The sequence below is a fragment of the Acetobacterium sp. genome (genome assembly GCF_036508315.1).
GTDB lineage: Bacteria > Bacillota > Clostridia > Eubacteriales > Eubacteriaceae > Acetobacterium.
In genome coordinates, this window is the sequence record NZ_DATCHP010000113.1 from 1 (window position 1) to 57,671 (window position 57,671).

The following is a 57,671-nucleotide window of genomic DNA, read 5'->3' on the forward strand; positions in this document are numbered from 1 at the left end:
TTTTAATAATTGCATACATATTCTACACCTCCTCATTCCAGACTCGCCACAAAAGGTGCTTTCGACTTAATACCTTTTATGCGCGGCTACATAACTCTATAAATGTTATCATGAAGAATGATCCTTGTCAATGAAAATAAAATAGTAGCATTTCACCAAGAGTTGGATATAATAATAAATAAAGATTTCAAATTAGGAGGAACCAATGACAGAAGCTGAAAAAGTCCATCGAATACTATTTCTGATAAGCGGCATCTTAATTCTTGTTTTCATTTGCGGCATTGGTTATTATGTCTATCCCCTCATTATGAAAGGCCAACAGAAACAGATGATTATTGACATCGCTCAGGGTGAGATTACCAAAAACAGCGACACCATTGATTTTGAAGGGCTTAAAGCCCTTAATCCCGAAACCGTTGGCTGGGTGTCAATCGAGGGCACTCCACTGGATTATCCGGTTGTCCAAACGGACAATAACGACTATTACCTTTCCCATAATTTCGAAAAAAATCCAGCCATTGAAGGAACGGTTTTTTTGGATGCTGTATGTGATTCAAAGAAGTCCCGGAATGATATTCTTTACGGTCATTACATGAGAGATGAAACCATGTTTGGGGTTTTATGGCAATATCAGGATGAGGCATTTTTAAAAGAGCATAACCTTATTAAATATGATCGGCCCAGTGATTCCGGAGAATGGGAAATATTTTCAGTGTACACCACTGAAGCGGATTATGATTACCGTCAACCGGAATTTGCAAATGACAATGATTTTATCAGTTATATGAACCGTGTTAAAGACCGTTCCATTTATGATACCGGTGTTGTGCTTAACCCCACCGACAGTGTCCTGACCCTTTCAACCTGTATCTATACCTTTGACAATGCCCGGTTTGTTGTGCATGCACGAAAAATAATTAAATAAAAAACGCCCTTTTAGGGGGCGCTTGAGACTTAGATAACGTAATTTGACAAACATCTTTGCGAATTTTTGTTTCAGAATGCACACAATATGAATCGTAAGAATATGCTGATCAATTTCTGAATGAATTTTGTATTTGAAAGGGATGAGATTCTAATTATTTCACTAAAACGCTATACTTTTCATAGGTTTCCGGGTTAAACCATAGAGCCAATTCCTCTAAAAAAGACTCCAGAGAATCGCTCCCATGAATAAGGTTGTTAACACATCGGTTTTCCAGGTTAGCCTTTTCCATTGAATCCAAGCCATAATCTCCTCTTATGGTACGTGCTAATGCAATAGAAGGATCAGTTGGACCAATCAAGGCTCTGGCATTGGCAATGGCTTCTTCCCCTTCCTGGCTTAGAATAATCGGGATCATACCTTTTCCAACAAAAGAATTAACCGCCATGTTTTTAAAAGAGTTGCCCAATTTTTCGACTACCTGGTGATAATGCTTGAGAATTAATGATTCATCGACTTGTTTATAACCAAAGATTTCTATCCTAAAATCACTATTTTTAAACCGTTGTAAGATGTCCTCAACCAACCCTCGTTCCAGAGCATCGGGTTTCATAATAATTAAACAATAAGATTTCATAGAAGTATCTCCTTTTTTTTGGCATGGTCCGGATTGACATTTTAATTTTTCATAATCTGCATTGAAAAACAAAAAAATATTGGCAGCTAAACAGATTCCATATATTAAAAGATTCCTCGGAATCTGAGGAGAAAAAATATTCCAAAAAATGCTAAAACCGGTTCCACAATTATTTCCTGCAGAACCGGTCTCAGTTTTCGATTTCAGTTGTCATTCCTTTGGGACTCACCCCTCTCGATTTTTACCAAAAATCCTTCTTCACTTCTCTAATGTAAACTAAACGCTTAACTTTCAGGCTTTTTCTTACTTTTTTCAACTAGGAATTTTTTTATTTTTCATTCTTACCCACTTGTTTATGTCTTGAAATCATTCAGGAATTCACTCTAAATATCTTTCAGACAGATTATCAAGCTATAGGTTTTAATTTCCCTAATCTTTCAAATTTCGGAAAAGTCTGCTCCAATTTTCTTCTTCTTAATCAGAAACTTGTTGTTTACTTACTTGCTTGAATATTGTCTCGAAATAATTTAGGAATTCACCATCTAAACATCCTTCGTACAGATTACCAAGCAGAGTCTTAAACTTTTCCAATCTTGAGAATTTCAGAACAATCTGTTCTTACATTCAAATACTTTGCCTTTCAATTAACTTACTTAACTATTATCGTTTGATCAGATGAAATGAATTATCCTCGATACATTATCTTCATTATGACTACATCCAAATGAATCATTAAAACAGATGCAGTTTTCTCATAATACGTATACCTATCTCAAATAAATTTCAAATTGACTCAATACACATTACCCAATAATCTTTGGCTTTGTGAATGCATATGGATTGATAATAGTCGATAAAATCGTTTTATACTTATCGGCACGGTAAGAAGTGTTACTCTTCAAACCATAACCGTAATCCTTTAAACTCTATCGGCTTGTTAAGACGTTGTTTACTTTTCAATGATCGAGACCATTCAATTAGAAAAGGATTGAGTTGATCTTTGATATGACTTCATTATAGCACCATTCCAATAAAAGTAAAGTACTTTTTTGTAAACGGTTGTAACTCTTTTGTAAAACTTAAGAATCTTCCTCAAGAATCAATTGTTTTCGATGAATTTGGATGGTAGGATCAATGATAAACAGATCCTCTATCTCCTCATTAATACTGGCTAAAATGAGCTCTGGCTTCACACATTGCTGTTCGATATAACAAAGTGACATTAATATAGTTGCATATTTATCGGTGGCTTTTTCTAAATTAATCCTTAAAGAATCAATAAAAGGCCGAATATCTTTTTCAACCAGCTTTCCCTTTTTATTCCTTTTTTGAATGAGAATTTTTGGCATGTCTAAATAAGTATTTAAGGCAGTGGACAGATCCTCAATGCTTAACGGTTTTGCAAGCTTGACGATGAGCTGATATTCGCTTTTCGTAATGGAAGCAGAAAGTGAGGTCTTCCCCTCTTCACAGATCCGTGCACTTAGAATCAAAAGGCCGTTTGGTAAAACACGGTTCATTCTTTTTACAAATTCATCACAGTCCATTTCTTCTGATAGAACAACATCCCCGTATTCGCAGTCACTGGTTAACCCCACCGACATGGCTAAAGCAAAGGACATTTTAGGATGTGGATTAAATCCCAGAGAATATTCAACCGGCATATCCCCTCGGCGAAAGGCACGCTGAAAAAGCCGTTGCTGATCCAGATGGGATAAAAGCCGGAGTTCCCTGGTACGATTAAACTGATACTGTATTTTGATCATTGCATTTCCACCCTTCTTTAAATTCCATAATCCCGCAATTTGAACAGTGTTCCCGGCAAAATGGTGTGGTTAAAGCTTCAAGGGATTTTTTATGTTCAGCAATTAAATAATCTTTTCTTACCCCGGTATCAATAAATTCCCATGGTAATATCTCATCATAATCCCGGGTTCTGAGGGCATAGAAATCCGGATCGATGTCGGCTTCAGTAAAGGCTTCCATCCATTTTTCAAAGTCAAAATATTCTCCCCAGCCATCAAAGCGACAGCCCTTTTCATGGGCTTTTAATAAAACCGCGCCTAATCGTCGGTCCCCTCGGGCAAAGACCGCTTCTAAATAACTGACGGAACTGTCATGATAGCTAAAGGAAATCTTGCGATCCTTGATTTTTGATTTTAAATGGTTCTGTTTATCCTTAAATTCCTGTTGTGTATTCTGACCCATCCACTGAAAGGGCGTAAAGGCTTTTGGCACAAAGGAGGCTGCACTCAATACCACCTTAAGGTTTTTATTACGGATTTCCCGGTCAATTTTATAATATTCATCCACGGTTTTCTGGCCTAATGCAGCAATGCCGCTAACATCTTCAAGGGTTTCACCGGGAAGACCAATCATGAAATAAAGTTTCACATGTCCCCAGCCTTTTTCAAAGGCCGTTCGAACAGTGTCAAGGAGGTTTTCTTCGGTAACTCCTTTGTTAATTACATCCCGCATACGCTGAGAGCCAGCTTCCGGCGCCAGAGTCAAACCGGTTTTTCTCACCTTTTGTATTTGTTCAAGCATATCAATACTCAGAGAATCAATCCGTAACGAAGGCAGCGAAAGTCCAACCTGCTCCCCATCATATTCTTTCACAAGGGTATTAATCAAGGCTTCAATCTTACTGTAGTCACCGGAACTCAGAGATGAAAGAGAAATTTCGTCGTAGCCTGTTGCTTCTATCAGGGCTTTGATTTTTTCCTGAATGGTAGGAATGGAACGTTCCCGGGTAGGGCGATAGATCATACCTGCCTGACAAAAACGACATCCCCGACCACAGCCTCGAAATATTTCAAAGCTAATACGATCATGAACAGTTTCGGTGTAGGACATGACAATTTTGTCAGGGTAATAGGCAGCGTCTAAATCCGTTATAAATTGTTTCTTTATTTTTTCAGGGGCTTCAGATACAGTGGGTTTAAAGTCTATGATAATCCCAGTGGCATCATCATAGGTGGTTTCATAAAAAGAAGGAACATAAACCCCTTCAATCTTTGCCGCTATTTTTAAAAAGTCAGTGCGATTGCCATCGGTTTTCTTAAAGCCGCGGTAAGCATCCATAATCTCTAGAATTACCTCTTCCGCTTCCCCGATAACAAAAATATCTATGAAATCAGCAAGGGGTTCGGGATTATAAGCACAGGGACCACCGGCCATGACAAAAGGTTCCTCTTCTTGACGGTCTTTGGCAAGAAGTGTGATGTGGCCAAGTTCAAGCATATTCAAAATATTGGAAAAACTCATTTCATACTGCAATGTAAAACCAACAAAGTCATAGTCTTTTAAAGGTGTCATTGATTCTAAGGCATATAAGGGCAAATTATGGATTCTCAGCTGTTCTTCCATATCCACCCAGGGGGCAAATACCCGCTCACACCAGATATCTTTTTGTTCGTTGAGAATGCCATAGAGAATCTTCATGCCTAAATGGGACATTCCCACCTCATAGGTATCCGGAAAAGCGAAAGCAAATCGGATCATGTCAGCATCCGGTGTTTTATGAACGGCATTGACTTCATTGCCAAGGTAAGTAATGGGTTTTGTCACTAAAGGTAAAATATTTTTTTCAATATAATTATTCATTCATTCCTCATTTATATAAATTGTATTTTGATTTTCAAGTTCTTATATCATACCATAAGATATAATCAGTTTTGATAGGAACCCTTTATATTATTATTTGGAAACCTTCCAAATAAGTTCACCCCTTGTTTGACTCATAATTTCCGTAATGAATCCGTCTTTTTCTTTCTGGTCTAAAAACGCATATAAAGATTTTATTTTTTCAGGCGATTCGCTGATATCCAATTCCAGGGGATAGATTTCCCTGGCTTTTTCTAGAGGCAATAAACGTTCATAGCTTCCCATTTCATAGGACAGCTCAGCTAAATAACCTTTTGTCCATAGGATATTAAAAATATAATTGATGATATTATATTGGGGTTTAAAGGCTTGATCGGTGACACTGTAAAGTTTTTCTTTGAGTGCACCCGAGCGCTTAACAAAGGCTGATAAACAGCAGGATCCTTTACAAGCCATTAACATCTTATATAAATCAGCCGGGCCATTAATGGCAGGTGACATACTGGCAATGACTAAATCAAAGGGTTCTTCTAAAACAAAGTTTTCCCAATCCGAAAGAACAAATTGGATATTATCAACTCCGGCTTCTTTTGCATTTTTTTTGGCATAGTCTAACATTTTTTCTGAAAAATCCATGGCAACCACTTCTTTGACCACCTTGGCAAGGGCAATGGCTAATTGTCCGGATCCGCATCCAATATCCAGGGCTCTGGAGTTACTGTTAATCAGACCCTTTTCTAAAAAAAGTTCAACTTTTTTTTCTCGATTCGAAACAGAGCGATTTTTTGAAACGGATTGATTGAATTCTTCAGCCCGGAGATTCCAAAAATCAGCATTCCGATCATTGAAGGGATGATCATTTAACCATAGGTTTTCAAAATAATCGGTATTTAAAGTATTTTTCATGTTTTTTCTCCTTTTTTGAAAATTTAAATAGGTAATTGCTAAATTTATAAACACATCCGTAAACTGACATCAACGCTCACTGTACTTTTTGCAATTGCTTACGAGTCAATAAACATTATTAGCGATTGATAAAAAACAACCCTGTAAAACACAAGGCAATGCCAAAAAGGTGGTTTATGGTGAGAATCTCTTTATAGAACAAAACACCTACCGGTATGAGAATAATCCCCAAAGTAACGTTGGCCACCACAGATCCCACACTGATGTTCCAGCCTAACCGATAGGCCATAATATATCCGAATTCCAAGGCTACCACACTCAGACCCAAAATATAGCTGGTCCAGTTTAATTCACTGATAGAAGTGAAAATATTTTTTTCTAACCCTCCGGTCAGTATTAACAGAGTCCCAGTTGCAAGGACTGCTACCACATAGGTTACCAACAGAGATAGAAATGGATTCGCTGTTTGCGGTGTGGATTTTGTGCAAATATTATAAAATACATTTGACATCACAATAAGTGCAATCGGGAGATAAAAGGTTAATTCTTTCATAAATAATTCAGGCTCCTCTTTGTTTTAGGGACAATATATTTTGACAACTGGTTGGATCAAGGGCCAGCAGGCTTTGCCGGTTGGTCATGAGACACAGACAGATTACATAAATATCCGCAAAAATCGTTATCAGATAAATTCGTTAAAGTTCGTAACCGCATTTTTATTTTGAATAAACGAAAGTTTGAAATCATGGCTCAGGGCCCTGATTTCTTTATAGGGAGACTCAATGGCCAAAAGGCGTTTGATGACCTTCTTTTCCTCTTGGCTTAAAATTAAGCCATCAATTGACAAATCCTCCGGGTTTGTGGAAAGTGACCGGGACGCAATCCCAAGGCGCATGAAAACGTCTCCGATCCCCCAGAAATCCTGGTTAAAACGAAGACATCGGGAGGATTTCCGCCTGGCGGATCCAAAGTCAATTAAAGAAATGATGCCATGATCCCAAAGAATATTTCGGGGATTAATATCACAATGACAAATCCCTGACTCCTGAATAACCCCAGTGATTTCAATGAGTTGTGAGATGATTCCTATAATTTCAGTTTTTGAAAAGGCCACACCCCAGGTTAAGGTGTCTTCAAGAGTATCTCCGGGTTTCTTTTCCATCACAAATCCGTAAACCCCATCCTGATCAATGACTTTCAAAAGTCTGGGAATTCCGGGATGGCGGACTTCACGTAAAAGTTTAGCCTCAAGGGAAAGCTTTGATTTTCGCCGTTTAACATCGTTTTGATTAAAAACCTTAAAAACAAAGGCTTCCCCATTCTGTGTAATTTCATAACAGGTGCCAAAGTCCCCTTTGCCCAGAATGTCAACAAAGCCATAGCCAAACATGGGAAGAAAGCCTTTAATAGTGGTTATCCTACCACTCAATGTCATCTACCGATAATGGATTTTCATTGATATAACATGCTTCAACCATGCCATTTTTCATTTTAATGACTTTGTCAGCTATAGGTGTAATGGCATGGTTATGGGTAATTAAAATAACCGTCATTTTTTCTTTCTCACTGGTTTGCTGGAGGAGTTTTAAAATATTTCTTCCGGTGTTATAGTCCAGGGCACCTGTTGGTTCATCACATAGCAAAAGCTTTGGTCGCTTTGCCAGTGCCCGGGCAATGGCAACACGTTGCTGTTCCCCTCCTGAGAGCTGGGATGGAAAGTTGTTTAGTCTGTCTTTAAGCCCCACACTCTCTAAAACAGTAACAGCGTCCATGGGATCACGGGAGACCTGGGTTGCCAGTTCAACATTCTCAACAGCTGTAAGGTTTTGTATTAAATTATAGAACTGAAAAACAAACCCCGTGTCGAAGCGTCGATAGGTTGCCAAATCCCGTCGATTCAATGAAGCGATCTCTTTGTCACCAACAAATACCTGGCCTTCATCACAGCTATCCATACCACCTAAAATATTAAGCACCGTCGTTTTTCCAGCGCCACTGGGCCCTACAACAATGGCAAATTCACCTTCTTCAATTGTAAATGAAATGCCATTGGCAGCATTAATGGTGACCTCTCCCATATGGTAACGTTTATATACCTTTTTAAATTCAATAAATGGTTTCATACTCGCCTCACATTATTTTAATTCTTGCTTTTTAGTATAGCCTCTGGGATTTAATTCGTCAAGATAAACGCCCAAACCCTGAATTTTCCATAATAAAAAAGAAAGGTTTCCCTTCCTCTTTTATTGTTTAACTGGTTTTCATTTGCAACGAATTCAACGACATGACCAGATACGATAAAATCCAGGCATCACCATTAAATTTCTGAAGATGCAGGGACTTTCGCTTGATTCATTTGCTCGCTCTTGATCCCTAAAATGCGATTGAGAATCAAGGCAATTCCCGCAAAAACCATAATGGTAATAAAGGTTGAACTATAATCTCCTCCAGAATTTTCAAGTAAAGAACTGGAAATCAATGGTCCAAGCATTGCTGCCGGTATCAATGAAAAATTTGTAATACTAAAATTAAGCGGATAATTCTTTTGTCCATAAAATTTATTGATAACCGCCGATGACAATGCCGGTGCACCACCATAACAAACTCCCACCGATAAAAGACCAATGAAGATTAAAATAACATTTTGAAAGGTTGCCCCCAAAAACAAGGAAAAGCCGGCTAACAGTAACAGGATATTGTTGATCATCATGGTTTTATTTCGACCGATTTTATCAAACAAGGTTCCAAACACCACACGTCCACCGCCGTTAAATACCGAAACCAATAATCCCAATTGAGCAGGAGCCCCAAAGGCAATGGCAATGGTTGCCGCACTTCCTATTATGAGCAAACCCGATGAACTAACCATGATCACCCAAAAGAAAAATGACCAGAATACACCTGTTTTTAACATTTCAACAGAAGAATATTCTCTATTTTGACTTTTTTCAACCTTGACTGTATCTGAACTCTTCGCTGTCGGTAAGGGTCTTTTCATGAAAAAAGAACCTGCAACTAAGATAATAGTCCCTATTACAGCTAAATAGAAAAAGGTTTCCATGACGCCAACGCGTCCAATCATGCTATTGATCAGAGTCCCGAGGATCAAACCGCCTAAACCGAATCCCATTAATAAAATTCCTGAAGCCATTCCCGATTTTTCTGTAAACCATGGCACAACTGCACAGATAATGGCATTATATGCCATACCCACACCCGTTCCACATAGTACCCCATAAAAAACATACAACATTAACAAACTTTGATCGGGTTGGGTTACATCAATGTTTGAAACACTGAAAAATCCAACAAAAAGCAAAACCGCTGCGATTAAAACAATGTATTGGTTTTTTATTACCTTGGCTAATTGTCCGCTGGCAAATCCGCCCAGACAAAAAAAGATAATGGAAATTGTAAAATTAAGTGATAAGTCCGTTGCCGTCCATGATTCGAAAACTTTGTTTAGCGGGGCTCTGAAAATTGACCATGCATATAATAACCCCAAAAACATCAACATAATTGTTCCCACAATTAAGTATACCCATCTTTTCTTACTCTCGTTTTTTATCAATTGCTCCATCTTCTCAACATCTACTCCCTAATTTTTTTTACTTATTGTATCAGCTTGATTCAAATTATACAAGAATTATTCGAACATTATGCAGAGGATTACATTTTGCATGCTAAGCATTATAGGGACTGGACACTTTTTAATTTAAAGTTTACAATGATACGAGTATCTTTTATAGGAGGACATCATGGATTTTAGTTTTTTTGTCGGACCACTGGTCGGAGCGATTATCGGGCTTATTACCAATGGAATTGCCATTCGAATGCTGTTTCGCCCCTTGAGGCCGGTTAAAGTCTTTGGTTTGCAATTACCGTTTACCCCTGGCCTGATCCCTAAAGAAAAAACACGGATTGCTAAATCCTTAGGCAAAGTGGTAGCCAACACCTTAGTTAATGAAGAAGTAGTGAAAAAAGGTTTATTGTCTCAGGAAATGGATGATAAAATAACAAACTACCTGGAAAAATGGATTGAAAAAAACCGCAGCAGTGAGCAGACCCTTAGAGAAGTTCTTTTTTCCTTTACCGGAGAAGAACCGGGTTTAACTCTCATCGATGACGTAAAATGCAAGGCCGTCAGTCTTTCTTACGGGCGTATGAGCAACCTTGAGCTTGGAGCGCTTTTATCAGAAGTCGCTGTGGTTGAAATTGTCAGTAACCTACAGGGGTCTATGTTTGCCATGCTCATTAATGATGGCCTTATTAATTCCGCAAAATTAAAAATTGCTGAAATAATTGATCATTTGATTGAATCCAGAGGCAAAGAAATCCTGGAAAATATTGTCAACACAGAAACGGATAGCCTGCTTGATTCAAGGCTTTGCGATTTGTATAATCAATATGAAAAGCGTATTCCTGAAGCCAGGTCCTGGTTACTCAATACCTATCACCAGATTATTGAAAAAAATATTGGAACCATGCTGCATGCCCTGGATCTTTCACAACTGGTCGAAGATCAGATCAATGGGTTTGATGTTCTGGAATTCGAAAAAATCATTTTCGAAATTATGAAAAAAGAATTAAATGCCATTGTCTGGTTAGGTGGACTTTTGGGTGGTATCATGGGACTGTTCATGTCCTTTTTCTAAATTCATAAACACAACCGTAAATTGCTTCGCTGTCTGTTTACATGAAACAATTTTTCCACTATACGTCGTACAGTTCGTTGAACTGTTCGCCTATACGTTATAAAATTGTTTATGAAAACTGACAGCGAAGCTCACGGGATTATTGCAATTGCTGGGATAATTTTTAAGAGAGGAGCTTATGATGACAAAAAAAATTAATATTGATTGGGAAAATCTGGGTTTTGATTATATCAAAACCGATTTGAGATATCTTTCGTACTGGAAAGACGGCCGCTGGGATGACGGTCACTTAACAGAGGATAACACACTGCATTTAGGAGAAGCTTCTCCCTGCCTTCATTATGGTCAGGAGTGCTTTGAAGGTCTGAAGGCTTACCGAACAAAAAATGGGGAGATCCAATTGTTCAGAGTTGATCAGAATGCCAAACGTTTCCAGGATTCATGTAGACGTCTTTTAATGCCGGAAATCCCGGTGGGATCATTCATTCAGGCCTGTATCGATGTTGTCAAAGCCAATGAAGCTTACCTGCCCCCTTATGGGTCTGGAGGATCACTATACATACGGCCGATAATGCTTGGTATTGGAAACAGCATTGCCGTTAAGCCGGCAAGCGAATATCTTTTTACTGTTTTTTGCATGCCGGTGGGCGCCTATTTTAAAGGCGGCATGACCCCGGTAAATTTCATGATTTCAGATTATGACCGTGCAGCATGTAACGGCACCGGACAGCAGAAAGTGGGAGGTAACTATGCCGCATCCTTAATTGCCCATGACATTGCCGCTAAAAAGGGATTTGCGGATTGCGTTTACCTGGACCCCACCACCCATACTAAAATCGAAGAAGTGGGCGCCGCTAATTTCTTTGGCATCACCAAAGATAATCGTTTCATTACCCCTATTTCCTGTTCCATTCTCCCAAGCATTACAAAGTATTCCCTATTATACTTGGCAGAAAATGTTTTAGGAATGGATGTTTCAGAAGAAGACGTCTATATTGATGAGCTGGATATGTTTTCCGAAGCAGGTGCCTGCGGTACTGCAGCAGTGATTACTCCCATTGGCGGCATCGAGTATCATAACCGACTCCATGTTTTTTACAGTGAAACCGAGGTTGGTCCGGTAACCCGAAAATTATACGACACCCTAATCGCCATTCAGCTGGGAGACATTGAAGGTCCTGAAGGTTGGATTACCAAAGTTAAATAATCATAAAGACCGTTATAAAAAAAGGTGAAACCGATTCATGGTTTCACCTTTTTTGTATACTGTATGGGCAGGTATTACCCGCCCGCAAACGTTAGTAATCAATCAGATATCTTCAGGCGATTAATAATCGCCCCTATGAATTTTTCAAAATTCACGAATGTTCCGGATGCTTACATGTTATCAGCAAAACCAACGATAAAATATTATCCTTTGCATATTCACACACAATATAACCTTATTCCTCTTTCTTCTGGGCTTCAATTTCGCTCAGTCTGGCCTGTTTTTTGAGTTTTCGTTTTTTACGGGTCGCAATTCTTATGATTATATACAAAATGGTGATAATCACAATGGAAATGAGCCCATAAACCATAATGGCAAATTCATTGGGATTATTGAGAATTGCTCCGAGGCTGTTGTTATCATCAACATTTTTTCGTTCATGAGTTTCATTGTAATAGTCTGGGATAACAGAAACCCCCTCTTTTTTGTCAAAACTCGAGATGTAGGTTGCCAGGGTGATCCATTCTTTTACTTCGGAACCATTGTTATAAATAATGTAGTCTTCAAAATTTGTCACCGGATTTCCATTTTTATCCTTTGGAACCAGAGAAATGATACCAAAGGTTTGGGCTTGAACAGCCCCAAGCATCTGACAGGAATACAAGCCGGCAACCACACGGTAGAGTTTATCGTCCTCAAGTTTTGCAACCCCTTCATTTGTCACTAAATGAGCATCTGTGACCTTATTAAAGATCAACCGATGTGGGTTAAAGGTGAAATCCAAACCTGAGGTGTAGAGCTGAGCATCAGACATCAAAGCTGTAACGGATGCATCAACTTCAGCCACTGATTTTAATTCTTTTCCGGTAAGATAAATACTCACCAATGGATACCCGGGAATCCCATCTTTTCCAATACCAAGAGAGCTGACGTTAAAGGCATCCGAAACGGTGAGGTCCCCTTGGGTAATAGAATTGCGAATCACACCATTGGGAACAATGGCAGCGGAAATCTCTTCGTAATTCTGTCCTTCTGCCTGTTTTACGCCATGGATATACGCATCCGTAATCAAGTTTCCCAGTGGACTTTCAGCATTGGCTTTAGTAAGCTCGGATAAGGTCTGGAAAGAAAAGGGAGATCGGGCAATGAGCTGATCAAAGGTATAACCATACTGATTCAAGAAAGTCTCTTGAACCTTTGCTTTAAAACCATTGATCTTTTCAAGAGCATCGCTTTCTGATGGGATATTAGAGGTTATAGGTGTCAGTGCATAGGACTCAACCGTAAAGCGGCCATTGCCATCGGGGTCTAATACAATTTTCCCCAGGTATCGTCCATAAGCATCCGCAGCGACGATCATGGTATTCCCTGAAATAATGGGTTCTTCCAAAGTACTGTGGGTATGCCCACTGATAATCAGGTCAATATCAGGGACATTCTTGGCTAATATTTGATCTTCTGATTTACTGGGATCCGGGTTAATCCCGGAATGGGATAAGGCAATAATCATATCCACCCCTTCCCCTTTGAGCTCTCCGACAATGCGTTTTGCAGCAGTTGTGTTGTCTTCAAAATCAACCGCTGCAGTTGGAGCAGTGGCAGCAGCATCTTTTCCAAACAGCCCAAAAACTCCGATTTTAACACCATTTTTTTCAATGATGGTGTAGTCTTTAAGACCAATCCCATTAAAGGCAGTTTTTAGATCAGCAAGTTCCGGGGTAAGGTTTCCTGATTTATCCAAAGGAAAAATGATGTTTGAGGCAACCAATTGGGGTAATGGGTCCCCATTGGATACCGCCGCATTTAGCATGTCTGTTAAGCCACTGGTTCTGTAATCAAATTCATGATTTCCAAGAGTCGTTGCATCATAACCCAAGTTCCCTAACATCCTTAGTTCAGACGCATCGGTTTGAAATAAGGTTTGAAATAAGGTGCCCATGGAAAAATCTCCGGCATCCACAACAAGTGGATCCGAACCGGTCGCTTTTTCATTGAGAATAAGGGTTTTGATTCGGGCAAGGCCTCCGGCTTCAGTAACCACGCCCTCATCACTTATTTTATAAGGTAAAAAGTTTGAATGGATATCATGGGTAAAAAGAACCGTTACTTTTTTTTCGGTTGCCATAACCGGGAATATGCTTAAAAATAATAAAATAAGGACCACTACAAATCCTAAAAAAAGCGCACGCTTGCTTTTCATTTAATCCCTTTCTTTTTTTTCTTATTTTTTCGTACGGTATAGCCAAAGGTTCCGCATTTTTTACCAAGGCCAAAATATTCCCCGTGGACATAGGCAAGAAGCCCGGCTTTATCCAAATGCAGCTTCCCATTTTCATCAAGCAAGGCCTCATTCACATGAACGGCCAAAATATCTGAAATAAACAGATCATGGGTTCCAAGAGCAACGATTTCCTTTACATGACATTCCATGCATAAGGGACTATCAGCCAGCATCGGAGATTTCACCGCATCACCGGGTTCCAGGGCTAAATTCATGATCTCGATTTTATTCACATCACGACCGGATCTTACACCGCAAAAATCAACCGCCTTCACCAAATCAACGGTGGAAAGGTTAATGGTGAACTCACGGGTTTCTGAAATGATTTCATAGGACAATCGACTGGGTCTCAGGGAGATATAGGTCATTGGGGGTTTCGTATTAAGTATACCCACCCAGGCAACGGTTAAAACATTTGCTTTTTCATGATTGCCACAGGTCACTAATACAGGGGGCACCGGGGCTAATAAAGCACTTCCAGGCCATTTTATCTTACTCATAATTATTTCTCCGGTTTTCATAGATTGTTTTCTTAATTATATCAGCTTCCATAATAAAATAGAAGTAAATCATTTTAAGAGCATTTTTTTCTTGCATTTTCAGGTACAGATGGGATAATATTATAGACAACACTTTTAATTGGACAGGAGCATTATGAAAACAGAATTAATATTTATAATTAAACGTCTTTGTGATCTTGAAGAGGAATTTATGATCCTTACCGAGGAAGAAAAAGAAGTGGTTGTTGCATCGGCAGAAAACATGAAAGGCAGTCTTTCTTTTTTATTAGAAGCCATGGAGGATTATTGTATTGATAGCTTTGATGACGAAGATTAATTTTTTCGAAAGGAGATTACTCAGTGAAAATAGCAGCTTTTATTTCGAGCATGGTTGCACTTGTCCTGGGCGCAGCGGCCTTAGCCCTGAGCATTATTGCCATTAACAAATCATCACTTTAAGGGATGCAAACAGAAGGAAAAAAGAGTTCATTCTCAAAAGGAGAGTGGCTCTTTTTTTAGTTCTTATTCTATTGCACTATTACTATAGGTAATTGCGAAATTAATAAATACAACCGTAAATTGTTTCATGTAAATTGACAGCGAGTATCACGGTACTTTAGCAATTGCTTACACTATCACTACTAAAGGAGACCACAATGATTGTAAAAGTCGAGAATCTGGATATACACTATGGTGACTTATTAGTCCTTAATCGTTTTAACCTGAGTATACAGGAGGGCGAAATCTTTAGTCTTCTGGGTCCTAACGGTTCCGGTAAAACCATGGCCTTTAATCTGACTGAGAAAGTTCTGGCCACACTCAGAAAAATTGAACGACTCCAAACCCTGGATTATCATGACCCAACTTTGACTCTTGGGTTTTCTTCCAGCGACCAGAATATTATTAACGTTCTGGAATTATTCAGTTCGGCAGCCATTCCTTTTGGACAACTGACCACCCAGATACCCACCCTTAATGATTTGTTTCTGGAAATTACTGGAAAGGCCCGTCGAGATTAGGCAACAGCTATGTTTTTACATTTCATTATCAAATCCCTTAGGGTAAATTGGAATGATGTAAATCTTCTGAATTAATCAAAAAGCTCAACAGCAGGGTGCTGTTGAGCTTTTATAAAACTGGTAATATTCACTTAGAATTCCGATGCATAAAATCAACTTTTTTTCTTTTTAATCTGACGATAAATCAAATATCCAAACCCAAGAACTGCTGCAAAAGGAATGAGTCTGACCATTAACACTATGAGCATGGCCAGTCCAGTTAAAATGACATTGATGGAAGCAATGAAACTCTGGGATATTTTTTGAATCAGCCCTGAAAAAGGTGACTCCACGGTGCTGGTGCCAATGGCCTTTTCAGACAATGAAACAACAATGGTGGAATAGTTTATTTCATTATCCCAGTTTTTTATCATGGTGGTGCGATTATCAATTTCGGTTCTCACTCGGTTGAGTTCGGTTTCAATTAATAACAGATCGCTGGTGGTTTCTGCCTGATTCAAATAATCCTGAAGCCGTGCCTCTTCAATTTTTAAATTGTCCAGCTGTCCCTGGACGTCCTGATACTGCTGTGAAATATTGGTGCTGTTAATACTGGAACTGATGGGGGTTCCGTAGGATTGAATTTCCTTCATAGCCTCTGTAAATTTTGCCGCTGGCACTCTAATGGTTAAATATCCTGAATTGGGAACACTGTTTTGATTGATTTCCGTAGTGGATGAACTTGCATCCTGGACAAATCCTTCTTGGGCCAGAGTATACGCTGCGATTTTTTCAAAAGTGCTTTGAAAATCATCCACATAGAGACTGATATTTCCTGAATAAATAATCTTTGTTACATCAAACTGGAAACCCGAATCCGCCACACCGGATGTGGATGAAGTTTCACCGGGCAGAGCCTGATCGGATTTTGAAACAGCCTCATTACTGGTACCTAATGAATCACTGACCCCCGCCGTTCCAGAGAAAAGACTGGTGATGATTGACATAAAAATGATGAACACCAAAATAATGCCAATAGCCAAAAGACCGACTTTCCAAATCCCCCATTGTTTTAGCCGGATTTTCCAGGGCTTTTTCCTGGTTTTCCTGGTGCCCACTTTTTCTGGTTCTGTTATTTGATGATTTTCTTTATTAACCAAAATATTTCACTCCCCTATTCAATGAAATTGTCTCATTCTTTTGTGGACAGTTGATTAATCTTCTATTAAATCAAATTTTACACTGTATTAATTCCAAACGCAATGGAAAATAAATGTTTCTTCAAATTCTATCACTTTGTAGTGTGCCGTTTCGTAGTTTGACATAGTAATCTCCATTCCGCCGCTATCGCTTGCGGCACAAATAGTTATGAAAAATGGTGCGCGATCTACACCATTCAGTTATAATTTTTATAGGAGTAACTATACTACATAGCACGGTAGGAGGAGTCGTAGATTACGTCTCGTTCAAAACAGTATAGTAATCAGTGTAAGTTCAAGCTCTCAAGCACAAATAAGTGGATCTACGAGAACCGCACACTAAGAATTGTTTTAACGCCTGTTAAATTGTGTGATGGATCAGTCAAGGGTTACTCCGGTTTTTACGAAGGGAGCTGTTTTACCGTGAAAGTTGTTTATCCTGTTTGTTGTGGCATCGATGTCCATAAAACATTCCTGGTTGCCACCCTTATTAAAACATCCAATACCATTGAACCGTCGTATTCTAAAAAGCGTTTTTCAACTTTCAATCATGCCATCCTGCAACTTAAGCAGTGGCTTTTGGAAAATGATTGTCATGATGTCTGTATGGAATCCACAGGTAAATACTGGGTGCCCATCTACAATCTGTTAGAAGATGTCATCACTGTTACCATTGCCAATCCCAAGTGGGTCAGGGCTGTAAAGGGTAACAAAGATGATGTCAAGGATTCCAAATGGATTGGCGATTTATTCCGCCTTGGGATTGTACCCGGTAGTTTTATTCCAGAAAAAAACATTCGCATTCTACGTGAGTACACCCGCTATCGAGCTAAACTTGTTTCTTGTAAGTCGAGTGAAAAAAATCGCTTTCAAAACGCTTTCACCGTTTGTAATGTAGCCCTTGATGCTGTCGTTTCAGACATGTTTGGCAAATCTGCCTCCTCCATCACGGACTATTTAATTACTTCTGACACATTCGATTCAGAAACATGCACTTCTTTTCTCAAACGATCACTTAAGAAAAAATCAGATGCCGTCATTGAATCGATCGTGGGTTTTCAAATGACTCGCGATCAAAAAGATCGGATGATTTTGATTAAAGCTCATCTTGATTTTGTCGAAAATTCCATTTCTGAACTGGATCAAAAACTTGACCAAATGATTGCGCCATATGAACATCTCATCGCTTTACTCGGTACCATTCCCGGAGTGAAGCGCAGCTCTGCGATTACCATCATCTCCGAGATTGGCACAGATATGACTCAATTTAGCTCTTCCAAGCGTTTATGTTCCTGGGCGGGACTAACGCCTGGAAACAATGAATCTGCTGGCAAGAAGAAATCTGTCCGAATTACACGTGCGGGTGTCTACCTGAATACCTGCATTGGTACAATGTGCCCATGCAGCCGTGAAATCCAAGGATTTACCTTACTACAGAATAAAATATGAACGCATCCTTAAACGGCGCGGTAAAAAAAAGAGCCATTGTTGCCATTGCCAGAATGATTCTTACTGCAATCTATCATATGTTGACTACAGGAGAATCGTTTAATCCTTGTGATTTGTATAAGATTGACATGCCTAAAGAAATGAAGGATCAGCAAAAATCTAAAGCGATCAAACAAGCTTTCAAACTTTTAATTTCCAGCGGTTATTTAACTTCTGATGTTCAGAATCTCTCTACTGGAAGTTGAGAAACTCACTTTCTAACTTATCTTTATTAAGTGTGCCCTTTTTTGAGGGGCTGCTTTATTTTTCACACTAAATCCTCTCTTACAGATTATATGATTTTGATCCCCCGCTTTAGGCAAAAAGAAAAGCAGCATGATCATTAGGATCATACTGCTGATATTGTTTCTTGTACTATAACTTTATGAGAAGATTTTTAGCACTAATTCATCGTCACTGGAAGAATCCGGATGATCAAAGATATTCAAATTTTCAAGGGCTTCATTTTTAGTAAACACATATCTGACCTTTTCGTCGAATTCCGCAGGAAAGGCCTCTGCCAGGCTCAGGTCATGTATAACGTGTTTTAATACACCTTTACCGTTGTTATGATAACAATTCCAGGTATCTTTGGTAATACTTAAAATATCCGCAGTATTGGTTGGTCCGGGACAAAGATAAGAACTCAGTGATTTTTTGCATTTTTCCAGAGAATCACAGCCAATGGTTAAGAAAACACACTCAGGTTCATCAGCTAACTGCTCAACAAAGGCTTCTTTGGTTCCGTCCAGAAGCTTAAGCAATTCGTCACCGATGCTGTTATTTGTTTCAAAACAGCCTAATGTTTTCTTTGCCCTTAAAATGTCGTAACATTCTTCCTTTAGCAGGTCAACATATTTTCCGTTTTCATCAAACAGGAATCGGGAATAATTGTAAAAATCCTCTGTAATACCGGAACCGAATTCATAGGAGATCACCGTTTTCTTTTTTTCATCGAATTTACATCCGAATCGTTTAGGATGAGTATCCCCTGCTGCATTTTTTCGGGTTTTTATATCCTTGCCCTGAATATAAAATCCTTTGTTTTTTTTGTTATTATATAAATTTTTTCGATAACCCGATTTATAGGCCTGCCATGAGTACATTAATTTAATCAAAACAATGCGATGCTTGTTATTCTGAGTATTCTTTGAAATGGCAACCATGTCCAATCGGCCTAATGGTGCATCTTCCGGGCTATAGTCCAAATCAGCGCAATACCAGTCGGAAGCTTTATCCGTGTTGTTATTACAGGCGATGATTCCCTGGTATTTCTTCGCCAGACTCCCTGTTTGTTCGTTAATGGAATGACTTTCATCGGTTAATTTCTCGATATTATCTTTTAATGTTTGATATGAATCGGAAAACGCTTTAATAAACGCATCGGAAAAAGCAAAGACCATATCATCCGCTTTCTCAATAAATTTAAGCCCGCATAAGCTTGTTTGATCAACATATTTTTTATGGATTTTAATGGTGCATTTATTATCAGCAAAATAAGTGAGTTCAAGCATGGCTTTACACCAGTAATAAACAGTAATGCTTTCATCATGAATTCCTAAAAATAATTCTTTGTTAATGATTAAATGTTCTTTGATAAAAGCTTCCAACTTGGGAACCTTTAATAAATTTTCGACATTTCCTTTTGACAAATAAATTTCCTCCAATAGTTTTTAATGAATGGTTTCACATAAGTCTCATATTATTCAGGTGGTTGATATTTTTTCAACTACCCCTTTTTTTAATCGTTTTTAAATAAAGTCACAACCGATTTTTAAATGTTTATGTTCTGAATCTAAACTCCCAGTTTTCTCTGAAAGAATTTTACTGCTTCAACAATTGGAATGACTGAGAATGCCAGAGCCATGGCCACAAAGTATTCAGTCATTGAAATTGATTCAAACCTGAAGGCTGCAGCAATTGCAGGGATGGAAATAACCGCTGTAGTTAATATTAAAGAAGCAAACATTGCCAAATACAAAAACTTGTTTTGTTTCTTCATAATGAAAATAGATTGTCTTCTGCTTCTCATATTTAAAGAATGAAACATTTCAGCCATTGACAGGGTTAAGAATGCCATGGTCATACCATCGGCACTATTTGTAATTTCCCAAACCCCTGCTTCCATATAATGTCCAAGAAAATATGCGCTGATGGTAACTACGGTAACCATTACTCCCTGCCAGAGAATATCAATGCCAAGGCCATTTGAAAAAATGCCTTCTTTTGATTCCCGGGGAGGATGTTTCATGGTGTCTGCTTCTTCTGGTTCCAGACCAAGGGCAATGGCCGGGAAAGAATCCGTAATCAGGTTTATCCATAATAAATGCACAGGCAGTAAAATGGTGAATCCTAATAAGGTTGCAATGAAAATGGATAACACCTCAGAAAGATTCGAGGATAAAAGAAACTGGATGGCCTTTCTTATGTTGCCGTAAACACGACGCCCTTCTTCTACCGCATGGACGATGGTTGCAAAGTTGTCATCTGCAAGAACCATGTCTGCCACATTCTTCGTAACATCTGTTCCTGTGATTCCCATGCCAACTCCAATGTCTGCTGTTTTAATGGATGGCGCATCATTGACCCCATCACCGGTCATGGCAACAATCATACCCTGGTTCTGCCATGCTTTAACAATACGAACCTTATGTTCCGGCTGTACCCGGGCATACACAGAATACTTCCCAATATCCTGACCCAACTGTTCATCGCTTATGTCATCCAACTGTGCACCGGTTATAGCTTCGGAGTCATCGGAAATAATCTCAAGCTGGGTTGCAATGGCTGCCGCAGTATCGGGGTGGTCTCCTGTAATCATGACGGTCCGAATACCTGCTGCCTTACACTTTCCAATAGCATCCTTCACTTCCGGACGAATCGGATCAATCATTCCGGTTAAGCCAATGAAGCAAAGATCCTGTTCCAGATATTCAGGTGTTTGCTCTTTTGGCATTAAATCCCAGGAACGAAAGGCTCCGGAAAGAACCCGAAGGGCCTGATTTGCTAAAGACTTATTGGCAACCTTAATTTCCTGGCGCTTTTCAAGTGTCATGGGTTGCTTGCTGTTTCCATCCCAGTAGGTTGTACAACACGCCACCAATACATCCGGTGCTCCCTTGGTGTACTGTTCAAAAGAGCCATCTTCCATTTTGTGAACCGTACTCATAAGCTTTCTGCCAGAATCAAATGGCGCCTCTCCTACCCGGGGAGTTTTTGCTTCCATGTCACCCTTGGCCAAACCAAGGTAAAATCCGTAGTTGACAAGCGCTGCCTCGGTGGGTTCCCCTTCAGCTTTGCTTTCATCATTTAAATAAGCATCATTGCAAAGTGCCAGTGCGCGTCCCAGTAACTGTTTATCAAAACCATAAAAATCCACAACCGTCATTTTATTCTGTGTTAAGGTTCCGGTTTTATCCGAGCAGATGACCTGTGTACATCCCAATGTTTCAACAGCAGTCAGTTTTCTTATGACTGCTTTTTTCCTGGACATATTGGTGACGCCAATAGACAATACAATGGTCACAACCGCTGCCAGACCTTCTGGAATCGCTGCTACCGCCAAAGAAACCGCAATCATAAAGGTTTCTAAAACACCGGTGCCGGTGATGCCTTCACCCATATAAAGACGGATTAAACTAATGGCAAAAATAAAGACACAAATACCCAGTACCAACCAGCTTAGCACCTTGCTTAACTGATTGAGTTTGATCTGAAGCGGGGTCTGATTATCTTTTGCCTGGGTAATGGCCTCGGCAATCTTACCCATTTCCGTATTCATTCCCGTGGCCACAACCGTTGCTGATCCACGGCCGTAGACAACCGCACTGCCCATGTAAACCATGTTGGTACGGTCACCCAGGGAAATATCCTTTTGCTCCCCTAAATTCAGAGCGTTAATTATCTTATCAACCGGAACACTTTCTCCGGTAAGCGCGGCTTCTTCAATCTTTAAGCTGGCACTTTCAAGGAGCCGTGCATCCGCCGGTATGGAGTCCCCTGCTTCGAGCATAATGACATCACCGACCACCAGGTCTTCACTTTTTATTTCATAAATTTTGCCATCCCGCATCACCTTTGATGTGGCCGCGGATATGGCCTGTAAGGCTTCAATGGCTTTTTCTGCCTTGCTCTCCTGAAACACCCCCAGCACCGAGTTGATAATAACCACTGCCATGATGATGATCACATCCGCAAAGGATTCGCCTGAGTAAGCCGCTGTGATCCCTGATATAATTGCTGCAACTATCAAAATAATAATCATGGGATCTTTCAGCTGATTAAATAATCGAACCGCCAGGGAATCCTTTTTTGCTTCCGTCAGTTTGTTTTTGCCATTTGCTTCCAGTCTTTTCCTGGCCTCTTCAACTGAAAGACCATTTCTGCTGGAGTTTAACTCCTTTAGGACTTCTTCGGTCGTCTGTAAATACTTTTTCATTCAATTCCTTTCTCAAATAAACCACAAAAAAAAAGCCAAATGCAACCGCACTTGGCAAAAAATAACCCAAGTACAGAATACTACTGTACATGAGTCTCACTCATTAAGATAAGCCAGGTGTCTATTTACACCATGTATGTTGACTTATCACGCTAATCGCGCAAATTACTCCCTCATATCCCTTTTATTTTACCGTGTAAGGGTAAATTTGTCAAACTAAATATTATCTTTTGAAATCAGGTGAAATCAGTATTTTTTAGAATTGCTTAAATAAAACATTGCTCTTTCAATAAAGTAAAAGCCGATTTAAATCATCCCAGGCATGTCAGCATTTCAGCAAAATCAAGTTGAGAATATTGAGAGAAAAAGAGTTGAAGAGAATCGAAATAAAAAAATCAACATTTTCTTTCGGGCTTTTCGCTAAAAATTTACTTAAACTTAATATAGAATTAATGACTAAACTTGAAATATTTTGTATAATAGACAGTACAGGATAGGTACAGGAGGAATAAGTGATGAATCAGTTAAATTTATGTATTGATATTGATGGAACGATGACAGAAGCTTATGACTGGATTCCCATGGCAAATGACTATTTTAATACAAGAATTACACCTGAGAAGGTTAAGATTTATGAAATCCATAAGATACTGGGAATTCACATTGAAGCATATAATGAATTTTATCGCTTGCATGGTGAGTTGATGCATGAAGAGGTAAGAATAAGAATAGGCGTGAAAGACGTTTTGGATAGGTTGTACGAAAATCACAGGATCCACATTGTCAGTGCCCGAGAAGATCGAATGAAAAATGTTACTGAAAAGTGGTTGCGTCAACATGAAATACCAAAGCACACTTTATCCTTATTGGGAACACACAATAAAGTTTCTAAGGCCCAGGAATTATGTTGTGATCTTTTCGTTGAGGATCGATACGAAAATGCAGTGCAACTCGCATCATATGGATTTAATGTGCTGCTCATCGATTGTAATTACAATCAAGGCCATTGTTGTTCAGGAATTACCCGGGTCATGAATTGGCTGGAAATAGACGACTATATAGAAGATTATGTTCAAATATGTAAATATTCACAAATTGCAACATAGACAGAGGATTCTCTGTCTATGTTTGATTACTCAGTGTTTATCCAGTACTTCCATGAGATCCCTTTGTGTTTGGTTGGGAAGCTTTACAAATAGTAGATGCTATAATCTTTGGGACGGTGCACAACTTCACTTTTAAGAAGTTGTGCACCGTCCCAGGAATTTTAATATTAAATTTTCTCGGTTTTCATTTCTTCCGGTTTATTTTGCATCTTTTCCATAAGATCAGGAACTTTGTTTAAAAGATTTTCCAGACCGAATTTATCTTTTACCGGAAGCAAGGTAACTTCATTGTTTTGAATGACAAGCACAGCCGTCGGTGTTATCTTTGCACCAGAGCTTAAGCCGGAACCAGCACCTGAACCGGACCCGTTTTTGGGATCATTGCCGGTGCCTTCGCCAGCTCCTGTAGCGCATCCAAAGGTAATCGACACGATTGGAACAATGGTAGTTTCTCCTATGACAATAGGTTGTCCGACAACCGTTTCAGTTTTTAAAAACTTTTCCAGCTTTCCAAACAAAGCTTCAAGATTCTCTCTTACGACATTTCCAACTTCCATGATTTTTTCCTCCATTTAAATTTTTATTTTATGTTTTAGTACTAATGCGTTTTTGGAATACAACTTTTCTGACTTCTTTTTTGAAAATATACTTTATAAGAATATAAACTAATACAATAAGTCTTATTCTTCCTGAAATATTTATTTCCACATCTGTCATTTCTGAATCAAATAAGGGCTCTAGTCCAATTTGTGCCTGGGGTACAAGATTGCTGAATAATTGTATAATGAAACTAACCAAGGCTGTATTGACAGGATCATTCAAGCCATAGGAACCGAATGCTGTAATTTCTTTTGGTTTGAGAACATTAAGAACCTCTTTTAAAAATTTCAGGATTTCTTTGAAAAAGGCAATGCCCGGCCTCCTGGAATTTGATTTCCCAGGCTTTTTCCTGGGCTTTTTTCGAGACCTTTTTTTAACGGGTTCATTCATTATTATTCTTTGAAATATTCTGACTTTCATAATAGGTTGCTTATCTTCCAGCAAAAGCTCTACCTGAAAAAAACCCCAATGAACAAGCAAATTAAAAACTGCTTTTTCTTTTAACAATGCTGAAATTGCATAATCAAAAGGAATGAGCAATATTAAAAGGAGTATCATAAATATTGCAAGTAATAAAATGAGAACAATTTTAACAAACATGCCTAATATGCCGATAATAATCATAAAATATCGACCCGCTTTCATCGTTTTGATAGGTATATAACTTTCAGTGAATACATTTCCGACAATGGAATTATTTCAAAATTTGCTCCAGTGACTGCGCTCATATTTAGCATATACCCCATTAAAATTGAATTAATCATCCGATCCTTTAAAAACTCATTGTAATGCTGTCGATTAATTAACAACCATTTTAACAATGCAAATAAGGGATGCACCCATTAAAAACATAGATTCTGCAAAGGGTGTCGTTACAATGGGCAACTTTATTTTTTTGCCAATCGGGTATAAAACCGCAATGCCGGCCTTTGTTAGCATATCTTCCAGTAAGTGCACACCATAGCCAATGCCTAAAGCAATGGTTACCGGTTGATTCGCCGTTATGAGAAACACGAGACCCATTACGATGCCCAAAGATAAAAGGCTGTGGGTAAGGGTCCTGTGTGATGTCAGTGAGGCCAGGGAAAGGTAGATTCCCAGTATTAAAGGATAGGCATTTTTGAAAACATAAAGTGACAATAAAATTCCCGCTATGTTTAAAATGCTGATTTTAAAGATATTTTGCATGAATGAACTTTTGCTCTCACTGCGAGTGATCATTTGCGTTATGTCCGTATTTGTTCGATCAATATCCGGAAGCAAGGCTCCCAAAGTTCCAACAACCATTAAAACGAAGGTATCAGTTGTTGGTGCTGTATTTGCCGTTAATAACGCTCCGGTAATGAGTCCACCGGTTATAGCATGTGTTCGTCCGTTCATCTGGATTTTTCTTTCTTTTGAATACGCTGGACCGCAAATTTTCCCATAATCGCAGCTATTGGCAATCCACCCGGATTCATCTGCCACTGACTTCCCAGTACCACATTATCAAGGCCCTTAATATCTCCGGAAAACATGGTTGTTTGACTGCCAGTGGTTGTAATAAAACTCATATAGGCACCATGATAGGCGTTACAGTACCTGTGATAGGTTATCGGGGTCCAGACATCTAAAATATCAATTTTACCCTGATACGCCGGAAAATTCGTTTCGATTCTTTTTAAAACCTCATCAGCTATTTCTGTTTTTTTGTCATCATATTTCTTTTTATCCTGAACTAAGGTATTCCAGTAATCATAATCCTCTTCATATTGAATAAACTGACACTGGATCAATGTATTGCCTTCCGGTGCTATATCAGGCCCATAGGATGTATAATTTTTTACACTCATCCGCTTTGCTGTCTGGGTTCCAACTCTAATAGGTTCACACTCAAATAATATGGTATCCTCTAATTCTTCAAATCTGCCATCAACCCCAAATGCAATGTGAAAACTACTGAAAACCGGATTATTTTTCCGGTCATCATAAACATCTTTCAGTTTCTTATCCATATAGGTTTCATCCAGTAAATGATGAAAGGTAAAATCCGTATCACAGGCACAGATAATATAATCCGCATTTACAAGTTTGCTATCTTCTAATTCAATGCCTTCGGCCTTATTGTCTTCTCCTATTTTAATTTTCGAAACACCGGTATTCAAAACAATTTTACCGCCAAGATCAATAAAGCGTTTCTCCATGCGCATTGCCATTTGCCTGGAACCGCCTTCCGGGATTCCGCCATTACCCGAGGTAAAAGTTGCGTAGGATACAATCAGAGAATAGGCAAGATATTCCTTTGCCATAAAGTCTTTTATCAGACATTTAAGCAGTGGATGTTTGAATCGTTCAGAAAGTTCCGCAACATTAATTCTTCCATATTCTTTAATGACTTTTCCCATATCGCCCATAGAAAAACCAAACTTTATGATCTCAAAAATATTCATCATATCCATGGCTTTTTCAGTGGGCATCCTCATGGATTCTGCCATTCGGGTATTGGCAATAAATTTTTTGATTTCTTTTTTATCCTCTGGTGATAAAGCAAGCATTTCTTTTTCAGTTTTTTTAAGGTCTTTCCAAAGTGTGAGCTTTTCCCCGTTCAGTTTCACAGAATAAAAAGAATCCGGCTGCAATACCTTTATCGTGTTTCCCAATACACCGACATTTTCCCATATTTTATAAAGATCCGACCCTTCTTTAGTCCCCGTAAGCCAATGTAAACAATTATCAATGTAATATCCCTTTCGGTACCATCCTGTACACTGACCACCGACAATGTGATTCTTTTCATAAATTTCAGCTTCAAATCCTGCCTGTAACGCATAAATCCCTGCACTTAAACCGGCGATTCCGCCGCCAATAATGATTATTTTTTTCATGTTACCTCACCTTTTCGAATTTTTTGCTTTATAAAATGGTTGTTCCTGCTTTTTCAGTGGTGATGGCTTGTTCCCAGTGCTATTTTGAAAGTAATTTTGACGAGGAGTTGTTTCGTTTGTCACCCTTTTCATCCCTCTTATCAAGAAAATGCCCCTATACGTAAAAAAATTTGCGATCCAAAAGGATTTTGAGTTCATAATGAATGTTTTGATCATTCAAGAAACAAACAATCGTCACACTGCTTGCTGTTTTTCTGAAGAGATTGACTCAAATAATAGTGCTAGTCCTTGAGAAATTAGAAATAACGCTGCCAATATGCCCGTTTCCAGCATATGAAATACCGGATTAAATAAATAAAAAACAAACATACACACATTTATAAATCCAGATAAAAGCAACCACTTGCGTCGTGACCGCTCCTTCATATTTAAATTTACTGAGCTTTTCAGTTCATTAAGCCCGGAATAAAATGTTGAACAGGCAAGCAAAATTGCCAATACATGAGCCCTCACCATAGTTTCTGAAAAAAGGAGATAAATACCTGATATACTCACTAAAATTCCGAAAATCAGGTACTGAATTTTTTTTCTGTTTTTTATATACAAAAAGACTTCAAACCCACCAAAAATAACAAGTCCAAGGGCGAAAATCCATACTGAAAATGAAAGCAACACCGAGGGAAGAATAAAAATACAAAAACCCAGTGCAATCATAATGATTGATACAATAATTCCTATTTTTTTGTTTGAAATTATAATGTGAATTTTTTTCATTGTCCATTTACTCCTTTAAAATTGAATCTTTATGAGTCAGTATACCAAATAAATGCGAACAAGTAAATTATAAGCAACTCTTTTAGACAAGGTTAAATTCGAAAGTAAATTCATTTACCCCTGATTTTGCACACACGAAACATGAAAAAGGCAGCAATGACATTTTTGTTTCCTATATGAATTGATTGATCTGATAAAATAAAGCCACAGAAATTCTTTGAGAATTTCTGTGGCTTTATAATTTTTATGTGACACCGCTGCTGCATATATGAGTTCTGTCTTAGGTCATCCTATGCAAACTTGATAGAAAGCTGTCCGTCTGTGTACTTTGCACTTTGAACCGTTTTGTTTTTCAGTACATCCGGCAGTGTAAAACACCGTTTTTCATTTTTGATTTGTATCATGAGTTCATTGCCCTTCTGGCCCATAACCATATCCGCCTTATTCGCAAAGGGAATATTTAAAATGAAACAATACCCATCACTTATTTTTTTCACCTCAAATATTTTATCCCTAAACAAAACGGCTGCAGGGTCAGTGTCTTTAAAAATTTGCAGTGCAGCATCTAAGAGTAATTTTTCAGATACAAGTTCTTTACTTTGCAGCATCAGAGTGAAAACAGGGATCTTTGAAAAACTTGCCTGAATCTCCTTCAGTCCTTCCTCTTGGAGATTAATCCACTTGCTGAAATACCCTTCTAACGCCTGTTTCGGATAGACCTTGTTGACAATGATGGCATCAATATTATAATTATACAAATGAAGGTAGGTGAAATTTCGTTTCGCCTCCTTTATAACAATACGTTCAGGGGTTGTGACAATCCGAATACTGAGAATTTCCTTATTCGTCATAATGGACTGAAGCTTATACAATTTTTCATTTAATAGTTCAATATCATCAAAGACATTTTCCTCAGGCATGGGGATTTTCATAATTCTTTCCACCATGGGACCTGCCACCTTGACTGCTTTTCTTTTCATGGGAAGCACGGTTTTTATTAAATTGCCAAACATTTCGGGAAACTTCAGAAGTGATAAGGTTTCCCCGGTAGGGGTGCAATCCACAATAATCCGGTCGTAATCACTGTTATTGTATAATTCCTGGATTCTCAAAAGGGAGAATAATTCATCCATTCCAGGGATCATGGTGAATTCTTTGATTTCTGTATTTTCGGGGTTGAGTGAGGAAATCATGTTTCCAAAGGCCTTCATCATGTTTTTAAAATCCTTTTCCATTACGTAATTGGGATCAATTTCCAGGGCGAAGAGATTATCGGCAACTTCCACCTCGACCTTACCAATGGGAATATTAAATAAGTCACCAAGATTATGAGCCATGTCCGTGCTAACGATCAGTGTTTTCTTACCTTCTTTTGATGATTTCAGGGCATGGGCTGCAGCTACACTTGTTTTTCCCACACCGCCTTTGCCTGTCAAGCCGTTTTACTAAAACAGTTCATTTTTTATATCGTTAAACCCTATTTCGACTTCTTCTTAGTCTTCTGCATTGGCAACTCCTCATAGGACTTCAAAATAAACTCCGTCAAAAAGTCCCGATTCTCCAGATCACTGATTACAAACATCGGCCTAGCACCTTTATATGGCGGCGCTTCCTCAGGATCAGTTAGAATTGCTTCCCCTCCAGTGGTTTTCTTGACAAAAAACTGATTATCGCAGATCAGGCCGATAATTTTGCCATTGCAGTAAACCGCATACTCTCCAAACATCTTGCGGCTGGTTATCTCCCCTGCTCCGCTTATCTGATCGCATACGTAGTCGACAAATTCCTGTGATGATGCCATATTATAAAACCTCCCGATTTAATAATTCGTTAAATAAACTTTTGAAAAGATAGAAACCCGAAAAAATGGGTGCGACATAAAGAAAGAGTTCTTTGTATTCTGATTGATAGACCATGAATGGTCCATAAAATGGAAATGATCCCATGATTGAAATTGCCAGCCATGCAAATGCGATTAGAAGCGGCCACACTGAAAAGTGGAATCCAGGCCGATTTTTGAAGCTCAGAAAACTGAGCAACACTCCTAAGAAAAACCATTGAAAAAATGTAATGCTGTAAAGCGTTATACTATATATTTTATATGAAGATAGAGTGGTTTCTGCCATTGTGAAAAGATCGTTTTTATGACTGTCAAACAGATTTTTCATGAGTATGAAATATAGAATATACACCAATATCGAACCTGCCTGAATCAGAAGCAGTTGTTTTTCGCTTTTCATATAAGACTTCTTTCTCTTCTTTAATAGTGAATAAAAGTTTTTTTAATTTAAATTTCTTGTTGTTCCATTGTAACCCTTGCCCCTTTTTACGTCAATGAATATAATCGTAATGTTATTTCCCTGGGTGAATGGCATGCCTGGCGGCGTATCGGAAAACATAATCACATTGTCTTTAATCGTGAGCATGGTATGGGCCACAAGATTTTTAACCTCATCTGTTATGGGATAATTCGGATCTGGTGGCATTTCTCCATAGGTCATGATCTGGGCTTTATCCGTTTTAAATACATCTGCATAAAAGGCAACGGCCTCCCGACAGTTTCCAGAAAAATTAATATAGGGTTGAATTTTCAAAATCTTTCTCCTTTTTATTTATTTTTATATACCACAAAGTATTTTTGCAGTAACTATAGTATTTATCCATTATTTTTTTTTTTAATCTTTTTATGACACATTTAAGAAAATATTTAAGATCTAAAATTTATATTTCAGGCTGTCCACAAACTGATTTGTTAAAAGAAAAAAAATGGGGTTTTGCGGAAATCACAAAATATTTTCACAATCATTAAAGCCAATCATGGTATAATAGCACCAGTATTGCGGTCTTTATGAGACCCAGCAGGGAAAATTGATTGCTTCAAATGAAGCAAGCTTTTTATGAGAGGAATGGAATGACAGCCATATGTTTATAATTGAATTATTAATCAGAACCTGTTTAGAAACCCTGTATTTAACCGGAGTTATTATTTTGGCTGGACTCCTTCTTGGGTTGCTCCAGAATAGCGCTACACGAAATTTCCAAAGAAGTTTAGGAAATAATGCGGTGATGGTCACCGGATTTATCGGGACCCCTATCCATGAATTGAGTCATGCTTTTTGTGCCATAATATTCCGACATAAAATCACCGGCATTAAATTATTTCAACGACCTGATGAAAATGGTGTTATGGGTTATGTGGAACACTCTTACAATAAAAACAGCATTTATCAGCAGATTGGGAATTTTTTCATTGGCGTGGCCCCTATTTTTGGCGGGATCTTAGCGATTATTGGACTCATGCGCCTGCTGGTTCCACAAGCTTTTGAAATGTTTTTCAAAATATTGGTGGACAGTGTCAATTTTGAAACCTTTAATCAAGTCACACTTGGGGGAATTGCCAATGCCTATTTAGGATTATTAAGACTTATTTTTTCATTGGAAAACTTTAAAAATGGTTATTTTTATATTTTCTTATTTGTAGCCATTTGTATATCTTCTCATATGTCATTAAGTCCTGCTGATATCAAAGGAGCCTTTAAAGGACTGGTAACCATCTTTCTGTTTTTGCTAATATTCAATGCTCTGGGTTTATCACAGTATATTGTGGCTATGGATATCATCAAATATAATGTTTTAATCACAGGATTTTTGATGATCACGGTTATATTTTCGGTGATAACCTATTTAATCAGTTTAATCAGTCTGATTTTTGCCAGAAGATGATAGTTGCAGAGTTTGGGGTTTTCAATGAAGATCGTGATTTCCAGTCACACAGCAGAATCGCTATTTTATTTGAGTGAATATTATTATTGACTGCAAAATAGGGTATAATAAAACTAGAAACTAAAAAATTCAATTAAATGGAGGAAAACAACAATGGGTAAACTTGAAGGTGCCGAAATGGTAGGATTAAGGTATAAAGAGACTGAAAAGCTACTGGCTGTGTATCCCAATAAACCTGAAGGAACAGATGAAGAAATTGAAAAAGCAGTGAAGTTCTGGTATTATCAACAGGGCTGTGAGGCAGAAGAGAAAATGAAAGATGCTTATGTGGATACATTAACCAAATATGAAGTAAAGCTAATGAACAAACTTTATAAATAAAGCGTAATGAAGAAATGTCGAACTTGATTTTGTTGAAATTGAAAGGGTCCAGGTAAAGATTATATTCCGGACCCCTAAGCTTTCCTGTCAACAGAAAATATTATCATTTCCATTTGGTATTCTTTATACATTGTTCATTTGATACTGGAATCATTCGCAATTGATCGCACACTGATCGGATCTGATGATGGTTTTGGATGTTTAAAAGGTCCCCCGCTTTTTCCGGGTTGGTTAACATTTCGCTCACTCCGTTTGCAAGGTTTTTAGCTGTTTTTGCACATTTACTATGCACTTATTATACCGCAAAATGCCTTGAAAGTCAGTAATAATGCAGGCTTGAGGATTATTCAGTACGCATTACCATAGAATCCAAAGCGTTTCAAATTTTGAAGTGTCAGAGATACATAAGTGTTTTGAATCCGCCATAGATCATGCGACTGTCATCGAAAGGCATTAACTCACCAGGATCCATTATTTCATTCATTCTCGGATCCGCCATGACGGCAGCATTCACCTTGTCACGATGTTCTTTGGACTCAAACACAATCCAGGAAAAAATGACGGTCTCACCTTCGAGAGCTCCTGCAGATTGATTGAAGGAAACCATTTTTTCAAGGTCTAAGTCATCACCGACGCATTCAACAACCCTGAGAGCACCATGCCAAATCCAAATTTTTCCAGCTTTTTCAGCCATTTTCCGGTACTTCTCAACATTTTCTAATTTAATTGGGATCACATAACCGTCTACATACTTTTTCATGAATTTACCTCCTGTTTTTCTTAATAATACCCTCGTTAAATCACTATAAACATTTCGCAGGGATGAATAAATTTCAGGAATAGCCGGCACTGGTATTACCCGCTGGCAGACGTTTATTTTTCTATCCATTTACACGCTATCGCTTAAAGGATATAATTATTTCAATAACGTCTAAAATTTAACTGCCTAAGAGGAGAAATTACCCATGTCTATCATTAAAAATACGATCCAAACATATGATCAAATTTACCAGGTTGAAAAGGATTACCCATTTGAAGTTATTGTCACTGATAATATTTATTCAGAGAGACTGAAATTGTGTAAGACAAAAAGTGAACAAGCGAGTGTGGAGACATCGGAACAGGAACTAAAAAACAGCCATAAACTGTTAGTCCTGCCGGATGACCAGGACAGTCATTTCTATTTATTGATGCATGAAGATCTTTTTTATGGAACTGATATTTATTGTCAGACCATCGCCTATGAATACACCCGGGTCATCGATTATTTTGAGTGTAAAGAAAAATACGCAATTGAAAATCTGAGGGTCGATTCATTTCCTGACTCGGATTGTTTTAATTTTCTTTCTGAAGTCAGAGCAGGTTTTAGAGGATTCAGTCTATTTTACAACTTGACCAGTATGGAAAAGAAGGCGGTGTTATTTTCCTATCTATGCGGGATGGTGCCTGATTACGAAAAAGAATTGGAGCATGACCTCCCTGATCACATGGATGCTCTGGCAGAATTTTATGGCCAATTTCTTGCCATTAGCTTCTATGCGAATTTTGAACTGAGCCTACCCGACTACATTAATCGACATCCTATTCATGAGTTACTATCCCTGGTTCATGACAATATTGATAATGTCAGCATTTTTGAAAATTATGACTTGATCACTGAAGCTTACAGCAATTTTATTTTAAATAAATCAAAGGTCGCCCATGTCCATACTCATAAGTGCAACCACTCCCACGGCGGGCCTCATAACCATTGAATCGGGTCGAATGTTGGACGGGTTCGCTATTATTTTATTAATCTCCTTGATTCATGTCAATTTATTTGCAATAATTGAATCATCAGCTATATAATATCGAAATTTTTAGGAGGTTTTTATTATGTCTAATGAAGAAAAAAGTTTGGAACAATCTCAAAAATCACCCGCTAAACAATCGGGTCAATTGGTTCATGACGATGTTGATCTGATTAAAAACTATTTAACCACTGCATTTATAAAAAAGCACACCTGTTTTTCTGATCTTGAAACATTTTTAAATTCCGGAGGTTTTACCGCCAAAACAAAGCCTGAGTTCCACTCCATTCCGGTGGATGCTCTTGATGCACTGGTTTTGAAAAACAGCAGATATTCAACCTGGTCCGAAATGGTTTCTGCAGCAGGGGATTATTATTTTGAGAATCAGATGAAAGAGATTAAATTCAAAAATATTTAATCTTGATATTTTTCCATTGCAGCACGATTAGAATCGAAAAGAGACAACGACTATATCGTCGTTGTCTCTTTTCGATTCTCTGATGTCTTTCAGAACATCACTCGATATCCAATTCGTCATTTTCTTCCTGATTAACAAACGGGTCGATATGTACGCTTACCCGGGTGTTTTTCAATTCATCACACATTGCTTTTTTCAAACATCCGACAATATCATGGGCTTCCATCACTGTAAGGCTGGGATCCACGGTGATATGAAAATCGATGTGTCTGATATTTCCCGACTTTCTTGTTTTCAGTTTATGATAATCAATGAGTTGATTGGCACAATCATTTCTGACTTTTTCAATCACTGTTTTTATTTCCTGTTCTTCTTGATCGGACAGTCTGCTATCCATCAGAAATTCAAGCGCATTACGACATAATACCCAGGCTTCCTTGATAATCAGCAATGCCACTAATATTGCGACAATTGAATCCAGCACCAAAATCCCTGTGAGTTTAATGAGGATGATACCTGCAGCCACACCTAATGATGTATAAATATCTGTTTTCAGGTGCAGAGCATCCGCTTCAAGGGCCATGGAATCTTCTTCTTTCCCGACTTTGTATAAAATTTTCGAAACAAAGAAGTTAACCACTGCTGCAGTCAGCATCACTGCAATGGCAATCCCCGCGGCTTCAATTTCCACAGGTTCGGATATTTTCTTCACCGCTTCAAAAATAATCAACCCGGCGGCTATGAAGATTAATACGCCTTCCACAATGCCTGATATGTTCTCGATTTTCCCATGACCATAGGGATGTTCCCGGTCTGCGGGTTTTGAAGATGTCCTCACGGAAAAAAAGGCAACGCATGATGCCATAAGGTCCATTGAAGAATGGATGGCTTCTGAAATAATACTGACGGAACCGCTTAAAATACCGGCCACTACTTTTAAAATAATCAGCATTGTATTTGAGCCAATTGACAATAATGCAACGCTACTTTTTCGATCGAATTTTTTCACTAATATTTTCCTCCTTTAATTACAAGAAACGGGTCAGGGACGTTTGCTTTACTTCCCGGGGTAGCAGGCAACTCCAGGAAAGCTTTGAGTTTACTGGTTGTGAACCCAAAAAAATCCTGTGGAACTTTCAATTGTTATTGAAGTCCCACAGGATATCACCCTGCTGCCAATGAAGGCCCAGCAAATAGTCAATTCTAAATGCCTGTTCGTTTTACGTAATTTTCAAATTTTAACATATAATTTTTCTATTGTCAATTAAATTTTAGCCTTACTGTTCTTAATGATAACTCTCTTGCCATTTGATGACAATCTTCGTATAATGATATCAGATAAGAAATTGGGAAGGCTTTCCAGTTTACAAAAATATTGTTAAAAATTTGAGAAAAATTGTGGAGGCAATCAATGAAACGTTTATTTATTTTCCTGGGACTTACATTTGTCCTGACCTGGATTGTGGAGTTTACTTTAATGGCAAATGGTGGGTTGTCCGGTCCCTACGCCTACATTGTTTTAGCAGGGATTATGTTCATTCCCGCACTTTCCGTGGTCATCACCCGTCTCATCACCAAAGAGGGATTTAAAAACTTTGGTTTAAAACCCCGTTTTAAGGGACATATCCGCTATTATGTCACTGCCTGGTTTGCTCCTTCCCTTTTAATTGTGTGTGGTGCTTTATTTTATTTTCTGATTTCCCCGTCCCATTTTGATCTGACTATGAGCAACATGTTTCAACTTTACAGAGCACAGGGTGCAGACGCCACGCAGTCAACCTTAATGGCCAGTTTTCTTGCCCAGGTAGTCGTGGGCTTGCTTTTTGGTCCACTGCTAAACATTATTACCACCCTGGGGGAGGAAATCGGATGGCGGGGTTATTTGCTGCCCAAGCTAATGGAAATGGTCAGTGGGCGCAAAGCCGTTGCGATTTCCGGTGCTATCTGGGGTTTATGGCACGCACCGGTTATTGCCATGGGTTATAATTATGGATTTGACTATGCATTTTTCCCCTGGGGCGGTATTTTAGCCATGATTGTTTTTGGTTTCTTTGCAGGGTCGTTTTTATCCTATCTTGCAATCAGAACCAAAAGTGTGCTGCCGGCTGCCATAGCCCACGGCTCTCTGAATGGTTTTGCAGCCATTTCCGTCTGGGTTACCATTGGTCAAACCAGCCCCTTTATCGGGCCTTTGCCGGTGGGCATCATTGGCGGCTTTGGATTAATCGTGTTAGGCACGGTTTGTTTTTATCTCATCGGTCAGCCAACCGCAGCGGCAGCATCTGATGCAAACCCGAGTTGAGAAACTTGTCTAAATATGTTGAAGCCCTTATCAGCCTGGGATTAATCCAGATTGAACCAGACAATTATCACGCTTCATTAAAATTTTATCAATGAATATTTTGGCGATATTTGCATCAAATAGGGTGCCGGAACATTTTTTAATTTCCGTCATGGCTTCTTCCGGGGTGAGGGCTTTCCGAAAAGGTTTTTCGACAGTCATGGAACTGTATGCATCCGCTATGGCCACAATTCTGCCCTGCAGGGAGATCTCTTCTCCTTTCAGTCCTTTAGGATAGCCACTTCCATCCCAGCATTCATGATGCTCAAGGACATATTTGGCAACTTCCGCTAATTCGTTCACTGAACGGAGGATATGATAGCCTGTTTCAGGATGTCGTTTGATTTCAGACCATTCATCAACCGTTAGCTCTTCCGGTTTATTCAGTATTTTATCTTCAATGGCTATTTCACCGATATCATGCCTTAAACCAACCATTTTAATCTGGTTGATGGCTTCTGACTCAAAGCCCATTTCTGTGGCAATCCCTTCACAAAAATGACTGACTTCCTTGGAATGAAGCATTTTTTCGCTGGATTTTTCGTTTTGCGATTCAACAATTAAATCAATGGTCTCTTTTTTCGCCAATGGACTCATAACAAGTTTGTGTCTGTACATGGCATCTTCCGCTTTCTTAAAGACATCATTCATATCTTCATAAAGATTATGTTTGACGGAAAAACCCATGGAAACCGACAAAATGGTATGATCAATTTTTACATTTGAAATGGTGGTTTGGAGACGTTTAATTAAACTTTTAGCATCCTCTGCATTTGTTTTTGGCAACAGAATCACAAATTCATCCCCTCCTGTTCTGAAGATGATTTCATCACTTCGACATTCGGCTTTTAGGATCTCAGCAAATTTTTTTAACAGGGTGTCTCCCCTCAGATGACCATAGGCATCATTGATTAATTTAAGTCCGTTATTATCCGCCATCACTAAGGCGATTGGTAAATTTCGCTGCGTATTCAATCGCCGCAATTCTTCCTCATAATACCGACGGTTATAAAGACCGGTCAGCTGATCATGATAACTTAAGTAAAGGACTTCCGCTTCGGCATGTTTTCTTTTTTCGATGTTGCGGCTCACACTTACGATTTCCATCTCTCCATTTGAATTATACCGGCATTGTGTTGACACTTCAACCCAAACGACATCACCATTTTTGCATATTTGCTGAATTTCATAAAGGTAATTAGTTGAATCCTCCGGATTGGAAACCAGGGTTTCCACATTTTTCCTGATGGCGGTTCTCATCACGCGTAAGGATTCCGGGGTCATGGAATCTTCCATATTTTCCGTCAGGGCCTCTTTGGGAGATAATCCTCTTAACTGCAGTATGGATGGGCTTATATAGGTGAGTCTGTTTTTACTGATATTAAAGACCCCGATGACATCAGAAGCGAACTCAGTGAGAAAACGATATTTTTCTTCGCTTCTTTTCAATGCGGTTTCAGCATTTTTCTGATCGGTGATATCATAACTAATACTCATAATATGCGGCACGTCATTGAGAGTGATCATCGCTGCGGAAACAGTACAAACATGAATGCTGTTATCTTTATACCTAAAATTCATCTCTTGGTCTTTAAAGGATTTGTTTTCAGTGATCAACTTTATCATCTTTTGCCGTTCGTTTATATCCGCATAAATATTAAGATCCATTAACTTTTTATTGGCCAGCTCTTCCCTGCTGAAACCGGTGCGCTGCAAAAAACGAAGATTGAAATTTACGACAGTCCCGTCAGCAAGGGTGGTAATCAGGCTTGCACCCGGGCTGAGGTCGAAAATCTGCTTGAAGCGTTCTGCGGAAGCATTTATTTCTGAATTGATACGTGTATTGATCATCGATATAAACGTAAAGGTAATAATAAAATTAAAGATGAATACCGCGGTAAACGAAAGCATTTGTAAAAAGTTGGTGTACACGACATTATTTGAAGGAGTGACAATTAATGCAGAAAAAGCCCGTAGAAGTGTAAGTGTTCCAATAAATAAAAACATTCCAACAAGATGTCTGGTCCAGGAAATCAGGGGAATAATTTTATTTTTTAGAAGATCAGATGCAATTAATAGATATATTAACCCCATGGAAAGATGGATGATGAAAATTCGATGGCTAACAGAATGACTTATAAATGAAAAATAAGTCATTAACAATAAGTACAGTGCTAAAACAGATAGGGACAGCCATTTTTTTTCCTTTAGATTGAAAAATCGAATCAATCCCATATACTGAAGAATGATGGCTAAAAGCAGCAGGGAATTTCCTAATATCGTAACAACCTGAGTTAAAGAGGTTAAATGCCGGAGTATGATAAATAGAAATCCAAGGCCGAATAAGCAGCAACTGATTCCAAATAATCGGATACCCTGATAATTTCTATTCAATGACGATTGGAAAAAGATGATAATTGCTTGAAAAATACTGGAACTAATTAAAATAATCGCAATTGTACTGCTATCAATTTCCATAAACAACCTCCCACATGAATAATAAACGTCTTACCTCAAACAACACACTATTTTCAACAAGTATATTCTATTTATATAGCCATATTTACGGAAAATAAACATATTTTTGAAAAAAGTCAAATAACCTCAAACAAAGAGCTACGATATTTCAAAAATTATTAAAACTGACATCAACGCAATCTATAGTAATTATTTGGATTAATCTCATAAATGGTAGTTTCTACCATTTATGATGAAATTATGTTAGAATAGAGTAAAAAACAGGAGAATATTATGAAACGTCAGGATTATATAACCTGGGAAGAATATTTTATGGGGATCGCCCTGTTGTCTGCAAAACGGAGTAAAGACCCGAATACACAGGTTGGAGCCTGCATTGTCAACGATAGAAACATCATATTATCCACCGGCTACAACGGCATGCCAAAAGGATGCAGCGATGATGACCTGCCCTGGGATCGTGATGGCAATTTTCAGAATACCAAATACGCCTATGTCTGTCATGCGGAATTGAATGCAATTTTAAATTCAGATGGCCGCTCCCTGGCCGATTCCATTCTTTATGTGACTTGTTTCCCCTGTAATGAATGTGCCAAGGCCATTATTCAGGCTGGGATTAAAAAAGTGGTTTATCTGGAAGATAAATACCCGGACTCGGATGCCACTTGCGTTTCCAGAAAACTCTTTCATATGGTAGGAATGACACTGGAACAATTCAAAAGCACACTGTTCGAGAATGGTTTAACGCTTTATAACTGAGAATACATTTAACGAGACAATAAACCGGGCATGAAAAAAGAGATACCTGGAATTAAAGTGGACCCCATAAGATAGACAGTTGAAAAAAGAGATATCACTCTTAGAATTTAACTGACTCTATTTTACAGGGTCTTTTTTTGTTATACAAAAATTTTATTGTCAAGTCTGGCGGTTATTTTAAACTATTTTTATGAATGACAATTTTGATATCGTCATAGCTGCAGGTGTTTCAACGCTTGCACGCCTTGTTACTACGAAATCCGGGTTAGGAAATTTCGTTGGCAGGCTGTTTTTTTAAGTATGTATAGAAATAGATTCCCGGAACCACAATAGCTCCGCCAATAATATTACCTATTGTTACCGGAATAAGATTATTAAAGACCATTTGACTTATTGTAAAATCCGCTCCTAAAAAGTAACCTATAGGTAGAAAAAACATATTCGCAACACTATGCTCAAATCCTGCCAATACAAATAACATCACAGGAAACCATATTGCAAATATTTTACTAATAATGTCTTTCGCTCCAGTCGCCATCCAAACGGCTAATACCACAAGTATATTGCAAAATATTGCCCGAATAATAACAGGAACTAATGGAATCGCAACCTTTGCCTCTGCTATTCCAATTGCTTTGGCAGTCATCGCTTCTGATCCATATAAGCCGCTTTTATACAGTAAATAAGCCAATAATACACCTCCTATGAGATTGGCAAAATAAACAATCCCCCAGTTTCGAAGCATTGCTCCTACTGTAATTTCTTTATTAAACACCGATATGGTCATAAGACAATTGCCCGTAAATAACTCTGCGCCACAAAACACAACAAGCATCAAACCAATCGGAAAAATACCGGCACCCAGCAATTTTGCAATGACGCTTTCAAACCCGCTACCTGCACCAGCATTTACGATTGTGCTTCCGTAAGCACCTAAACCAATATATGCACCTGCTAAAATGCCTAACAAAAGCATTTTATCCATCGATAGTCCAGCCTTTTTATTACATCCTCCAACCATACTTTCGCTAATTTCTTTAGGCGTTAAGAAATTGTTTGTCATTTTTCTTCCTCCTTCTTTAAACTAGTTACGACTAATGTTAATCAGATATAACTTTACGGTAATCCTATCATTTCTTTTTATAGAAGTAAACCTTAGTTGGAGAGAATTATCAATGAAAATGAAATTACTTTTGACACCCTAACCAACCATATTAGTTCCTCCAAATTTTAATTGTTTTTATTGATACTGCCATCATAGGCTTTTATTCGGAGATTTACGATAGACAAAAAAAGCACCGTGTCTAAAGTTTCAACACGGTGCCCATAGTGTAAATACTTTAGACAGATTGGCCTTATTGTCTAAAGTTATTATAATGTATAAATAAAATTGCGAAAATATTCAGAAAATAAACCGATCAAAAATGGCATCATGACCCTGGTTTTTTGAATTTCTCCAGATCCTTTTCAATATTCCCTTGGATTAGAATGCTCAGCCGGTCGATGATGGTCCCTGGTTCTTCTTTCATCCCCTGTTGAATCCATTCCAGCATGAGTCCTACAAAGCCATATTTATAGAAATCGGCAATAAATGCTTTGTCGTCATCCCTGACGGTCATTCCCGCCGCTTTTTCTTCAATGACCCCCATTATAAGATGGTGGGTTTCATGATAAAGGTAGGTTTCCAGGTGTTGCCGGCTGATAGAGTGGTAGATATTTTGGACAAAATCTTTGTTTTCAAGGATGTATTCGAGTATCTTTAAGAACCCCTCCTGCCAGGTGTTGTAGGTTTTGTTTCCATCCAGAGCCCTGGTGGCTTCGCTGGTGTAGATCCATTCTATGAGATCATAAATATCATGGAAATGATAATAAAATGTCTGTCGATTCACTTCACATTCGGTAACGATATCGATGACGGTGGTTTTAGCTAATGATTTTTCTGAAAGCAGCTTTTTCAATGATGCTGCCAGGGCTCTTTTCGTTGTCTGGGACACAGGCTACCTCCAATTGATTACTTTTTATTATAAAAAGATATGAGCCGGTTATTTTAGATCGTTTTTATGAATGACAATTTTGATATCGTCATAGCTGCAGGTGTCAGGCAGAGCTTCCTTAATGGGTTTCAGGGCGTCTAAACCCACGCTTTCAATAGCGTCCAGGATTTGTGTTTCTTTTGTCTGATCAATAAACCCTGACCAATCCACGGTTTTACCCTCCTGATCACACCGGAACAAATGGCCGAGCACGGTGTTAAGGGACAGCCCTCTTTCCGCTGCGATTTCACCAAGAGATTGTCCCTGAATAAAGGCTCCATAGGTTGTGTCATGGGAACCAACCGTGGATTCCTTGATGGGGGTTTCCTCTGGTTCCGGCTTCTGCCTGATTTCAAAGGGATTAGTGTCAACAAAGTTTTGAATTTCATTGATAAAAAGGTCGCCGTAGTTTTCAAATTTCGCCTGGCCGACCCCGTTGATTTTCAAGAAGTTTTCCTGATCCAAGGGGAAATAAGCGGCCATTTCCTTGAGGCTGGCATCGTGAAAAATCATGAAAGGCGGCAGTTCTTTTTCCTGGGAAAGGCTGTAGCGCAGGGCCTTGAGCTGTAAAAACAGGGCTTCATCACAGTCAATGGGCGGTTTTCCAGATATCTTGCTTTTGCTTTTCACTGCCTTCATTTCCACCAGATGCTTTTTGTGAAAGACTTTTTCCTGGCCTTTGAGAACCCCGGTGGATAAGGCGGTGAGTTTCAGCACCGGGTATTCGTCCGCGGTAACGACAACATAACCTTTGGCCACCAGAGTCATAATGATTTCCCGGAGGCTTTCCAGGGTATGCTCTTTTAAAATGCCGTAGGTTGAAATCCGGTCCAGGTTCAAGTCCAGGATTTTTTTGTTTTTTGAGCCGCGGAGCACCGAAATCACCATGTTCAGGCCAAACCGGCTGTTCATGCGGTAGATGCAGGACAGAATCTTCTGGGCTTCCAGGGTAATATCCACCATTTCCGACTGGTCCAGACAGTTCCCGCAGTTCCCACAGTTTTCATAGTCGGCGGTTTCTCCGAAATACTGGAGGATGCTTTTTCTGAGGCAGTCGTTGGTATGGCAATAGTCCACCAGATATTGCAAATTTTCAAACAACAGCTTTTCCCGCTCCGGGGAAGTCTGATTCATTTGAATCAGCCGTTTCTGCTTCACTATGTCGGCAGGGGAATACAAAATGGTGCAGTGGCTCACTTCCCCGTCTCGTCCGCCACGGCCGGCTTCCTGATAATAGGCCTCCATGTTCTGAGGCATATTGTAATGGACAATAAAGCGGACATCGGGCTTGTTGATGCCCATGCCAAAGGCATTGGTGGCCACCATAATGTTGATCTTGTCATGAATAAAGTCATGCTGGTTGTTCTGCCGGGCCTCGGACCCCATGCCTCCGTGATAGGCGGCGGCTGAAAGTCCCTGGGCATTGAGCTTTTGGGTTAAGCCTTCCACGGTTTTCCGGGTGGCGCAGTAAATGATTCCGGATTGGTCTTCGTAGTTTTTGCGGATGGCATCCCGAACATAGGAAAACTTGTCTCCGGTTTTGACCACCTGGTAGAGCAAGTTGGGGCGGTCAAATCCGATAATGGACTCCACCGGGTTTTTAAGCTGCAGCAGTACCTTGATTTCCTGGATGACTTTCACCGTGGCAGTGGCGGTGTAGGCTGCTACCACCGGCCGTGGGGTAAGGGATCCGATAAAGTTGGGAATGGCCTGGTAACTGGGGCGAAAATCATGGCCCCACTGGCTGATGCAATGGGCCTCATCCACAGCCACCATGGAAATATTGAGCTGCTGCGCCAGTTCGATAAAGGAATAGGCGCTGAGTCGTTCCGGGGCAATATACAGCAGTTTGTATTGATTGGCCCGGATGCCTGCCATGCGGCTTTCATAGGTATTATCATCCAGACTGCTGTTGAGAAAGGTGCTGGATATGCCCATTTCTCCCAGGGCATCCACCTGATCCTTCATCAGCGAAATTAAAGGAGAGATTACCAGGGTGATTCCCTCCATTTGTATAGCAGGCAGCTGATAGCACAGGGATTTTCCACCGCCGGTGGGCATAATTCCCAGAACATCTTCGCCAGTCAGCGTTGCGTTGATGATCTTTTCCTGTCCTTCTTTAAATGTATCATAGCCGAAATAACGGCTTAGGTTTTTTTTCAGTGTCATCTATTCTCCTCAGGACAATCTTAATAATGGATTGTCAGCTACTATTATATGATAAAAGACAGGTGATGACAATGGGTGTCAAAGGTGAGTTAAGTTTATTACCACGTCAAAATGATTGGGAATTGAAAAAGAGACATGCACAGGCATGTCCCTTTTATTTTTTGACAAACCCGTCCCAGTAACAAACCCGTCCTTTTGTCACCCGGCATTTCAGGTCAGGTATTTTTTGATTTTCATAATATTTTGTTTGTCCTCGTAACGGTACTCCACTACGTCCATACTCTTTTTAACCATCAAAACTCCCAGGCCGCCGATTGCCCGATCCTCAGCCGTCAATGTAATGTCTGGCTCTGGATTATCAAGGGGATTGTAGGGTTTTCCCTGGTCAATGAATTGAATTTCCACCAAGGGCGGTTCACCGTAAACATCACATTGGATGATTATATCTCCGGTATCAGGGGTGTAGGCAAAATGCACAATGTTCACATAGATTTCCTCCACAGCAAGATCAATCTGAAATTGCGTTTTCATGGTGGAACCCGCCGCCGCAAGCTCGGCATCGATGAATTCAAGTACTCCTGCCAGGTTATCCGCAGACGCATTAACCGTCAAGCTTTTCATATCATTAATCTCCTTTACTGTTGGTTAATAAATCTACAGAGATGCCCATGACATCAATGGTTTTTATGGACTGAAATCCATGCCGCTCATAAAAAAACCGGTTGTCTTTTATGTTGCTGTTTTCAAGATAAATTGGGCAGTCACTGAATTTTCCGGTGGCGTATTCCATGAGCAAATGACCCGATCCTTTCATAACAGAGCCGATCATAAACAGGTAATGATGCTCTCGGTTATAATGATACCGCTCGGTGATTAATCCTTCATTTTGCAGCTTGATCAGGCTTTTAATCTGGATTATCATCAAAAATTTGAATATCTCCCCAAACATTCCGCTTTTGAGTGCATTGCGGATGCTGAAAAATGGTGTTCCCTTAAAATTCCAAATTGAGACCCCTACAATTTTATCATCAAAAACAGCTGTATGAATTTCGCCGTTGTCATTAAAGTAGTCAAGCATCAGTTTCAGATACCGGCGAAGCTCTCTTTCATTCTGGAAAATTGCTTGATACAGCAGATCATTTTTAAACGCTGTGGTTAAAACATCTGTGGCAGTGGCAAGGCTTTTTTTATCCAGCTTTCTGTCCAGTATTGTTATCATAACAGCCTCAAAAACAGTTCTTTATTTAATTCCAAAAACGAAATGTTCTCTCTGGTCCAACGTTCTCGGCCTCCGAAGGATGATAATATTTTGAATCCCTCCGGGGTTATGGCATATCCGAATACATGGTCAATGGCATAACCATCCTGATGCTTTTCTTTCAGATAATCTCTGACGGCGTCCAATAACATGATCGAAAGCCCTTCATTGCGAAAGGGTTTGTCAATTACCAGATCAAACATCAGGATATGGTTTCCCACCCCTTTTGTCAGTGGCTTCACGTCGACTTCACACAGATTATCATCGAAATACTCCTGTTGGGAGTGGGCCCGTTGGTAAATCGAGGGATCCACATTATAAAAGCAAATAAATCCCATCAGGGTATTGCCCGAATAAGCAGCTATGATGCTGTCCTTGAATTTCAGAAAGCGTTTTAATGCCATGCCTTCATCGGTCAGAATGTCATTTCCGAAAACCGTGAGATCAAGGGCAAGAATGGAATATAGCGCTTCTACCGACAAGTCTTGTCCGTATTTTATCATAATATCCATTCTTTTACTCCTCTAACTTAAATCCAAGCATGGTGATGTCGTCAAACTGGGGTTCTCCATGGGAAAATTTGTCCACATCATCGAGAACACTGGCACACAGGGACTTGATATTCCGATCTTTCTGTGAGCTAATAAGGGTGACCAGTCGGTCATCTCCGTAAAATTCAGCTGCGGTATTGTTGGCCTCGGTGATACCGTCGGTATAGAGATAAATTATATCACCTTTTTCAATGCTTGATTCATTCATTGTATATTTAGCGGTTTCAAGACCGGCACACACAAATCCTTTTTTACCGGTAAGCAGTTCAACCGATCCGTTCTTCTTCCAGATAATTGCGGGATTGTGTCCGGCATCACACCACTGGAACTCGCCGGTTTTCACATTGATAATCGCAATAAACAGGGTAACAAACATGCCCTGTTCGTTGTTTTTACACAAATTGATGTTGGCTACGGTCATGACTTCGTCAACCGGCAGTCGCCTGAGAACAAGGTCTTTTACGGTGGCTTTGGTCATTGCCATAAATAAAGCGGCAGGCACGCCTTTTCCCGAAACATCGCCGATGGTGATACAGAAGGTGTCGTCATCCACAAAGAAGAAGTCGTAAAAGTCACCGCCCACATTTTTTGCCGAACGCATGGAGGCATAAAGTGAAAATTCATCTCTTTCCGGGAATTTGAAATTCCTGGGCAGCATGCCTTCCTGGATGAGCTTTGCAATACGAAGCTCGGTTTCAGCACGCTCTCTCTCAGAGGTGATGCTGGTCAGCTCTTTAATATATCGGGTGATATCCCGTGTCATTTTATTAAAGGCTTCGGCCAGGATTTCGATTTCATCACCGGTTTTCACATCAATATTAAGTGCCACAATCTCACCCAGGTTTTCATCCATGTTGATGTTGACAAAATCGGTGGCGTTATCAACAATGACCTGAAGGGGATTGATGATTGATCTGTTGAGAAAAAGCAGATAAATGGTAATGAACGTACTAAAAATCAGAAGTGAAATAGCGGATACCAGCAATATGTATCCTCTGAGGGTATCGTTTATAGTCTGCATGGACATATCCGCCCCTACCACCAGTAACGGGTTGCCCCCATCATCTCTTATCACATCAAAGGCGGAAATCAGGTAACCGAAATCGCTGCCTCTGGTAATATAGATTTTAGGCTCATCGGGATTTGTAAAAAGTGCATTGGCCGCTTGAATATCTGTTTCAGGATAATAATCGGTGCCTAAAACATCCCCGAGCACAAAATGTCCGGTGTCTCCCGGCTTGGTTCCCTGGGCAAAAACATGGAGTCCCTCTTTGGTAGGGACATAGGCGTACAGATATTTAAGATTGTTTTCTTCCTGGATGATCTGAAACTGCTTGATCAGAAGATCATAGTCCGCATCGGTTTCCAATGTTTCATAATACTGGTTCACTTTTTCCTTAGGCACAAGGGCTGCTGCGGTGTGTACAAGGGATGTGATGTTCTCCTCATACCGATTGAACATGGAATTACGGTAACTGTAATAGGATATCAAAATGATAACAACGCAAAGTACCAGGGCCAAACTCATACTGGCTGTTGTAAATTTTGTTTTAAGACTTATTTTTCGAATACTGCGAAACCTTTTTGGTTCTTTCATAAATACCACCTTGTTCTACAGAATAATGAGAAGATTGTTGAAAACCAGAGTCCGATTATAAGCAAAGGCTTTTGCTTTTTTTCGAACAATGGAAACACCGAGGAAATCCAGATTTTCATCGGGTTTTTCCGATGCTTCAAAAGGATTGTAGCTTGTACTGTCGTCACGCATCCGAATGTAGATATCCTCATCAAACAGAACGATTTTTATATTAATATAGTGGGGTTTGCCGTCGTTGAATCCGAAATTAATGATATTGGCCGCCAATTCTTCAATGGTCAGATTAATGAAATAGGCGTTGCTTGGATTAATGCTCAGCCTTTCACAAAAAGCTTCGACCTCCTCAACACAGGTTTGAAGCTGTGAAATATCCGAGGAAAGGGTTGTTTCATATATAGCATCCTTTTCAATGAAAGGCTCCCTAAACAATAATAGATTGCGATAGTCCCCTTTTTTCTTTAAAATCATTGCAGCAATCAGTAAAAACGCAGTGGTTAGGCTTTCAGCCGCAACAATGGCCATGGCCGTTCCCGAAACCCCGAAAACAGGGATAAACCATAAGGAAAAGAAAATTACCAGCACAAAACCCCGCATGAGAAAAAGAACTTCCGCTAAAATGTTGTGTTTGATAGTCTGGTAAAAGCTTGCCATGACGCAGTTGAAACAGCTGGGAATCACCGCAATGGCAAAGATCCGAATGGTCAGAACCACAAGGGGTAAATCTTCATTCATGCCAAACATGGAGGCAATGGGTTCGGCAAAGAGGAACAGCACCAGTGTACAGAGAGCCCCGAGGACCAGGGAGGTCTTCAAGGATAAACTCATGGTATTATAGATACCTTCGGTATCCTTCTCCCCTGAAAAAGTTGCAACAAGGGGGGTAAGCGCCAGTGAAATACCATCAAACACGGCGTAGGCAAACAGTGATATATTAAAGAGAATATTGTAAATAGCAAGGCCGCTGATGCCTACGACCGTATTTAGAATATTGTTGATCACAATAAGAGTGATCCCGAGATACACATAGGAGGATGCAATACCGAATCCCCCTCGGAAAAGCCGGGTTGCGGCTTTGGGACTCAGGGTCACCGGTTGGAGCTTCAGATGATTGTTTTTTTTCAAAAAATGGAGCAAGTACACCATCACAGCCGAAAGCTGTCCCAGGACCATGGCCAGGGCCGCACCGTATATGCCCATATTCAGTCCAAAGATGAATATGATGTCCAGTACCAGGTTAACCACAACCGATACGCTGATACCCAGTGTTGACAAAGACGGGTCAGCGTCACTACGAATCAGCAGTGACAGCACCGGTGCTAAAATAAATACCGGCGCAGTCAGCATAATAGGTCGCATATAGTCTGCAGCAGCATCAAGACCCGCTCCACCGGTGAGCCGGATAATCTCCGGAAGAAATAGCAACCCAAACACCGCAATGACCATACTTGTCACAACAGAAAATACCACGGTTTGGGTAAAATAACCGCAAGCCCCATCCTTATCCTCGGCACCGATGGATTCCGATACTTTCAGGGAACCGCCCACTCCAAAAGCGAAGCCGAAGAGATTGTAAATCATATACACCGGCATTGAAACGGCCAAAACTGAGAGTCCTGCTTCACCAAAGGCGTTCCCAAGGATGACCGCATCCACAAAGGTTCCCATAAACACCCCTGCAGAGGAAAGGATGCTGTTGATTACAAATACACGAAACGCCTTATTCACAAAATGCTGATTGTTCATACTGTCATCGCCCATTCTCCTTTAAACATGAAAATACTAATGGTTTGAAACATGTGAAAATCCATCTATTAGAAGATATTCTTGCTATAAAATAAAATGCTCACAGCTGATGATAAGATGATTAAGCGAAAACAAAATCGCGTAATCCAAAAATAGTTATTGTCAAGTATATCATATAAATTGCTTTCTTTGTGAGACATTTATTCTCTTGATAACTAAAAAGAAACCAAAGCTACTAAAGAATAGGATTGACCTGCTTTTTTCACTCGGAGTTTCATTCGATATGTGTTACTGAGAAGAATATGGGTATAAATTATAATGTTCATAATTTGTTTAATAGAGGAGATTGAAAAATGAAAAAAGATCAATTTACTGAAAATAGTAAGGAATTTGAGGATAAAAAAACCAGTTTGATTGAAAATACAGTAACGGCCATTGCCAAAGGCGAGATGTTAATTGATGTCAGGGTTGAACTCTCACCCCTGCACTATCATCCCTGGCTAAGTGAATTACCGGATGAATTCCGTCAGGAAAAGGAATATCTTTCAGATGAAGAAGTCATTTTGGACGATGCCGTCTTAGCGTATTCCAGACATGGCACCCTGCGGTTGTCAACTGGATGTTTTTTAGAAAATGCATTGAATGGCAATGTGAAACAAACACAAAAAGACATCGCTCATCATGCAGTGAACCCTAAATTTGATGAGAATCATGTGATGACCGACTTTAAAATTAAATTGGAAGATATTACTGTTGCTAATATGTTGAAGATTTTATAAAAAGAAGATGTGCCAATGGAAAAGAATACCAAAAACCGACCTTTAGTGTGGTGCACAAGAGGTCGGTTTTTGTATTTATTTGAAATATCAAAGTCTTTTTCCGTTCGTAGAGGCGGGTAGTACCCGCCAGCAAACGTTAGGCATTCAAACTAACGTTTACAGGCGATTAATAATCGCCCCTACGATTTTGAAACAAACATTAATCTTACCCCGTAAAATATTACGTAATTTGCATTGAATTAACCCGCTATTGTGACGAATTTACCCTGGATTTTGAAACAGTACTCCAGGAAATCAATAGAAAGCAACAACAAAAAAGACTAAAGCCGGTTCTACATTTTCACCTGTAGAACCGGCCTAGTCTAAAATCTCTTTTGTCATCCGTTTGGACTCCTTTTATTGATTTTATCAAAAATCTTCTTTTTCACTTTTCACCGCAAACCTTGACAACTTTTTTGGAGTTATCTTACTCTTTAGATCAGATTCCTTTTAACTCACTTCAAAACTATTTTCAGGATTGTCTAATCATCATTTTTGATCGAGAACACTTCTCGTTTCCGACTTTTAATCGGATGTGGTTTTTTGAAACCGTGAGAATCTTTCTTGAATCAATTTATGATTTTTAATTACCTTACTTCTAATTTGCTTGTGAGGTTTCGTCCACTCTTAATTTCGGAGCAATCTGTTTTCTCATTCAAATTTTTCCAGATACCTTTAAATTTAAAGTATTAACCTTTAGGCAGGTTTTCACGTCGACCTGGGTTTTTCTTTATTTTTAATCGGCGAGTTGTGGTATTGTTTGCTTTTTAATGACCGAGATCATTGAATTCAGAAAAGGATTGGGTTGATCTTTGACTTGGATACATTGTATCACCTATTTAGCAAAAGTAAATAGACAAAATGTAAACGTTTGTATTTATTTTGTCTATTAATTTAACGTCTTTGTAAAGGGATTCTAAAAGAAAATATGATAGAATGAATCAACGGATCGGAGTTGAACAAATGAAAAGAGATCAAATATTAACTAGACAGCTAAATATTATTATGCGGCGGGAACAAAAGTTCTTGAATCAGAAAGAAAATACGTTTGTAAAATCAAAGGTTACCCCTATTATAAATAAAATTCAAAATAAGATACCCGAAAAATTAGTTTCTACACTCGATAAAACTTTTTACATGGGATTTAACTTTGTATTTGAAAAAGGAAATGCTTATGTTGAGAAAACCTATAACAAGGATAGAATCTATTCGAAATATGATCTGAATAATTACGCCATTGATAAATATATGAGTAAAAAGCATTTAAAAAATATAGATAAACAGTCAAAGCAGTCAAGCTCAATAAATGCATCACTTTCAGCAGTGGAAGGCGGTGTTCTGGGCTTATTAGGTATTGGAATTCCAGACATACCACTTTTTATTTCAGTGATTATAAAGACGATCAATGAAATAGCCTTATCTTACGGATATCAATACGCTACCGATGAAGAAAAAACATATATTTTATATTTAATATGCGGCGCAATGACCAAAGGGGAAACGCAAAAAGTATATGCTGAGAAAACTGATCTTTTGGGTGAAGACATTGACTCAAATACTTATATAAGTATTTGTCTGGAGGAGATTATGGAGGAAACCTCCAGCATATTATCCGCCACTCTTCTAACAGCAAAATTTATACAGGGTCTGCCGGTTGTAGGTGTAATTGGGGTCGCTGTTAATCCTTATATTATTAATAAAATTGGAAAATATACGCGGATCAAATATAAAAAAAGATATCTGCTGGGTAAGGTCAGTGATTGTCAGTAAGCGAATCTCATGGCATAAATAGAAAAGTTATAAAGACAGTAGGGACATTTTCAAGATGTCCCCTACTGTCTCTTTTTTAATTCGACTTTGACAAACTTGAGTCGAATCCCTTTGGTTATCACGTTACATTTATTTCATCGACATGGCAATAATCTTTTTTCATTTTCTTAATATATTTATCAAAACCATAAAATTGAGTTTGACGGTAAGAAAGGATCTTTATTCCCAGTCTGCATTCTGACGGTGAAAAAAAATCAATTAATAGATGTTCGGGACTGCTTTTAATTGTTTCGTTAAGTTTCTTGTATTCTCTGAAATTGACTGATGACGATATTTTTATTTCCTTGCAGATTTCCGACATAACATTCTCACCTTCATAGTGTGCAAACAATGCTATATTAACACTTACCGGTTTAGCCCAATTATCATTTTTCATTTGGTCATGGAATTGCTTTGTAAGATAAAGAACACCGTCTAATTTGGATTCTCTTACTACCAGCATAATTAACTGAGAAATAATATATTCAGAATGAAATGTTCTTCCGGTTTCTTCAATCGTAAATGAAGCGGAAATGGATAATAGCCATAACGACATTAATGTTTGGATCGCTTCATCAAAATCAATATCATACTTGTCTTTTTTTTCTTTAGTCAAATTTCCAAACGCTGTAATATCGTATGCATTGACTGCTGTATTAAACACCTTTATTGTATCATCAAATTGTGCATGTGATACGTTAAAAACATTATCAGGGGGTTTTCCCATTTCTATCCAGCAATCATAGGATGATGTTCCAAAGTAAAGACAGGGCAGCCCTGGTATACTAAAACGTTGAGTAGCAATCGTCCCTCGATTATTAAAACCAATATGAAGCATATTTTCTGGCTTAAAGCCGCATATTTGATCACTTAATCTGGAACGGAATAGATCAACTTCAGAAAAAAGGCATGGATCTTCTTCATCAATATCATTTCTGAAAATATTGAGACCTTTTAATGCCAGGCTGTTCTTCAAATTTGAAACGACTAAAGGGTTGTGCATTAGGGGTTCTAAAATAACATTAAGACCATTTAAAGCGCCTCTTACATTACCGGCCATAATATCTTTGTATGACTTCCAGAACAATATTACCTGTTTTTCTTACTGTATCCTGAATTTCAGAGGGCACATTATTTTCCACAAGAATCGCATAAATCTGATTAAATTTTTCTTTTAAAGCAGGATAATAATCGCAGTCTTTTGAAACCCGTAGTGGTGCAATAAAATAATCTATTCCAAACAGCAATGTCCATTTATACATTCAGATCACCTTTAATCTTCCTAAGCCAATCTTACAATACATAAATAATTATGCACTTGAAAAGATTTCACACTTTATTTACCTGACCTAACCTAACCACACTATTCTAATCTTGAATATTCATATCCTGGAAATTTTCTAATTGGATCCTATTTCTAACTCAAAATACGCTTCTAAATTGTTCTGTATCGTTTTGTTTAGCTTGGTTTTGTTTGCAATCATTGTATAAAAAATATCCCATTATGTCAAGTCAACATATTTAAATATCGATAAGACATAAAAGTCTGGCTTTCATTGCAGTTTCGGGCGATTAATAATTGCTCCTACAAAATATATCAGAGTATGTATTTCTTAAACTGTCTGGGAATTTCTTAAATAACTTGACTATTATTAGAATGCCTACTATAATTAAACCCATGGTTCAATTATTAAAACAGAGGTTTTTAATGGGAAGAAAAAAAGAATTAGCCGATTTTCACAGGGATAGCATTATCGAGGTAGCGGAAACACTTTTTGAAATAAAGGGCATTGAAAAAACCACAATGAATGACATTGCCAGGGTAGCCCAGTACAGCAAGGCTACATTGTATGTGTATTTTGAAAATAAAGAAGAAATTGTCAATTGCATTATACTGAAGAGTATGAAAATGCTTTACGATCGCATCCAGAGGGCCATTAAAAAAGACAATGACTTGTTTGCAAAATATTACGGAATTTGTAATGAATTAACCTGCTATTGTGATGAATATCCCCTGTATTTTGAAACGGTGCTCCAGGAAATCAATGTGGACCTTAAAAATCAAAATACACCACCGGTTTTCAAGGATATTTTTGAAGTTGGTGAGCAGATCAATGAAGAATTGGCTGTTTTTTTTCATGATGGTATTGATCAGGGTATTTTTCGACCTGATCTTCAAATTCCCCAGGTGGTCTTTATTTTCTGGTCCAGCCTTTCCGGGATCATTAATATGGCATATAAAAAACAAAAATATATTGAACAAGCCATGGGGGTCACCAAACAAGACTTCTTAAAATACAGTTTTGACACCCTGCTTCGTTCAATTCTAATGGAGGAAAAAAAGAATGCGTAAAAAAAAATCACTTGTAATTTTTATTTTAATTTCTGTAGTAATCATTGGTATCCTATATTTCGCATGGTATTTATATGATGTCAACAGCTATAAAAAATCGGTTGCGGACATAACAGTTTCTGACATTAATCTCTACAATATCCCTAATGGCGTTTATGATGGTGCCTATGATGTGGGCTATATTTCTGCCAATGTTGAAGTTGTAGTTGATAATGGGACAATTGAAAAAATCAGTCTTCTTGAACACAAAAATGAAAAAGGCGCTCCCGCAGAGGTTATTATCGATAATATGATAAAAGAACAAAAAATTGATGTGAATACCATTTCAGGCGCAACGAATTCAAGCAAAGTTATTAAAAAAGCGGTTGAAAACGCACTGATTCAAGAATAACACCTTAGATCTGTGAGAACTAAAAAGTGCATGCTTCATTATAAATAAATCTTGATTTTTCCAAAAGATCATGGCAAATCAATAGAAAGCCACAACAAAAAAGACTAAAGCCGATTCTACATTTTCATCTGCAGAACCGGCCTAGTCTAAAATCTCTTTCGTCATCCGTTTGGACTCCTTTTATTGATTTTATCAAAAATCTTCTTTTTCACTTTTCACCGCAAACCGTGCCAACTTTTTTGGAGTTATCTTACTCTTAAGATCAGATTCCTTTTAACTCACTTAAAAATTATTTTCAGGATCATCTAAACATCATCTCTGACCGAGAACACTTCTCGTTTCCGACTTTTAATCGGATATGGTTTTTTGAAACCGTGAGAACCTTTCTTGAATCAATTTATGATTTTCAATTACCTTATTTCTAATTTGCTTGTGAGGTTTCTTCCTCTCTTAATTTCGGAGCAATCTGTTTTCTCATTCAAATTTTTCCAGATGCCTTTAAAATTGAAGCATTAACCTTTGGCAGGTTTTCACGTCGACCTGGGTTATTTTTTCTTTATTTTTATTGGCGAGCTGTGGTATTGTTTGCTTTTCAATGACCGAGATCATTGAATTCAGAAAAGGTTTGGGTTGATTTTTGACTTGAATACATTGTATCACCTATTTAATAAAAGTAAATAGACAAAATGTAAACGTTTGTATTTATTTTGTGTATTAATTTAACTGCTTTGTAAAAACAAACTGGAAATTTCAGCTGGCGTCTCGTAATTTTAAATGTTAAAATGATTGAGCAATTATTTTAGCATTAATACTTTTGAGGTGTAATAAATGAAACAGATGATCAAGCGATTCTATATTGTGGGGGTTGTTGTCACCATCACAGTGGCCCTGGGAATGTTTATTGAGTTTAAGTATTTTGAGCATACAATCATGGAACAAACACAGGCAAACATCCTATTGGAACGGGATGCGGTTGCCAGTGACATCTGTTCCAGATTGGGCAATATGGGACAAGTGATAACAGATGCAGGGAGTTACACTGCCATTGAAACAGATGAGAGTAAGATTCTCGACTATTTAAAAGCTCTTGAGACTAATAATCCTTCGTTTATATCCCTTTACTTTGGAACCCCTGATAATAAAATGATTAATAGCAGTGGATTTGTGCCTCTGGCATCCTTTGACTTAAGAACCCGACCCTGGTATATAAAAGTTGTGGCATCGGATCAGCTGATTTTTACGGAACCTTTTGTGAATGCAACAAAAGACCAGCTTATTGTCACTGTGGCCAAACCTGTTTATAATGTAAAACATGAATTTCTGGGTGTCATTGCAGGTGATATTTCCATCCATAGCATTATCAATTTGGTCCTGGATAAAAACAGTTCTGAAGAACAATATTCATTTTTAATTGATGGCAAAGGCAATATTCTGGCGCATCCCTACTATATTTATAATGAAACTTCTGATCTCGTTAATATCAATGCTGTTTCGGAAAATCTATCGGCAGCAATGATCCAAAATAAAACTGGCAGTACGGCGATTGTACTTAATGGTATACCCGGTTATTTGGCTTACCAGCCCATTGTTGGAACGGATTGGACGGTGGGAAGCTTTATGGGAACCGCTGAGTATGTCAAGACAGCCCTGCAAGCACTTGTGATATTTTTACTGAGCCTTCTATCCTCGGGGTTTATTATTTTTGTCATATTGATTCTGCAAAAAAGGTACATTCTACAGCCCCTATTGAAATTAGACATGGATATTCAGGGAATTTCTATTGAAGATAACGTTGCCTATCGAATGAAAGCAGAAAATGATACCTTTGGTGTTATTAGAAAATCTGTCAATAACGTTCTTGAAAAAACCCAGAATTATTTCGATGAGCTCAATGCCAGTAAAGAGGCTTTGGTCATCAGTGAAGAAAGAAATCGGGCGATTGTCAATGCACTGCCTGACAGTGTGTTTATATTAGATGGCGATGGAAGGTTTATAGATTTTCACGTTAATGATGAATCCTTTTTAATATTGAGAAAAGGGGAATTTATGGGTAAAACATTAGTTGAAACACTCCCAGGCGATCTTGCCATCAAAGGGAATAAAGACATATCTCAAGCATTACAAACAGGCAACATCCAAATGTTTGAGTACTGTGTAAATTTTCCGGATGGCAATCACTATTTGGAGATAAGAACAGTTAAAAGCAGCGAGGATGAAGTCATTGTCATCGCCAGGGACATCACCGAAAAGAAAAACAATCAGATTTATATTGAGTATCTCAGTTATCATGATCAGCTCACCGGTCTCTATAACAGACGTTTTTATGAAGAAGAGATAATACGTTTGGATACAGAGGAAAATCTTCCCCTAACCATTGCCCTTTTGGATGTAAATGGATTAAAGCTGACAAATGATGCTTTCGGGCATTTGGCCGGGGATATTCTGCTGAAAAAATTGGCGGATCTTCTCAAAAAAGAATGCCGGTTCTCTGATGTGATTTCAAGAATCGGCGGGGATGAATTCACGATTCTCTTTCCGAAAACAACATCGGCTGAAGTCTCGAAAATAGTTGAACGTGTTTATAAAGCAGCTTCAAAAACGGATTTGGAAAACAGTATACTCTCTGTATCCATTGGCTGGGAAACAAAGACAGCCATGGACCAGTCCATGGATGAACTTTTTATAAAAGCGGAAGATCATATGTACCGGAAGAAGCTGGTTGAAAGCAAAAGCATGCGAAATCAAACCCTGCAAGCCATTACGAAAAAATTAAATTATAAAAATGAACGGGAGAAAAAGCATTCGGATCGGGTGAGCATCATCAGTAAAAAAATTGGTGAAGCCATGCATTTGGATTATGAAGTGATTAAGGAAA

At 38.7% G+C, this 57,671-nt stretch carries 52 protein-coding genes, 1 pseudogene and 1 other annotated feature (1 of these 54 running past the window's edge); of the genes and pseudogenes, 18 read left to right on the forward strand and 35 right to left on the reverse strand.

What is annotated here, in order from left to right:
- Positions 1-29 precede the first annotated feature (29 nt).
- Positions 30-98: a sequence feature (ribosomal protein L21 leader region), on the reverse strand.
- A gap of 107 nt (positions 99-205) precedes the next feature.
- Positions 206-925, forward strand: a complete 720-nt coding sequence (gene srtB, locus VIK44_RS13650; protein ID WP_331554444.1) for a class B sortase — start codon at positions 206-208, stop codon at positions 923-925.
- A 154-nt stretch (positions 926-1,079) separates the two neighbouring features.
- Here srtB and VIK44_RS13655 read toward each other — a convergent pair whose 3' ends face one another.
- The 8 genes from VIK44_RS13655 to VIK44_RS13690 all read right to left on the reverse strand — a co-directional run bounded on the left by VIK44_RS13655 (position 1,080) and on the right by VIK44_RS13690 (position 9,654).
- Positions 1,080-1,562: a nucleoside-diphosphate kinase gene (locus VIK44_RS13655; protein WP_331554445.1), complete on the reverse strand. Its 483-nt coding sequence runs from the start codon at positions 1,560-1,562 to the stop codon at positions 1,080-1,082.
- A 1,079-nt stretch (positions 1,563-2,641) separates the two neighbouring features.
- Positions 2,642-3,328 carry a TIGR03936 family radical SAM-associated protein gene (locus tag VIK44_RS13660; protein ID WP_331554446.1) on the reverse strand — a complete coding sequence of 229 codons (687 nt, stop codon included), beginning with the start codon at positions 3,326-3,328 and terminating at the stop codon, positions 2,642-2,644.
- The gene (locus VIK44_RS13665; RefSeq protein ID WP_331554447.1) at positions 3,303-5,168 is read right to left on the reverse strand and encodes a TIGR03960 family B12-binding radical SAM protein; all 1,866 of its coding nucleotides are present in this window, start codon (positions 5,166-5,168) and stop codon (positions 3,303-3,305) included. Before VIK44_RS13665 ends, VIK44_RS13660 begins: the two co-directional genes overlap by 26 nt.
- A 93-nt stretch (positions 5,169-5,261) precedes the next feature.
- Positions 5,262-6,074 carry a class I SAM-dependent methyltransferase gene (locus tag VIK44_RS13670; protein WP_331554448.1) on the reverse strand — a complete coding sequence of 271 codons (813 nt, stop codon included), beginning with the start codon at positions 6,072-6,074 and terminating at the stop codon, positions 5,262-5,264.
- Between the two features lie 118 nt (positions 6,075-6,192).
- Entirely contained in the window at positions 6,193-6,627 is a 435-nt protein-coding gene (locus VIK44_RS13675) for a hypothetical protein (RefSeq protein WP_331554449.1), read from the reverse strand.
- Positions 6,628-6,756: 129 nt separating this feature from the next.
- Positions 6,757-7,503, reverse strand: a complete 747-nt coding sequence (locus tag VIK44_RS13680) for a protein kinase domain-containing protein (protein WP_331554450.1) — start codon at positions 7,501-7,503, stop codon at positions 6,757-6,759.
- Positions 7,493-8,197, reverse strand: coding sequence for an ABC transporter ATP-binding protein (locus VIK44_RS13685; protein ID WP_331554451.1), 705 nt, complete (start codon positions 8,195-8,197; stop codon positions 7,493-7,495). The genes VIK44_RS13680 and VIK44_RS13685 overlap by 11 nt, the downstream gene beginning before the upstream one ends.
- Before the next feature lie 194 nt (positions 8,198-8,391).
- Positions 8,392-9,654 (reverse strand): MFS transporter, encoded by a 1,263-nt coding sequence (locus VIK44_RS13690; RefSeq protein WP_331554452.1) that lies wholly within the window; start codon positions 9,652-9,654, stop codon positions 8,392-8,394.
- Positions 9,655-9,832: 178 nt separating this feature from the next.
- On the opposite strand from VIK44_RS13690, the gene VIK44_RS13695 reads away from it, so the two are divergent.
- Together VIK44_RS13695 and VIK44_RS13700 are read left to right on the forward strand one after the other, a co-directional pair.
- Positions 9,833-10,729: a DUF445 domain-containing protein gene (locus VIK44_RS13695; protein WP_331554453.1), complete on the forward strand. Its 897-nt coding sequence runs from the start codon at positions 9,833-9,835 to the stop codon at positions 10,727-10,729.
- A gap of 181 nt (positions 10,730-10,910) precedes the next feature.
- Positions 10,911-11,936, forward strand: coding sequence for a branched-chain amino acid aminotransferase (locus tag VIK44_RS13700; RefSeq protein ID WP_331554503.1), 1,026 nt, complete (start codon positions 10,911-10,913; stop codon positions 11,934-11,936).
- Positions 11,937-12,171: 235 nt separating this feature from the next.
- Here VIK44_RS13700 and VIK44_RS13705 read toward each other — a convergent pair whose 3' ends face one another.
- A complete protein-coding gene (locus VIK44_RS13705) occupies positions 12,172-14,136 on the reverse strand; it encodes a bifunctional UDP-sugar hydrolase/5'-nucleotidase (protein WP_331554454.1) in 1,965 nt (654 codons plus the stop codon).
- On the reverse strand, positions 14,133-14,717 hold the full coding sequence (locus tag VIK44_RS13710) for a flavin reductase family protein (RefSeq protein WP_331554455.1): 585 nt from the start codon (positions 14,715-14,717) through the stop codon (positions 14,133-14,135). Before VIK44_RS13710 ends, VIK44_RS13705 begins: the two co-directional genes overlap by 4 nt.
- Positions 14,718-14,871: 154 nt before the next feature.
- Between VIK44_RS13710 and VIK44_RS13715 the strand changes: the two genes are divergently transcribed.
- The gene (locus tag VIK44_RS13715; RefSeq protein ID WP_331554457.1) at positions 14,872-15,054 is read left to right on the forward strand and encodes a hypothetical protein; all 183 of its coding nucleotides are present in this window, start codon (positions 14,872-14,874) and stop codon (positions 15,052-15,054) included.
- Positions 15,055-15,373: 319 nt separating this feature from the next.
- A complete protein-coding gene (locus tag VIK44_RS13720) occupies positions 15,374-15,736 on the forward strand; it encodes an ATP-binding cassette domain-containing protein (RefSeq protein WP_331554458.1) in 363 nt (120 codons plus the stop codon).
- Between the two features lie 152 nt (positions 15,737-15,888).
- Here the strand turns inward: VIK44_RS13720 and VIK44_RS13725 are convergent, their stop codons facing one another.
- Positions 15,889-16,875 (reverse strand): DUF4349 domain-containing protein, encoded by a 987-nt coding sequence (locus tag VIK44_RS13725; RefSeq protein WP_331554459.1) that lies wholly within the window; start codon positions 16,873-16,875, stop codon positions 15,889-15,891.
- A 462-nt stretch (positions 16,876-17,337) separates the two neighbouring features.
- Between VIK44_RS13725 and VIK44_RS13730 the strand changes: the two are divergent.
- A pseudogene (locus VIK44_RS13730) lies at positions 17,338-18,608 on the forward strand (IS110 family transposase).
- A gap of 177 nt (positions 18,609-18,785) precedes the next feature.
- On the opposite strand, the gene VIK44_RS13735 reads toward VIK44_RS13730, so the two are convergent.
- Positions 18,786-20,054, reverse strand: coding sequence for a hypothetical protein (locus VIK44_RS13735; RefSeq protein ID WP_331554460.1), 1,269 nt, complete (start codon positions 20,052-20,054; stop codon positions 18,786-18,788).
- A 143-nt stretch (positions 20,055-20,197) separates the two neighbouring features.
- Complete coding sequence (locus tag VIK44_RS13740; RefSeq protein WP_331554461.1) at positions 20,198-22,840, reverse strand: cation-translocating P-type ATPase; 2,643 nt, start codon at positions 22,838-22,840, stop codon at positions 20,198-20,200.
- 515 nt (positions 22,841-23,355) lie between these two features.
- On the opposite strand from VIK44_RS13740, the gene VIK44_RS13745 reads away from it, so the two are divergent.
- Positions 23,356-23,946 carry a hypothetical protein gene (locus VIK44_RS13745; protein WP_331554462.1) on the forward strand — a complete coding sequence of 197 codons (591 nt, stop codon included), beginning with the start codon at positions 23,356-23,358 and terminating at the stop codon, positions 23,944-23,946.
- A 167-nt stretch (positions 23,947-24,113) separates the two neighbouring features.
- Here the strand turns inward: VIK44_RS13745 and VIK44_RS13750 are convergent, their stop codons facing one another.
- From VIK44_RS13750 to VIK44_RS13790, 9 genes are all read right to left on the reverse strand, one after another.
- Complete coding sequence (locus VIK44_RS13750; RefSeq protein WP_331554463.1) at positions 24,114-24,503, reverse strand: GerW family sporulation protein; 390 nt, start codon at positions 24,501-24,503, stop codon at positions 24,114-24,116.
- A gap of 28 nt (positions 24,504-24,531) precedes the next feature.
- Positions 24,532-25,170, reverse strand: coding sequence for a hypothetical protein (locus VIK44_RS13755; RefSeq protein WP_331554464.1), 639 nt, complete (start codon positions 25,168-25,170; stop codon positions 24,532-24,534).
- Positions 25,171-25,344: 174 nt separating this feature from the next.
- On the reverse strand, positions 25,345-25,926 hold the full coding sequence (locus VIK44_RS13760) for a metal-dependent hydrolase (RefSeq protein ID WP_331554465.1): 582 nt from the start codon (positions 25,924-25,926) through the stop codon (positions 25,345-25,347).
- Entirely contained in the window at positions 25,923-27,410 is a 1,488-nt protein-coding gene (locus VIK44_RS13765; protein ID WP_331554466.1) for an NAD(P)/FAD-dependent oxidoreductase, read from the reverse strand. Before VIK44_RS13765 ends, VIK44_RS13760 begins: the two co-directional genes overlap by 4 nt.
- Before the next feature lie 234 nt (positions 27,411-27,644).
- Entirely contained in the window at positions 27,645-28,184 is a 540-nt protein-coding gene (locus VIK44_RS13770; RefSeq protein ID WP_331554467.1) for an HdeD family acid-resistance protein, read from the reverse strand.
- Between the two features lie 290 nt (positions 28,185-28,474).
- Complete coding sequence (locus VIK44_RS13775; RefSeq protein WP_331554468.1) at positions 28,475-29,620, reverse strand: ArsA family ATPase; 1,146 nt, start codon at positions 29,618-29,620, stop codon at positions 28,475-28,477.
- A 41-nt stretch (positions 29,621-29,661) separates the two neighbouring features.
- Positions 29,662-29,985 (reverse strand): TfoX/Sxy family protein, encoded by a 324-nt coding sequence (locus tag VIK44_RS13780; RefSeq protein ID WP_331554469.1) that lies wholly within the window; start codon positions 29,983-29,985, stop codon positions 29,662-29,664.
- A 1-nt stretch (position 29,986) separates the two neighbouring features.
- Entirely contained in the window at positions 29,987-30,424 is a 438-nt protein-coding gene (locus VIK44_RS13785; RefSeq protein ID WP_331554470.1) for a hypothetical protein, read from the reverse strand.
- Between the two features lie 42 nt (positions 30,425-30,466).
- Positions 30,467-30,778, reverse strand: coding sequence for a hypothetical protein (locus VIK44_RS13790; RefSeq protein WP_331554471.1), 312 nt, complete (start codon positions 30,776-30,778; stop codon positions 30,467-30,469).
- A gap of 328 nt (positions 30,779-31,106) precedes the next feature.
- Here VIK44_RS13790 and VIK44_RS13795 point away from each other — a divergent pair, with 328 nt between their 5' ends.
- On the forward strand, positions 31,107-31,907 hold the full coding sequence (locus tag VIK44_RS13795) for a hypothetical protein (protein ID WP_331554472.1): 801 nt from the start codon (positions 31,107-31,109) through the stop codon (positions 31,905-31,907).
- A 153-nt stretch (positions 31,908-32,060) separates the two neighbouring features.
- Positions 32,061-32,288: a hypothetical protein gene (locus tag VIK44_RS13800; RefSeq protein ID WP_331554473.1), complete on the forward strand. Its 228-nt coding sequence runs from the start codon at positions 32,061-32,063 to the stop codon at positions 32,286-32,288.
- 394 nt (positions 32,289-32,682) lie between these two features.
- Here the strand turns inward: VIK44_RS13800 and VIK44_RS13805 are convergent, their stop codons facing one another.
- Positions 32,683-33,048 carry a DUF1428 domain-containing protein gene (locus VIK44_RS13805; RefSeq protein WP_331554474.1) on the reverse strand — a complete coding sequence of 122 codons (366 nt, stop codon included), beginning with the start codon at positions 33,046-33,048 and terminating at the stop codon, positions 32,683-32,685.
- A 205-nt stretch (positions 33,049-33,253) separates the two neighbouring features.
- Between VIK44_RS13805 and VIK44_RS13810 the strand changes: the two genes are divergently transcribed.
- Positions 33,254-34,042, forward strand: a complete 789-nt coding sequence (locus tag VIK44_RS13810; protein WP_331554475.1) for a hypothetical protein — start codon at positions 33,254-33,256, stop codon at positions 34,040-34,042.
- Positions 34,043-34,163: 121 nt separating this feature from the next.
- On the forward strand, positions 34,164-34,496 hold the full coding sequence (locus tag VIK44_RS13815; protein WP_331554476.1) for a hypothetical protein: 333 nt from the start codon (positions 34,164-34,166) through the stop codon (positions 34,494-34,496).
- Positions 34,497-34,593: 97 nt separating this feature from the next.
- Here the strand turns inward: VIK44_RS13815 and VIK44_RS13820 are convergent, their stop codons facing one another.
- Positions 34,594-35,505 (reverse strand): cation diffusion facilitator family transporter, encoded by a 912-nt coding sequence (locus VIK44_RS13820; RefSeq protein WP_331554477.1) that lies wholly within the window; start codon positions 35,503-35,505, stop codon positions 34,594-34,596.
- A 402-nt stretch (positions 35,506-35,907) separates the two neighbouring features.
- On the opposite strand from VIK44_RS13820, the gene VIK44_RS13825 reads away from it, so the two are divergent.
- Positions 35,908-36,798 carry a type II CAAX endopeptidase family protein gene (locus VIK44_RS13825; RefSeq protein WP_331554478.1) on the forward strand — a complete coding sequence of 297 codons (891 nt, stop codon included), beginning with the start codon at positions 35,908-35,910 and terminating at the stop codon, positions 36,796-36,798.
- A gap of 30 nt (positions 36,799-36,828) precedes the next feature.
- Here the strand turns inward: VIK44_RS13825 and VIK44_RS13830 are convergent, their stop codons facing one another.
- Positions 36,829-39,315: a diguanylate cyclase domain-containing protein gene (locus VIK44_RS13830; RefSeq protein ID WP_331554479.1), complete on the reverse strand. Its 2,487-nt coding sequence runs from the start codon at positions 39,313-39,315 to the stop codon at positions 36,829-36,831.
- A 273-nt stretch (positions 39,316-39,588) separates the two neighbouring features.
- Here VIK44_RS13830 and VIK44_RS13835 point away from each other — a divergent pair, with 273 nt between their 5' ends.
- Positions 39,589-40,074: a dCMP deaminase family protein gene (locus tag VIK44_RS13835; RefSeq protein WP_331554480.1), complete on the forward strand. Its 486-nt coding sequence runs from the start codon at positions 39,589-39,591 to the stop codon at positions 40,072-40,074.
- A 265-nt stretch (positions 40,075-40,339) separates the two neighbouring features.
- Here the strand turns inward: VIK44_RS13835 and VIK44_RS13840 are convergent, their stop codons facing one another.
- The 8 genes from VIK44_RS13840 to VIK44_RS13875 all read right to left on the reverse strand — a co-directional run bounded on the left by VIK44_RS13840 (position 40,340) and on the right by VIK44_RS13875 (position 49,440).
- Complete coding sequence (locus VIK44_RS13840; RefSeq protein WP_331554481.1) at positions 40,340-41,137, reverse strand: formate/nitrite transporter family protein; 798 nt, start codon at positions 41,135-41,137, stop codon at positions 40,340-40,342.
- 367 nt (positions 41,138-41,504) lie between these two features.
- Positions 41,505-42,068, reverse strand: a complete 564-nt coding sequence (locus VIK44_RS13845; protein ID WP_331554482.1) for a TetR/AcrR family transcriptional regulator — start codon at positions 42,066-42,068, stop codon at positions 41,505-41,507.
- Positions 42,069-42,116: 48 nt separating this feature from the next.
- Entirely contained in the window at positions 42,117-44,276 is a 2,160-nt protein-coding gene (gene recQ, locus VIK44_RS13850; protein ID WP_331554483.1) for a DNA helicase RecQ, read from the reverse strand.
- Positions 44,277-44,486: 210 nt separating this feature from the next.
- Positions 44,487-44,897, reverse strand: coding sequence for an ATP-binding protein (locus VIK44_RS13855; RefSeq protein ID WP_331554484.1), 411 nt, complete (start codon positions 44,895-44,897; stop codon positions 44,487-44,489).
- 4 nt (positions 44,898-44,901) lie between these two features.
- Positions 44,902-45,495 (reverse strand): hypothetical protein, encoded by a 594-nt coding sequence (locus tag VIK44_RS13860; protein WP_331554485.1) that lies wholly within the window; start codon positions 45,493-45,495, stop codon positions 44,902-44,904.
- A complete protein-coding gene (locus VIK44_RS13865) occupies positions 45,492-46,046 on the reverse strand; it encodes a GNAT family N-acetyltransferase (RefSeq protein WP_331554486.1) in 555 nt (184 codons plus the stop codon). Before VIK44_RS13865 ends, VIK44_RS13860 begins: the two co-directional genes overlap by 4 nt.
- A gap of 4 nt (positions 46,047-46,050) precedes the next feature.
- Positions 46,051-47,682 (reverse strand): PP2C family protein-serine/threonine phosphatase, encoded by a 1,632-nt coding sequence (locus VIK44_RS13870; RefSeq protein WP_331554487.1) that lies wholly within the window; start codon positions 47,680-47,682, stop codon positions 46,051-46,053.
- 15 nt (positions 47,683-47,697) lie between these two features.
- Positions 47,698-49,440: an MATE family efflux transporter gene (locus VIK44_RS13875; RefSeq protein ID WP_331554488.1), complete on the reverse strand. Its 1,743-nt coding sequence runs from the start codon at positions 49,438-49,440 to the stop codon at positions 47,698-47,700.
- Between the two features lie 338 nt (positions 49,441-49,778).
- Here VIK44_RS13875 and VIK44_RS13880 point away from each other — a divergent pair, with 338 nt between their 5' ends.
- Positions 49,779-50,204, forward strand: coding sequence for a hypothetical protein (locus VIK44_RS13880; RefSeq protein WP_331554489.1), 426 nt, complete (start codon positions 49,779-49,781; stop codon positions 50,202-50,204).
- A 1,002-nt stretch (positions 50,205-51,206) separates the two neighbouring features.
- Positions 51,207-52,013 (forward strand): EcsC family protein, encoded by an 807-nt coding sequence (locus VIK44_RS13885; RefSeq protein WP_331554490.1) that lies wholly within the window; start codon positions 51,207-51,209, stop codon positions 52,011-52,013.
- Positions 52,014-52,131: 118 nt separating this feature from the next.
- On the opposite strand, the gene VIK44_RS13890 is transcribed toward VIK44_RS13885, so the two are convergent.
- Both VIK44_RS13890 and VIK44_RS13895 read right to left on the reverse strand, forming a co-directional pair.
- Complete coding sequence (locus VIK44_RS13890) at positions 52,132-53,139, reverse strand: hypothetical protein (RefSeq protein WP_331554491.1); 1,008 nt, start codon at positions 53,137-53,139, stop codon at positions 52,132-52,134.
- Entirely contained in the window at positions 53,102-53,314 is a 213-nt protein-coding gene (locus VIK44_RS13895; RefSeq protein WP_331554492.1) for a hypothetical protein, read from the reverse strand. The genes VIK44_RS13890 and VIK44_RS13895 overlap by 38 nt, the downstream gene beginning before the upstream one ends.
- 446 nt (positions 53,315-53,760) lie before the next feature.
- Here VIK44_RS13895 and VIK44_RS13900 point away from each other — a divergent pair, with 446 nt between their 5' ends.
- From VIK44_RS13900 to VIK44_RS13910, 3 genes are all read left to right on the forward strand, one after another.
- A complete protein-coding gene (locus VIK44_RS13900; protein ID WP_331554493.1) occupies positions 53,761-54,405 on the forward strand; it encodes a TetR/AcrR family transcriptional regulator in 645 nt (214 codons plus the stop codon).
- A complete protein-coding gene (locus tag VIK44_RS13905) occupies positions 54,398-54,796 on the forward strand; it encodes an FMN-binding protein (RefSeq protein WP_331554494.1) in 399 nt (132 codons plus the stop codon). The genes VIK44_RS13900 and VIK44_RS13905 overlap by 8 nt, the downstream gene beginning before the upstream one ends.
- An 828-nt stretch (positions 54,797-55,624) precedes the next feature.
- Positions 55,625-57,671 carry the 5' portion of an HD domain-containing phosphohydrolase gene (locus VIK44_RS13910; protein WP_331554495.1) on the forward strand. The gene runs 431 nt beyond the window's last position, so only the first 2,047 of its 2,478 coding nucleotides appear in the window; its start codon is at positions 55,625-55,627; its stop codon lies beyond the right edge, outside the window.

Excerpts from the sequence above, each read along its gene's own strand:
- srtB (WP_331554444.1), top strand. The coding sequence starts at position 206 with ATGACAGAAGCTGAAAAAGTCCATCGAATACTATTTCTGATAAGCGGC.
- VIK44_RS13655 (WP_331554445.1), bottom strand. The coding sequence starts at position 1,562 with ATGAAATCTTATTGTTTAATTATTATGAAACCCGATGCTCTGGAACGA.
- VIK44_RS13660 (WP_331554446.1), bottom strand. The coding sequence starts at position 3,328 with ATGATCAAAATACAGTATCAGTTTAATCGTACCAGGGAACTCCGGCTT.
- VIK44_RS13665 (WP_331554447.1), bottom strand. The coding sequence starts at position 5,168 with ATGAATAATTATATTGAAAAAAATATTTTACCTTTAGTGACAAAACCC.
- VIK44_RS13670 (WP_331554448.1), bottom strand. The coding sequence starts at position 6,074 with ATGAAAAATACTTTAAATACCGATTATTTTGAAAACCTATGGTTAAAT.
- VIK44_RS13675 (WP_331554449.1), bottom strand. The coding sequence starts at position 6,627 with ATGAAAGAATTAACCTTTTATCTCCCGATTGCACTTATTGTGATGTCA.
- VIK44_RS13685 (WP_331554451.1), bottom strand. The coding sequence starts at position 8,197 with ATGAAACCATTTATTGAATTTAAAAAGGTATATAAACGTTACCATATG.
- VIK44_RS13690 (WP_331554452.1), bottom strand. The coding sequence starts at position 9,654 with ATGGAGCAATTGATAAAAAACGAGAGTAAGAAAAGATGGGTATACTTA.
- VIK44_RS13695 (WP_331554453.1), top strand. The coding sequence starts at position 9,833 with ATGGATTTTAGTTTTTTTGTCGGACCACTGGTCGGAGCGATTATCGGG.
- VIK44_RS13700 (WP_331554503.1), top strand. The coding sequence starts at position 10,911 with ATGACAAAAAAAATTAATATTGATTGGGAAAATCTGGGTTTTGATTAT.
- VIK44_RS13705 (WP_331554454.1), bottom strand. The coding sequence starts at position 14,136 with ATGAAAAGCAAGCGTGCGCTTTTTTTAGGATTTGTAGTGGTCCTTATT.
- VIK44_RS13710 (WP_331554455.1), bottom strand. The coding sequence starts at position 14,717 with ATGAGTAAGATAAAATGGCCTGGAAGTGCTTTATTAGCCCCGGTGCCC.
- VIK44_RS13715 (WP_331554457.1), top strand. The coding sequence starts at position 14,872 with ATGAAAACAGAATTAATATTTATAATTAAACGTCTTTGTGATCTTGAA.
- VIK44_RS13720 (WP_331554458.1), top strand. The coding sequence starts at position 15,374 with ATGATTGTAAAAGTCGAGAATCTGGATATACACTATGGTGACTTATTA.
- VIK44_RS13740 (WP_331554461.1), bottom strand. The coding sequence starts at position 22,840 with ATGAAAAAGTATTTACAGACGACCGAAGAAGTCCTAAAGGAGTTAAAC.
- VIK44_RS13745 (WP_331554462.1), top strand. The coding sequence starts at position 23,356 with ATGAATCAGTTAAATTTATGTATTGATATTGATGGAACGATGACAGAA.
- VIK44_RS13750 (WP_331554463.1), bottom strand. The coding sequence starts at position 24,503 with ATGGAAGTTGGAAATGTCGTAAGAGAGAATCTTGAAGCTTTGTTTGGA.
- VIK44_RS13755 (WP_331554464.1), bottom strand. The coding sequence starts at position 25,170 with ATGATTATTATCGGCATATTAGGCATGTTTGTTAAAATTGTTCTCATT.
- VIK44_RS13760 (WP_331554465.1), bottom strand. The coding sequence starts at position 25,926 with ATGAACGGACGAACACATGCTATAACCGGTGGACTCATTACCGGAGCG.
- VIK44_RS13765 (WP_331554466.1), bottom strand. The coding sequence starts at position 27,410 with ATGAAAAAAATAATCATTATTGGCGGCGGAATCGCCGGTTTAAGTGCA.
- VIK44_RS13770 (WP_331554467.1), bottom strand. The coding sequence starts at position 28,184 with ATGAAAAAAATTCACATTATAATTTCAAACAAAAAAATAGGAATTATT.
- VIK44_RS13780 (WP_331554469.1), bottom strand. The coding sequence starts at position 29,985 with ATGGCATCATCACAGGAATTTGTCGACTACGTATGCGATCAGATAAGC.
- VIK44_RS13785 (WP_331554470.1), bottom strand. The coding sequence starts at position 30,424 with ATGAAAAGCGAAAAACAACTGCTTCTGATTCAGGCAGGTTCGATATTG.
- VIK44_RS13795 (WP_331554472.1), top strand. The coding sequence starts at position 31,107 with ATGTTTATAATTGAATTATTAATCAGAACCTGTTTAGAAACCCTGTAT.
- VIK44_RS13800 (WP_331554473.1), top strand. The coding sequence starts at position 32,061 with ATGGGTAAACTTGAAGGTGCCGAAATGGTAGGATTAAGGTATAAAGAG.
- VIK44_RS13805 (WP_331554474.1), bottom strand. The coding sequence starts at position 33,048 with ATGAAAAAGTATGTAGACGGTTATGTGATCCCAATTAAATTAGAAAAT.
- VIK44_RS13810 (WP_331554475.1), top strand. The coding sequence starts at position 33,254 with ATGTCTATCATTAAAAATACGATCCAAACATATGATCAAATTTACCAG.
- VIK44_RS13815 (WP_331554476.1), top strand. The coding sequence starts at position 34,164 with ATGTCTAATGAAGAAAAAAGTTTGGAACAATCTCAAAAATCACCCGCT.
- VIK44_RS13825 (WP_331554478.1), top strand. The coding sequence starts at position 35,908 with ATGAAACGTTTATTTATTTTCCTGGGACTTACATTTGTCCTGACCTGG.
- VIK44_RS13830 (WP_331554479.1), bottom strand. The coding sequence starts at position 39,315 with ATGGAAATTGATAGCAGTACAATTGCGATTATTTTAATTAGTTCCAGT.
- VIK44_RS13835 (WP_331554480.1), top strand. The coding sequence starts at position 39,589 with ATGAAACGTCAGGATTATATAACCTGGGAAGAATATTTTATGGGGATC.
- VIK44_RS13840 (WP_331554481.1), bottom strand. The coding sequence starts at position 41,137 with ATGACAAACAATTTCTTAACGCCTAAAGAAATTAGCGAAAGTATGGTT.
- recQ (WP_331554483.1), bottom strand. The coding sequence starts at position 44,276 with ATGACACTGAAAAAAAACCTAAGCCGTTATTTCGGCTATGATACATTT.
- VIK44_RS13855 (WP_331554484.1), bottom strand. The coding sequence starts at position 44,897 with ATGAAAAGCTTGACGGTTAATGCGTCTGCGGATAACCTGGCAGGAGTA.
- VIK44_RS13860 (WP_331554485.1), bottom strand. The coding sequence starts at position 45,495 with ATGATAACAATACTGGACAGAAAGCTGGATAAAAAAAGCCTTGCCACT.
- VIK44_RS13865 (WP_331554486.1), bottom strand. The coding sequence starts at position 46,046 with ATGGATATTATGATAAAATACGGACAAGACTTGTCGGTAGAAGCGCTA.
- VIK44_RS13870 (WP_331554487.1), bottom strand. The coding sequence starts at position 47,682 with ATGAAAGAACCAAAAAGGTTTCGCAGTATTCGAAAAATAAGTCTTAAA.
- VIK44_RS13875 (WP_331554488.1), bottom strand. The coding sequence starts at position 49,440 with ATGGGCGATGACAGTATGAACAATCAGCATTTTGTGAATAAGGCGTTT.
- VIK44_RS13880 (WP_331554489.1), top strand. The coding sequence starts at position 49,779 with ATGAAAAAAGATCAATTTACTGAAAATAGTAAGGAATTTGAGGATAAA.
- VIK44_RS13885 (WP_331554490.1), top strand. The coding sequence starts at position 51,207 with ATGAAAAGAGATCAAATATTAACTAGACAGCTAAATATTATTATGCGG.
- VIK44_RS13895 (WP_331554492.1), bottom strand. The coding sequence starts at position 53,314 with ATGTATAAATGGACATTGCTGTTTGGAATAGATTATTTTATTGCACCA.
- VIK44_RS13900 (WP_331554493.1), top strand. The coding sequence starts at position 53,761 with ATGGGAAGAAAAAAAGAATTAGCCGATTTTCACAGGGATAGCATTATC.
- VIK44_RS13905 (WP_331554494.1), top strand. The coding sequence starts at position 54,398 with ATGCGTAAAAAAAAATCACTTGTAATTTTTATTTTAATTTCTGTAGTA.